Raw genomic sequence first — 57,671 nt, 5'->3', positions numbered from 1 at the left:
AAGAAATTTTTATTTGGTGCATTTGCCGCCGTCTGTGCAGCGTTCTCTTTGGCTGCCGTGAACATCAATACCGCGTCTTCTGCCGAACTGGAGGCCTTGCCGGGTATCGGCCCGGCTAAGGCGAAATCGATTGTGGAATACCGTCAGAAGAACGGTGCGTTCAAATCGGTGGAGGAGCTGAAAAACGTGAAGGGCATCGGTGATGCGGTGCTGAACAAGTTGAAGGCGGAGGCGACGGTTTCTTCTGCCGCGCCTAAGACCGCACAGCCTGCCGTGAAAAAATAAGCCTGACGGTTAACTGCCGTACGCCGCCCTGATGCCGAACCGTTTGCCGGTTCGGGCTGACGGGCGGCTTTGTATGGGGCCGGCAATGAGAGCTTGGACCAATGGGGGCCATTGGGTGAAAAGGGACAAACGGATAGCCATCCTGTCGGATGGGGATAAAAAGATAAAGGGAATTAAAGATATGTACTTAAAGGTATTTGACGGAAAACGGAATGGGACAACTGTGCAGAGGGGCTACTCTTTGATACAGCTGCTGGTGGTGATGCTGGTGGTTTCGATAGTGGCGACGTAGGATATTAGGCCGTCTGAAAGATACTTAACATCAGCTTTCAGACGGCCTTATTGTAAGATGAATTTTTGATATTGGCGTACTTTTTTAAATACAGATAAAATCCCTGCTAATTATTTATAACGATATTTTTAGGATACACAGTGCTTGCTTTGGATTATTGTCATCAAAAGGCTGCAGAAAGCCATTCCAGTTTTTTATCCGGCTTTCGTTTTTTATCGGTAGAAAAACGAAATGCGATCACTGTTTTATATGCTTTTTGTCGCGAACTAGATGATGTGGTTGATGGCTGTACCGATCCAAATGTAGCTCAGATAACGTTGAATTGGTGGCGCATTGATTTGGAGAAAGTCTTTAACAATGAGATGCCTGAGCATCCCGTTCATCAGGCTTTAAAAGATATTCGGGCAAATTTTGACTTGCCGAAGAATGAATTTGAAGCTTTGATTGATGGCATGCAGATGGATTTGGAGCAGGCTCGTTATGGTAGTTTTGATGAATTAAAGCTGTATTGCCACCGTGTTGCAGGGGTAGTAGGGCGTCTTATTGCGCGGATTTTAGGTTTTTCAAATCTCCAAACTTTGGAATATGCGGACAAAATGGGCTTGGCTTTGCAGTTGACAAACATTATTCGCGATGTGGGCGAAGATGCGCGACAGGGAAGAATTTATCTGCCGATAGAGGAAATGCAGAAGTTTGACGTGCCTGCCAACGTAATTATGCAGTGCAAACCGACAGATAATTTTGCAAAATTAATGCAATTTCAAGTGAATAGGGCGCGTGAAACTTATCGTGAAGCGATGTTGCTTTTGCCGGCTGAGGATAAGAAATCGCAAAAAGTCGGCCTGATTATGGCGGCTATTTATTATGCGTTGTTGAATGAAATCGACCGTGATGGTGCGCAAAATGTTTTGACTTATAAAATTGCGATTCCTTCTCCCCGTAAAAAACGTATTGCTTTGAAAACTTGGCTGTTTGGATTTAAACCATGAATACTAAGCGTCCAAAAATTGCTGTGATTGGAGCCGGTTGGGCAGGTTTGTCTGCGGCGGTTTCCCTGATTCATCTAGCTGATATTTCTTTGTTTGAGGCCGGGAGACAGGCTGGCGGTAGGGCGCGTGCCTTGGCTGAGAAAGATGATGGATTCAGCTTTTTGGATAATGGGCAGCATATCTTGTTGGGTGCGTATCATGGTGTTCAAACTTTAATGCAACATATTGGCATTCAACCTGAATCAGTCTTTTTACGCCAGCCTTTGCAATGGTACATCCATGAAGGATTGCAGTTTCAGACGGCCTCTCTGCCTGCACCTTGGCATTTGCTTGTCGGCATCCTACGTGCGAAAAATCTTTCTTTTTCATTGAAAATCAAATTGCTGTCGGATATGTCGGCTTTGCAACGTTGGGCAGCTCATCATAAAACCGATTTGACGGTTGCGAAGTGGTTGAGAACACGAAATGTTCCCCGCAGCCTGCTTGGCCAATTTTGGCAACCTTTGGTTTGGGGTGCTTTAAATACGCCGTTAGAACAGGCATCGTTGCGCATTTTATGTAATGTATTGAATGATGGCGTATGGTCTGAAAAGGCGAACAGCGATTATCTTTTGCCTAAGCAGGATTTGGGGCGGATCGTAGCCGAACCGGCTTTGGATTTTCTGCACAAGCATGGTGCAAAGATACATCTTGAAACTCGTGTTTCCCATTTAAACCATCATATTGATGGCCGAATTGAAATCAATGGTGAAATATTTGATGCGGTGATTTTGGCTGTTGCGCCATATCATGTTGACGCACTTCTGCCTAAAGATACGCCTGACTATATTCAGACGGCCTATCAATCGTTGTACTATCATGCGATTACTACGGTTTATTTGCGTTATGCTCAAGCAGTCAAACTGCCTGCACCTTTAACCGGGTTTTCTGATGGTACGGCGCAATGGGTACTGCATCGGGGGGCGTTGGGTTTGCCGGATAATGAAGTTGCGGTTGTCATCAGCGTTTCCGATTACACCGAAGCTTGGAAGGATAAAGATTTAGCCGAAAAAATTCATGCGGACATTAAGCGGGTTTGTCCGGATTTGGGCAAGCCTGAAGCCGTACGCATTATTACGGAAAAACGCGCGACTACGGCGGCAACGGTTGATTTTGTACAACCTGATTTCTCATGGCTGCACCATCGCCGTATTTATCCGGCCGGCGACTATCTCCATCCGCGCTATCCGGCAACATTGGAAGCTGCAGTTCAGTCAGGCTTTGCCGCGGCTGAAAAGCTGATGCTGGATTTACGGGTTGAATAAACTGAGGCCGTCTGAATGTTCAGACGGCCTTTTTGACTTTACAAAACTTACCAAGCCGATACAATATCTGAAACCATAAAGTTCAAGGAACAGTCATGACGACATTAGCGAACAAAACCATCTTGATTACCGGCGCATCCCAAGGCTTGGGCGAGCAGGTTGCCAAAGCCTATGCGGCTGCCGGAGCGACTGTCATTTTGGTGGCGCGTCATCAAAAGCGTTTGGAAAAAGTATATGATGCCATTGTGGCTGCGGGCAGCCCTGAGCCGTTTGCCATCTGCTTTGATTTGATGAGCGCAGAGGAGAAAGAGTTTAAGCAATTCGCGGAAACTATTGATGAAGCCACAGGAGGAAAATTGGATGGCGTGGTGCATTGCGCCAGCTATTTTTATGCCTTGTCGCCATTGGACTTCCAAACCGTATCGGAATGGGTCAACCAATACCGCATCAATACCGTTGCGCCTATGGGCTTGACCCGTGCGCTGTTCCCATTGTTGAAGCAATCCGAAGACGCTTCTGTGATTTTTGTCGGCGAAAGCCACGGCGAGAAACCGCAAGCCTATTGGGGCGGTTTCGGTGCTTCCAAAGCCGCGCTCAATTATTTGTGTAAAGTGGCCGCGGATGAGTGGGAACGTTTTGACAACCTGCGTGCCAATGTTTTGGTGCCGGGTGCCATCAATTCGCCACAACGTATTAAATCGCATCCGGGCGAATCGAAAAGTGAACGTAAAAACTACGAAGATGTCCTGCCACAATTTATTTGGTGGGCAAGCCAAGAGAGCAGGGGGCGGACAGGCGAAATCGTCTATCTGTAAATATACCTGCTCAGAGTGGTTTGAAAACATGAGGCCGTCTGAAATCTGTATTTTCAGACGGCCTTTAACTTATTGAGTTTTATATCTGAATAATATGGAAGTTTGATGTTTGACGTGTTAGCAGGCAAACATTAGGCTGGCACAAACTTAGATATAGTAATCTAAGTTATAGTTATATTGGATAAATATGACGGAATTTGACTTTATCAGACAATATTTGCAGCGACAAAAATCGGAAGGTCTGATTTTGGGCATAGGGGACGATGCCGCTATTATTCGCCCAAGTAACGGATTTGATTTATGTTTTAGCGCTGATATGTTGGTCAAAGGCAGACATTTTTTTGAAGATGTTTCGCCCGAAGATTTGGCATGGAAAATGCTTGCAGTAAATTTATCCGATATGGCCGCTATGGGCGCCAAGCCGCGTTGGGTGTTGCTCAGTGCTGCCTTGCCTGAATTGAATCAAGACTGGCTCAAACGCTTTTGCGATAGCTTTTTTGCTTTGGCCGCGCGTTTTGATACGGTATTGATTGGTGGCGATACCACCAAAGGCGATTTGGTCTTTAATGTAACGATAGTAGGTGAAGTTCCGACAGGGCGTGCCTTGCGGCGGGATGCAACCGAAGTCGGCGACGATATTTGGGTATCGGGTCGGTTGGGTTTGGCTGCTGCTGCTTTGAACAAACATCTGGGGCGTTATCAATTGCCGTCTGAAATCATGGCGGTTTGCGATGATAAATTGCTCCGTCCGGAACCGCGCGTTTCATTGGGGCAGGCATTGTTGCCGTTTGCCCATGCCGCGCAAGATGTTTCAGACGGCCTGGCTCAAGATGTGGGGCATATTTTGAAAGCCTCTGCTGTCGGGGCGGAAATATTTGCCGATTGTGTGCCGTCGTTGCCTGAATTGAAAAACGTTTTGTCGCACGAACAATGGTTGTCGGCGGTATTGGCCGGCGGCGATGATTACGAACTGATTTTTACTGCCGCTCCAGAAGATAGAGAACGCGTTTGTCAGGCAGCGGAACAAAGTGGCGTACCGGTCGCCCGAATTGGTAAAATTACTGACTCAGGCCGTCTGAATATTTTGGATGCCGAAGGCGGCGTATTGGAACTGACTTCTTTAGGATTTGATCATTTTGGCTGAACGTAAACCTACTTTTTCTTGGCTGTTGCACAAACCATTGTGTTTTTTAGGATTCGGTTTCGGCAGCGGCTTGTCGCCGGTTGCGCCGGGTACGGCAGGGACGCTGGCAGCATTACCTCTGGCTTTTGTATTGTGCCTGTTGGGCATAGACGGCTGGATATTGCTTTTATTGTGTATCGCCTTGTTTTTCTGGGGTATCCGTATTTGTGGTTATACCGAGAGGGAACTGGGCATTCAGGATTACGGCGGTATCGTCTGGGATGAAATTGTCGCGATGCTGTTGGTGCTGTCGCTGATTCCGTTTAAATGGAGCTGGTGGCTGACGGCTTTTATTATTTTCCGCTTGTTTGATGCGTTGAAACCATGGCCGATCAAATGGTTTGACCGGCGGATTCATGGAGGTTTAGGCATTATGCTTGATGATTTGATTGCGGCTGTGATGACCTTGATGGTCTTGGGCCTGTTTTATTGGATAGCGTGATGCATTTTAAGTGTTTCGACCCTTTGCAAAAATAGGGCGGACACGCCGGAATTATCCGGATTGAAATAAAATAAATACCATACGGGGTAAATAATTATGAATGAAATCGAGATTAACGTGGAGCCGCGTTATATGGCCGGTCAGAGCGACGTCTATCGCGACCGCTACGCCTTCAATTATCTGATTACCATCTGCAACCGCAGTGATGAAATCATTACTTTGCGTCAGCGTTTTTGGGAAATCACCGACGGACACGGTGAGACAGAGCAGGTCGGTCATGCCGGCCTGATTGAAGAGCAACCTGTTTTGTACCCGGGCGAAGCCTATGAGTACAACAGTGGTTCGCAAATCAGCACGCCTTGGGGCAGCATCGAAGGCGCGTATGAATTTGAAGACAGCATCGGCAAACGTTTCGTTATCGGGGTGCCGAAGCTTGAATTCAAAGCAGGCTTTACTTTGCAATAGGCCGTCTGAAAAATAAAAAACCGGAACATGCGAAATGTTCCGGTTTTTTATTTTTCAGACGGCCTTATCAGTCTTTGCAAGGCTGTACCAATACCCACGGCGCCACGACAACCGCCCACATTTCCTGCTTATCCGCTAAAAATGTGCGTGCCATATCATCGCTGACAGCACCGAATTTGCCTTGTTCCATCCATTGTTTCAATGGCGCGGCTTCATCTTCGGCAACATGGCGGGCGACGGCAATCAAATCCAAATCAGGCGCAACATAGACGGCGGCACCGCGTGCGAAGTGGGGTTGCAGCTCTTCCCATGAAATGCGGGCGGTTTCGGTATTGAGTTTTTCGTTTAAGAGTGGAATAGACATAGGACAATCATCAAATAAAAAACGGATTGTAACCGATATTCGGCCTTCTGCCCGATGCCGTCTGAAAACGAAAGAAATTTACAGGGTTAACGTTATACAGTATCATTTTAATGTTTTAATTTTCTTTCAGACGGCCTGTTGTCCGTATTCGGGCAAGGGCGGTTTTAGGCTTATGAATTCTGTATTGTTGACCGGATTGCTGCAAAGGCTGCTGATTGCGCTTGTCGCATTGGCGGCGTTGTGGGCTGTATATTTTTGGGCGGTATCGCCATGAGTATCGTGGTGGAAAATCTGACGGTCAGCTATCAGCGCAGGCCGGTGGTGCATCATGTCGATATGGTGTTTGAAGATGGCAAGATGTGGACGATTTTCGGGCCTAACGGCGCGGGCAAATCAACTTTGCTCAAAGCCATTATGGGCTTGCAGAAGACGGACACGGGCAGCGTGCGCTATGAAAATATGGCGCGCAAGGATATTGCCTATCTGCCTCAGCAGTCGGATATTGACCGCAGCCAGCCGATGACGGTGTTTGAACTGGCGGCGATGGGGCTGTGGTATGAAATCGGATTTTTTGGACGCGTGAACGCGGCGCAGAAAAAGCGCGTAATGGCGGCGTTGGAACGCGTAGAAATGCAAGATTTTGCCACGCGCCAAATTGCGCACTTGTCCAATGGCCAGTTTCAACGCGTATTGTTTGCGCGGATGCTGGTGCAGGATGCCAAATTTTTGCTGCTGGACGAACCGTTTAACGCGGTGGATGCGCGGACGACTTATGCGCTGTTGGAAGTTTTGCGCCAATGCCATCAGGACGGTCAGGCAGTGATTGCCGTGTTGCATGATTACGAGCAGGTGAGGGCATATTTTGCCAACACACTGCTTTTAGCGCGTGAAAAAGTGACTGCCGGTGCGACTGAAAATGTGTTAACCGATGAATTTTTGGCGCAGGCAAACCGAATGATGCAGAAACAGGAAGCGGCCGATTGGTGCTCGGTTTAATGGACAAGGCCGTCTGAAAATAAGTGTTTTTCAGACGGCCTAAGGCTTTCAGAGATTAATAAAAAAGCGATAAAACATGGATTTATATGATTTGGTCGTCGCGCCGTTCGTCGAATTTGACTTTATGCGCTATGCCTTGGCATCGATTTTCTGCCTGGCATTGAGCGCGGCGCCTGTCGGTGTGTTTTTGGTGATGCGCCGCATGAGTTTGGTGGGCGACGCCTTGAGCCATGCGGTTTTGCCCGGTGCGGCCATTGGCTATATGTTTGCCGGCTTGAGTTTGCCTGCGATGAGTGTCGGCGGTTTTGCGGCCGGTTTGCTGATGGCTTTGTTAGCCGGTTTGGTCAGCCGGTTTACTTCATTGAAAGAAGACGCGAACTTTGCCGCATTTTATTTGAGCAGCCTTGCCATCGGCGTGGTTTTGGTCAGCAAAAACGGCAGCAGCGTCGATTTGCTGCATTTGCTGTTTGGCTCGGTGTTGGCGGTGGACATTCCGGCTTTGCAGCTGATTGCCGTTTCCGCGAGTGTTACTATTTTGCTGATGGCGGTCATGTTCCGCCCGCTGGTGTTGGAGAGCATAGATCCTTTGTTCCTCAAGGCTGTCGGCGGTAAGGGCGGCTTTTGGCATGTGTTGTTTTTGGTGCTGGTCGTGATGAATCTGGTTGCCGGTTTTCAGGCATTGGGTACGCTGATGTCGGTTGGCTTGATGATGTTGCCGGCGATTACCGCCAGACTGTGGGCGAAAAGCATGGGTTGGCTGATGATTTTGTCTGTCGCATTGGCTTTGCTTTGCGGCTTGGCAGGACTGTTGTTTTCCTACCATATCGAAATTCCGTCCGGCCCTGCGATTATTTTATGCTGCGGCACGCTTTACCTGATTTCCGTCGTGTTCGGTTGGGAAGGCGGCATTTTGGCAAAATGGTTGCGCCGTAAAAAACACCGTACGGCATGATTTTTCAGACGGCCGCTTGAATAATCAGGCGGTCTGTTTTATGATGATGTTAATGTTACGTTATATCACTGGAGAGAATATGAAACATTGGAAACTCGGCATCGTTGCCGCATTATTGACCGGTGCAGCTTATGCCGCTCCGTTGCCTGTTGTGACCAGCTTCAGCATTTTGGGCGACGTGGCCAAACAGATTGGCGGCGACCGTGTGGCCGTTCAAAGCTTGGTAGGTGCCAACCAAGACAGCCATGCCTACCACATGACCAGTGGCGACATCAAAAAAATCCGCAGCGCAAAATTGGTATTGCTCAACGGCTTGGGCTTGGAAGCCGCCGATGTACAACGCGCAGTCAAACAAAGCAAAGTGCCTTTCGCCGAAGCGACCAAAGGTATTCAGGCTTTGAAAGCAGAAGAGGGCGGCCATCATCATGACCACGATCATGAAGGCCATCATCACGATCACGGCGAATTTGACCCGCATGTTTGGACCGACCCCGTCCTGATGGGTACTTACGCGCAAAACGTTGCCAATGCTTTGATTCAAGCCGACCCTGAAGGCAAAACCTATTATCAGCAACGTTTGGGCAACTATCAAATGCAGCTGAAAAAACTGCACAGCGATGCGCAGGCTGCCTTTAATGCCGTACCTGCCGCCAAGCGTAAAGTTTTGACTGGACACGATGCGTTCTCTTACATGGGTAAACGCTACAATATTGAATTTATCGCCCCTCAAGGCGTGAGCAGTGAGGCCGAGCCGTCTGCCAAACAAGTGGCTTCCATCATCCGCCAAATCAAACGCGAGGGTATTAAAGCCGTCTTTACTGAAAACATCAAAGACACGCGCATGATTGACCGTATTGCCAAAGAAACCGGCGTCAATGTCAGCGGACGTTTGTATTCTGATGCATTGGGTGGCGCACCGGCCAACAGCTACATCGGCATGTACCGCTACAATGTCAAAGTTTTGACCGATGCCATGAAAAAATAAAGCGGCTTAAGGATAAAGGCCGTCTGAAACCTTAAAAACAAGGTTTCAGACGGCCTTTTATATGATTATTTTTAAAATAAACCGTCAAATTTAAAATATAAAAATCATTTTTATGCTATTAAAAGTTTAATTATCAAAAATTCGTGCTAATTTGCCTGGTAAGTACGCACCATCCGTGCGAATTGCTTATCGGCTGTCCGTCAGCCACTCACGGCTTGACTTCACCCTGTTACAATTCGGCATCTTCACGTTTCTTAATATTACATCATGAGCAACCATTCATCTTGGTCATCCAAAATCGGCTTTGTGCTTGCTGCGGCAGGCTCGGCCATCGGTTTGGGTGCAATTTGGAAATTCCCTTATACAGCCGGTACAAATGGCGGCGCCGTATTCTTTCTTTTGTTTTTGATTTTCACCATTTTGGTGGCTTTGCCGGTTCAATTGGCCGAGTTTTACATCGGCCGTACGGGCGGTAAAAATGCCATTGATTCTTTCAAAGCATTGCGCCCCGGTTCGCAGTGGCCGTGGGTCGGCCGCATGGGCGTGGCCGCTTGTTTTATCTTGCTGTCGTTTTATAGCGTGGTCGGCGGCTGGGTATTGAACTACGTCGTACACAGTTTTACCGGCGAAATTCACGTTGGCGCAGACTTTAAGGCACTGTTTGAAAATACGATTTCTTCACCGTTTGGCTCGCTGTTTTACCAAGGCTTGTTCATGCTGATTACCATTTGGGTGGTTAAAGGCGGCGTTTCAGACGGCATTGAAAAGGCAAACCGCATCTTGATGCCGGGTTTGTTTATCCTCTTTATCGCGCTGGCTATCCGTTCGCTGACTTTGCCCGGTGCAATGGAGGGCGTGGCATTCTTGTTGAAACCGGATTGGTCGTATTTGAAACCGGGTACGATGCTGACTGCTTTGGGTCAGGCATTTTTTGCATTGAGTATCGGCGTGTCTGCGATGATTACCTATGCCTCGTATTTGGGTAAGGATCAGGATATGTTCCGCTCCGGCCATATGATTATGTGGATGAACCTGTTTGTTTCCCTGCTGGCCGGTTTGGTGATTTTCCCTGCGGTATTTGCCTTTGGTTTTGAACCCGGTCAAGGCCCTGGTTTGATTTTTGTTGTGTTGCCTGCGGTATTCATGAAAATGCCGATGGGTACATATTTGTTTGCCGTGTTCATGCTGTTGGTTGTCTTTGCGACACTGACTTCCGCGTTTTCCATGCTGGAAACCGTCATCGCAGCAACCATCCGCCAAGACGAGAAAAAACGCAGCAGCCACGCTTGGGTAACCGGCATTGCGATTTTCATAGTCGGTATCCCTTCGGCGCTGTCTTTCGGCGTATGGAGCGAGTTTAAAATTTTCGGCAAAACCATTTTTGACTTGTGGGATTTTATTATTTCTGCCGTCATCATGCCGATTGGCGCATTGAGCGTTGCCGTGTTTACATCATGGGTTCAGGACAAACAGTCTGTCCTGCGTGATGCGGGCATGGGCAGCACCATTCCGAAACAGCTGCTTTACCTGTGGTTGGGTACGCTTCGCTATCTTGCGCCGATTGCGATTATTGTGGTGTTCATCAACTCTTTGGGTTTGATTTAATCCGATAGTGAACAAACAGTCCGGCGTTGTATTGCTTCGTTGGACTGTTTGTTTAAAAATATCATTAAAAAATATCAAGGCCGTCTGAAAGCCGATATAAATCGGTTTTCAGACGGCCTTTTTATATACACGCGAGGCTGATTAGAACTTCGCTTGCAGTCTCAGCCATGCAGTACGGCCGGGTTCGTTCACACGCATGGTTTGAGTACCGGCAGACGGGTCGCCACCACGGCTGACGAATTCAGCATAGGTTTTGTTGAACACGTTGTCCACGCCGCCTTGTAATGTGGCGTATTTGCTGAATTTCCAACCGGCGTTGAGCGAGAGTACGCCAAAGCCCGAAGAAGCGCCGATGTCTTGGCCGACGATATTGCCTTGACCTTTGCTGTAACGGTTTTGTTTGGCTACGACGCGCCATAATGCGCCCGCACTGAATTTGCCGTTGTCAAAGGCGAGGGTGTTGTTCCACTCGAGCGGCGGCGTTTGTGCCAAAGGTTTGCCGTCGGTACGGTTTTTGCCGTGGGTGTAGGCGAGGCTGGTGCCGACTTCCCAGTTAGGCGCAAATGTCCATTTGACTTCGGCTTCGCCGCCAAAGCGTGAAGCGTTGATGTTGCGCACGCCGAAATTCATGCCTTGGCGCTCCATCATGATGAAGTCTTTGATGTCGCTGCCGAATACGGATACAGAAGCGTGGAGATTAGGACGTTTCCAAATTACACCTGCATCGATTTGGCGGTTTTGCTCTGCGCGGATGGCTTTGTTTTCAGAGCGCAGGCGTTCCCAATAGTCAGGTGCGCGTTCGGCAATACCGAAGCCGGCATAGTATTTCAGGCCGTTGTCCGTATTTCTTTCCCAACGCAGGAAGCCTGAGTTCAAATTGAATTTTTGATGTTTCAAAACGGGGTCGGTCACGCGCGCGGTATCGTAATGCGCTTTGACTTGGTCATGGCGCAAACCTGCTACCCAGCGTTGATTGTCGGTTTGCTGCCAAGAGGCTTCGGTGAAAATACCCCATTGTTTGAAACTTTGGTTGGGCATGTAAGGCTTGTGGCTGTAGCCGTCGCCGCCGCGCTCCATGCGTGCGACGTGGACGTCGTCCAGATAGTCCAAACCGGTTTGCAGGTTGAGCTTGTCCCAGTCGAAAGTGGCTTTCAGACGGCCTGTATCGGTATTGCGTTTAGGGTTGTTGGCATTTTTAATCTGCTTGCCGGCAGGATTGTAGATGGTACGCAGGCTGTATGTGTCCATCACGTGGTCGATTTCGCTTTTACCGTAGCGCAGTTCCAATTCGCTGAACCATGGTGTGAGGTTGCGTTGGGTGAAACGGATATTCCACGCATCACGGTCGAATTTGCTACCGTCCATCATGCGGTCGGCGTAGGCAACCTTGGCTCTGCTGCGCTCGTATGTGCCGGCAATGGTGGTGTTTTCTGTCGGGGTAACACCCAGTTGCAGCATTTGGCTGTCGCGTTTGAAATTGGAGTGGACGCGGTTGCCGTCGCCGTCTTTGTAGTCGTCGGCTTCGTTATGGGAGATATTGGTACGGACGTAGCCGTATTTGCCGCCGAACTCGGCTTCCAGCGAGCCGTCAAGGCGGTCGTTGCTGCCTGCTGTCAGGGTGGCGTTAATGTTGTAAGGTTTCTCAGCGAAATCAGGATCTTTACGGATAAATTGTACCGAGCCGCTGACTAAGCCCATACCTTGGGTAACGGTTTGCGGGCCTTTGGTGACCACGACTTGATCAAATGAATTTGGGTGGATATAGGCAGTCGGCGGGTCCATGCGCATACCGCAACCGCCATAAATAAACTGGTCGTCGGCGTTAACGGACAAGCGCGAGCCGCCCAAGCCACGGAACAGCGGATCGCCCGAGCTGCCGCCTTTGCGGATGATGCTCATATTAGGCACGGATTGCAAAAGGTCTGCCCCGTCACCGGCAGGGAGGGGTTGCAAAGCAGCTTTGGGGTTGAAAGTAACGCGGTTGGCTTTTTCTTGTTGTGTGCCGGTGACGGTGACAGGGGAAAGGGTAACTGTTTCTTCAGGTACAGGGTCAGTGTCTGCCCATGCTTGGGATACGGCTAAGACGATAGGCAAGATAAGTAATGGTGGGTATTTCATGTGGTTTCTCTCTATTATTAAGTGTCATGTCGAGTAATACTTAAGTAGTATATATAAAGTTTAATAAAATTAAAACATACTGTTTTTAACTTATATCAATATTTATCATTTTATTTGCATGTTTTGCTGGTTCGTGATTTGGTTATACCAGTGATGGTAAAATTTGATTCTTCTTAAGCAGTTAATGAAAATACCAATATGGGTTTAAACTTGATTATTTGGAATTTCATTAATTTAATTATTTAACTGAAAGCAAGAAGATATTTGGTATAGAAAGCGTCATTTGCTTATGATTTTCTATTGATGTTGCGATTTGATAACATTTCTTGACGAAAAAATAGGGGATTGATTAGAATGGGCGGCCAATTGGTCAATCCAATTTATGGCCGTCTGAATAAAACTGTCCTTCAATCATCAGGAATACAACATGACGAAATTGGTTCGTCCGCAGAAAATCAGCGATCAGGTTTTAGCCGTTTTGGAAGAACGTATCGCTACCGGCATTTATGAAGAAGGCAGTAAATTGCCTCCCGAACGTACGCTTGCGGAAGAATTCGGCGTATCGCGTCCGTCGGTCAGGGTGGCATTGAATATCTTGATTGCCAAGCAGGTTTTGGAAGCACGGCAGGGCGATGGCTATTATGTTTCCGTCAAGCCGCAACAGGATTTTTTACAAAGCTGGCAGGAGTTACTCGGCAAACATACCAATTGGGAAACAGACGTATTCGATTTCAGCTGTCATGTTGAAGGCTGTATGGCGGCGCTGGCTGCCGAAAGACGGACTGACGCCGATTTGAAACGCATTGACTTTTGGCGGCAGAAGTTTGAGACGGCCTGTGAAAGCGGAAATTTGGAGCATCAGGCCGAAGCAGACGTCAGCTTTCATCAAGCCATTGCCGATGCCGCACACAATATCCTATTCAGTCACCTTTCCAGCAGCCTGCTCAAAATGCTTTATCAGCAAACACGCAGCGGCATTATCTATATACATCAAACCGAAGACCCGCGCCCGACATTGATTGCCCAGCACCGCGCTATTTTTGAAGCCGTTGCCCAGGCCAAACCGGCGGAGGCTGCTGAAGCGGCCAAGCTACATTTGAATTATGTCGCGCGCCGCATTTTGCAGGACAGGGAATATCAAAGCCGCAGCGAGCATGCGGATGTATTGGCGCAAAATGATTTGAAACGGGTAGATTGGTAGCGTTTAAAAATAATCAGGCCGTCTGAATTTTTCAGACGGCCTGATTTTGCAAACAAGGCCTTTTAGTGCCACAATCTTCATCATTCTGTCTGAAAACAAAGGAAGCACCATGTACCGTCATGTCGAGTATTATCCGGGCGATCCGATTTTGAGTTTGGTTGAAACCTTCAAACGCGACGAGCGTCCTGAAAAAGTCAATTTGAGCATAGGCATTTATTTTGATGACGAAGGCAAAATGCCGGTTTTGGAATCTGTCCGCCGTGCAGAAGCAGAGCGTGCGGCCGTACCGCGACCATCGCCTTATCTGCCGATGGAAGGTTTGGACACTTATCGAAGCGCGGTTCAGCGTTTGTTGTTTGGCAAGGATAATCCGGCATTGGCAGAAGGGCGCGTTGCGACCGTACAGACTTTAGGCGGCTCGGGGGCGTTGAAAGTCGGTGCCGACTTTTTGCACCGGTGGTTCCCTGATGCAAAAGCCTATGTCAGCGATCCGACTTGGGACAACCATAAAGGCATTTTTGAAGGCGCCGGTTTTGAAGTGGGGACGTACCCTTATTACAACCCTGAAACCGTCGGCGTGAAATTTGAAGAAATGACAGCGTTTTTCAAAACATTGCCGGAAAACAGCGTCTTGATTTTGCATCCATGTTGCCAAAACCCGACCGGCGTAGATATGTCGCAAGCGCAATGGGATGAGGTGTTGGACATCATCAAAACGCACAAGCTGATTCCGTTTATGGATATTGCCTATCAAGGTTTCGGCGAGGATTTGGACAGCGATGCGTATGCAATCCGTAAAGCCGTCGAAATGGGTCTGCCTTTGTTTGTCAGCAACTCTTTCTCGAAAAATCTGTCGCTGTACGGCGAGCGCGTCGGCGGTTTGAGCGTAGTGTGTCCCAATAAGGAAGAAGCAGAGCTGGTGTTCGGACAGTTGAAATTTACCGTCCGCCGTATTTATTCCAGCCCTGCCGCGCATGGTGCATACATCGCTTCTGATGTGATGAACAGCGATGAGCTACGCGCTTTGTGGGAAAATGAGGTTTACGCCATGCGCGACCGCATCCGTGCCATGCGTCAGAAACTTTATGATGTTTTGACGGCAAAAATCCCCAATCGCGATTTCAGCTATTTCATCAAACAGCGCGGTATGTTCAGCTATACAGGCCTGACCGTAGAGCAGGTACACCGCCTGCGTGACGAGTTTGCCGTTTATCTGCTGGATTCGGGCAGGATGTGTGTGGCCGGTTTGAATGCATCGAATATCGATTATGTGGCCGAGGCATTCGCCAAAGTGTTGCAATAGCCGTTCAATCTGAAATTGAATGTAGTTTTATTTGAAGTAAATCAAAAGGCCGTCTGAAAAATTTTCATCTTTCAGACGGCCTCTTTATAATTGGCGCACCCAACAGGGATCGAACCTGTGACCTCCAGCTTCGGAAACTGACACTCTTCCAACTGAGCTATGGGTGCGGAAGCCGTAAGGTTAACGCATATTGGCTTTATTGGCAAAGTTTATCTTGAAAGTGTCTGAAAGTGGCATTGGCGGTCACTTTTTTGTATGGCTGGAATAATCAATTAACTACAAAGGCTTATAGATTTCAGACGGCCTTTTTGAGGATTTTTGCGTATCTTTTTCTCAAGATGGATTGGAAAGCCTTTGCGAATTCAGTATAATCCAGCAAAATATTGTTAACTGCGTTTAACACATAAACTATAACTTACAGCACAACCTAACCTAACGGCGAGGCCTACCAAATGAAACAACTCCGCGACCACAAAGCCCAAGGCTCTGCATTGTTCACCCTTGTGAGCGGTATCGTTATTGTTATTGCAGTGATTTTCTTCCTGATCAAATTGGCAGGAAGCGGTTCATTCGGCGATGTTAACGAAACAACCGAAGCTGCGACTCAAACCCGTATCCAGCCAGTCGGCCAACTCAAACTGGGCGACGGCATCCCTGTCGGCGAACGTCAAGGCGACCAGATTTTCAACAAAATCTGTATCCAATGTCACGCGGCGGACAGCATTGTTCCTAACGCGCCTAAATTTGAAAACAAAGGCGATTGGGCTCCTCGTATCGCCCAAGGTTTTGATACCTTGTTCCAACACGCTTTGAACGGTTTCAACGCAATGCCTGCCAAAGGTGGTGCGGCTGATTTGACCGACCAAGAATTGAAACGCGTGATTACTTATATGGCCAACAAAGCCGGCGGTACTTTCCCTGATCCTGATGCTGCGGCCCCTGCCGATGCCGCTGCTTCCGGTGAAGCTGCTTCAGCTCCAGCGGCTGATGTTGCGGCTCCTGCCGATGCTCCTAAAGCAGATGCTGCCAAAGCTGAAGACAAAGGCGCAGCTGCCAGTGGTGTAGACGGTAAAAAAGTTTACGAAGCCAGCTGCCAAGCATGTCACGGCGGTGCGGTTCCCGGTGTTCCTCATGTAGGTAAAAAAGAAGACTGGGCTCCTCGTATCAAACAAGGTAAAGACACCCTGCACAAACACGCACTCGAAGGCTTTAACGCAATGCCTGCCAAAGGCGGTAACGGCAGCCTGAGCGATGATGAAGTGAAAGCTGCAGTTGATTACATGGCTAATCAATCTGGTGCTAAATTCTAAGATTTGACTTTGACTCTCGAATAGAAAGCGCATTCTATATAGGATGCGCTTTTTTCGTGCAGGAAGGCCTGATCTTGCTATAATACGGAAGTAGTAGATTGTGGTTTGTCTGAAAGATTCAGACGGCCTTCAAACACAATATTTTTTAAAGAAGTTCAACCATATTCACATACGACAAAACAATCACGGAGTTATCTCATGGCAAAAAAATATTTCGGTACTGACGGTGTTCGCGGCGAAGTCGGTCAATTCCCTATCAATCCTGATTTTGTCTTGAAATTGGGTTATGCGGCGGGTCAGGTTTTGGTACAGCACGAAGGCGAAATTAAACCGACCGTCTTAATTGGCAAAGACACGCGTATTTCAGGCTATATGCTGGAAGCCGCTCTGATTGCCGGCTTTACTGCCGCCGGTGTCAATGTTATTCAAACCGGCCCTTTGCCAACCCCGGGCGTAGCGTATCTGACCCGTGCTTTACGTTTGTCTGCCGGTGTGATGATTTCTGCTTCCCATAACGTTTATTCCGACAACGGCATTAAATTCTTTGCCGAAGGCGGTGTGAAGTTGAGCGATGAAATCGAGTTGGAAATTGAAGCCAAAATCGATGAAGAAATGAAAACCCAGCCGTCCGGCCGTTTGGGCCGTGCACGCCGGATTAATGGTGCGGATGACCGCTATATCGAGTTTTGTAAATCCACTTTCCCAAGTCATTTGGACTTGCGCGGTCTGAAATTGGTGGTCGATACCGCCAATGGTGCAGGCTATGCAGTTGCGCCTAAAGTATTCCACGAATTAGGCGCGCAAGTGGTCAGCATCGGTGATGAGCCAAACGGCTATAACATTAATGAGAAATGTGGTGCGACCCATCCGAAAGCTTTGCAAGCGGCTGTGTTGCAAAATGAAGCCGATTACGGCATTGCCTTGGATGGCGATGGCGACCGTTTGATGATGGTTGACCGAAATGGCAAAGTGTACGACGGCGACAGTCTGATTTATGTGATTGCCAAAGCACGCGCGCACGAAGGTGTGGAAATCGGCGGCGTGGTGGGTACAGTGATGACCAATATGGCGATGGAAATTGCTTTGAAAGAGCAGGGCGTTGATTTCTGCCGCGCCAAAGTGGGCGACCGCTATGTATTGGAACAGCTCCACCAACGCGGTTGGCTGATTGGCGGTGAAGCCAGCGGCCATATTTTGTGCATGGACAAACACAATACCGGCGACGGCATCATTTCCGCTCTGCAAGTCTTGGCTGCATTGCAAACCTTGAATCAAGACCTTGCCACCGTCTGCGCCGATTGGCAGCCGTATCCGCAAACCATGATTAACGTCCGCATCAAAAAAGGCCAAAACTGGCAGGACGCTTCCAAAGAAGCTTTAGCTGAAGTGGAAAAAGAACTCGAAGGCAAAGGCCGCGTGGTCTTGCGCGCATCCGGTACAGAGCCTGTCGTGCGTGTGATGGTGGAAGCCAAACAGGCAGACTGGGCGAAAAAAGGCGCAGAAAAAATTGCCGCTGCCATTCAAGGTCAAAAGTAACAGTGTGTTTGATTTTGAATTGAACTAAATAAAAGGCCGTCTGTTGTTCAGACGGCCTTTGTGTTTCATTAGAGGCTTAGTTGCTTAAGACATCAACGCCTTTAGGAGGAGTAAATTTGAACATACCGCTAGAAAGGTTAGGCTTGGTGTTCAAGCCGCTGAAGCTGATGCTGGTTTGGTTGCCGAAGCTGTCTTTCAACTGCATGGCGGCGAGGTTGTCGCCTTTAAAGCCGATGCGGATGTATTGGTAGCCGGCGTTGTTTTTCTTAGGCGTAGCCAAAACGTAGTCGATACCGTTGGCAGAACCGTCTTCTTTCAGTGTGTAGCTGCTGTCCAATGCTGTTTTGTTGGAGAGGATGGCGGCAGGGCTGTCGCCGATGGTTTGGTCTTGTGAGGATTTGGTTACTTGCGCCAAATCTACGTCATAGAGCCAAATGGTTTTGCCGTCGCCAACAATGGTTTGTTTGTAGGGCTTGGTGTATTCCCATTTGAACAAGCCAGGGCGCAGGATTTTGAATGTACCGTGTGTGGTTTGGGTTTTCTTTTTACTGTGAACGGTTTGGCTGAAGTTGCCGCTGATACCGTCGGCATCATTATTGAATTTTTTCAGGGCGTCCACTGCGCCGGCTTGTGCAAAGCCGATGGCTGAAGAAAGCAGCGCGGCAGCGGTCAGGGTGAACAGTCGGGTAGTTTTCATGTTTTGGTTCCTTGTTCGGAGAGATGGGTTCAGTATAGACGTTATGGTGTAACAGGCAAGGGGCTGAATGGAGGGTTTAATTTGTGTAAATATGAAAAATCCAATCAAGTGACTGAAATAATTTCATTTCTTCAGACGGCCTGTATTTGGTTTTGACGTTTTTTTAATGAAGCACACAAGGGTTTGGTGTGGTATTTAATGTCATTTTACGGAAAGCTTGAAATTATAGTCTTTCTGTTTGCTTTTTAAAACGGTTATAATATTTGTCTTTTTAAAACAATGGTTTTGTATGTATCTGAATCCTTATCCTTTATTGGAACAGGCTTTGCTGTCGGACAATCCTGATGAAAAAGGAAAATTGACGCAGGCCTTATTTGCGCAGTTGGGCGAGGCGGAAGGTTTGACGGTTGAAGAGTCGAAACCTGTGGATTGCCGTTTTGCAGGCCATCCGTTACGTCCGTGTTTGGTTGCCCCTTCGGAAGTTACGCCGCGCAAGATGAATACGGTCGAAGGCTATGCGGCCATGTTGCACGCGATTGCGCACATCGAATTTAATGCGATTAATCTGGCTTTGGATGCGGCGTATCGTTTTCGCAATATGCCGTTTCAGTTTGTATGCGATTGGGTAAGGGTGGCGAAAGAAGAAGTGTTTCACTTCGGCTTGATGCGTGGCCGTCTGAACAGTTTGGGCTACGATTATGGCGATTTTGAAGCGCACGGGCATTTGTGGGATATGGCGTATAAAACCGCTTACGATCCCTTGTTGCGCATGGCTTTGGTGCCGCGGGTATTGGAAGCGCGCGGTTTGGATGTTACGCCGGGTATTCGCGCAAAAGTGGCGCAGCGTGGCGATGTGGAAACCTGCGATGTGTTGGATATTATTTATCGCGATGAAGTGGGGCATGTCGCCATCGGCAATCATTGGTATCAGCATCTTTGCCGTGAGCGCGGTTTGGAACCGGTTGCCCTGTTCCGCAGCCTGATTGCGCGTTACGATATGTTTATCTTCCGCGGCTACGTCAATATCGAAGCTCGGGAACGTGCTGGATTCAGCCGTTTCGAGCTGGATATATTGGAAGATTTTGAGAAAAGTTTGAAACAGGATAAAAAGGCCGTCTGAAACGGTAAAATCATCATGGCACATCATCACGATCATTCGCACGCGCATACGCATACCGCCAATAAGCAGGTATTGCGTATTTCCTTTTTCGTTATTGCTGGATTTATGCTGGTTGAGGCGGTCGGCGGCTGGCTGACCAACTCTTTGGCCCTGCTTTCCGATGCGGGGCATATGTTCAGCGATGCGTTTTCGCTGGGTGTGGCATTGTGGGCATTCAAACTTGGCGAGAAACAGACCACGCTGCAAAAAACATTTGGCTATAAGCGTTTTGAAATTTTGACGGCGATGTTTAATGGGTTGTCGCTGGTGTTGATTGCGGCAATGATTTTTTATGAAGCAGTCAAACGATTGTTTTATCCGCCGGAAATTTTGACGGGCGGCATGTTGGTGGTCAGTATCATCGGTTTGCTGGTCAACATCGGTGTCGCCGTTTATATGTTGAAAAATGGCGATACTGAAGAAAACGTCAATATGCGCGGCGCGTACCTGCATGTAATCAGCGATTTATTCGGCTCGATAGGGGCGATTGTCGCAGCGGTACTGATGATGGCGTATGGCTGGCAATGGGCGGATACGGTTGCCAGCGTATTGGTAGCGGCTTTGGTGGGGCGTAGTGGCTGGAAGCTGTTTAAACAGACTTTGCATATTTTGATGGAAGGCGCGCCGGAAAACATCCATACCGATGAGTTGCTCAGCGTTATCCGCAATACGGAAGGTGTAAAGTCTGTTCACGACTTGCATGTTTGGACGATTACCAGCAATATCCACGTTTTGTCCTGCCATATTGTTGTCGATGGCAACATGACGGTTGCAGAGTCCGAACAAATCGCCTACCGCATCGGACATGAATTGGCGCATCACAACATCGGGCATTGTACGATTCAGATTGAAAGCGAACAGCATCCGCATAAAGATGAAGTTTTGTGTTCTCAGGAAATGAACGAACACCATCACCATTAACCATATTCAGGCCGTCTGAAACTTGTTGGATTGTTCAGACGGCCTTCTAAAATCATCAAAGGAACACTTATGACCCAAGCCGTATTATTCGACCTTGACGGCACGCTTGCCGATACTGCACTTGATTTGGGTGGTGCGCTCAACACGGTATTGCGCCGACACGGTTTGCCAGAAAAAAGCATGGATGAAATCCGTCCGCAGGCCAGTCACGGTGCAAGCGGTTTGCTCAAACTGGGTGCAGGTATTACGCCCGACCATCCGGACTATATGCAATGGCGTAGAGAGTTTTTGGACGAATACAGCCGCTGCTATGCCGACCAAACCATCTTGTTCGACGGCGTAAACGAAATGTTGGAAGCCTTAGTTCAACGCGGTATCAAATGGGGCATTATTACCAACAAGCCCATGCGTTTTACCGATGTCCTCGTGCCTAAGCTCGGGTTTACCGTGCCTCCTGCCGTCATTGTCAGCGGCGATACATGTGATGCACCCAAGCCCAGCGTGAAACCTATGTTTTACGCGTGCGAACAGATTGGTGTCGAGGCGCAGCGATGCTTTTATGTCGGTGATGCCGAGCGCGATATGCAGGCAGGAAAAAATGCAGGCATGACGACCGTGCTTGCCGATTGGGGCTATATTTCTGCCGAAGACCAAACCGAAAACTGGCTTGCCGATTTCCGTATTGCCACGCCTTTGGATTTGTTGGCAATCTTGCGTTAAAACCCTGTAATAATCCGTTTTCAGACGGCCTGAAACGGCGTAAAATCGTACTAAGTTTGTATTTTTTCAACCGTTTTACTACTTGTAAAGAGAAAAATCATGTTTTTCAAGCATATCGAAGCTGCTCCTGCTGATCCGATTTTAGGTTTGGGCGAGGCGTTTAAAGCCGAAACCCGTCCGGAGAAAGTCAATCTCGGTATCGGCGTGTACAAAGACGCATCCGGCGCGACGCCTATTGTCAAAGCCGTCAAAGAGGCTGAAAAACGCCTGTTGGAAAGCGAAACAACTAAAAACTACCTGACCATCGACGGTGTTGCCGACTACAACGAGCAAACCCAAATCCTGCTGTTTGGCAAAGACCACGAAATCATCGCCAGCCGTCGTGCCAAAACAGCGCAAAGCCTTGGCGGTACAGGCGCATTGCGTATTGCGGCCGAGTTTGCCAAACGTCAGTTGAACGCGCAAACCATCTGGATTTCCAATCCGACTTGGCCTAACCACAACGCCATCGCCAAAGCGGTCGGTATCCAAGATAAACCTTATCGTTACTATGATGCCGCCAAACACGGTTTGGATTGGGACGGTATGATTGAAGACTTGAGCCAAGCGCAAAAAGGCGACATCGTCCTGCTGCACGGCTGCTGCCACAACCCTACCGGCATCGACCCTACGCACGAACAATGGGAAACTTTGGCAAAACTTTCTGCCGAAAAAGGCTGGTTGCCATTGTTTGACTTTGCCTACCAAGGCTTCGGCAATGGTTTGGAAGAAGACGCCTACGGCTTGCGCGTGTTCTTGAAACACAATACAGAATTGCTGATTGCCAGCTCTTATTCCAAAAACTTCGGTATGTACAACGAGCGCGTCGGAGCGTTCACTTTGGTGGCTGAAGATGAAGAAACTGCAGCCCGCGCCCACAGCCAAGTCAAAACCATCATCCGTACCTTGTATTCCAACCCGGCTTCACATGGTGCGAACACCATTGCGCTGGTGTTGAAAAATGATGATTTGAAAGCACAATGGATTGCCGAACTCGATGAAATGCGTGGCCGCATCAAAGCCATGCGCCAAAAATTTGTCGAGTTGCTCAAGGCTAAAGGCGCAACTCAAGACTTTGATTTTATTATCGAACAAAACGGTATGTTCTCTTTCAGCGGCTTGACTCCCGAGCAAGTTGACCGTTTGAAAAACGAGTTTGCCATTTATGCCGTCCGCTCCGGCCGCATTAATGTTGCAGGCATTACCGATGATAATATCGACTACCTGTGCGAAAGCATTGTGAAAGTCTTGTAATTGTTGAATTAAAGGCAAAGGCCGTCTGAACCATTCAGACGGCCTTTATTTTTAGTTGTGGTGGCTTATCCGGCAACTGCGTTCATTCCCCAATAAATCATGGCATAGCGCAGCAGTTTACCTGCAATCAGAATGATGGCGCAATGCAAGGCATTGAGCCTGAGCCAGCCTGCGGCAAGAGGGAGGGCATCGCCGATAATCGGCAGCCATGCAAACAACAGCGGCCAAATCCCCCATCTTTGTATACGCGCCAATACTTTTTCAGACGGCCTTTTCTTGGCCGGAAACATTCTGCCCATGTAATACGAAACCATACTGCCCAAGCCATTCGCCAAACCGGCACACAAACATGCGCCGAGGGCATGTTGCGGATATTGGTATACAAATGCGGCGTATGCCGCCTCGGATGTACCCGGAAGTAGTGTGGCCGAAGTGAAGGCAGAAGCAATCAGGGCAAAGTAAGCGTAAAGAAGGGGCATGTTTTGAGTTACATCAAGTGATATTGTAAAAAAGAAATAACAGGTTCAATAAGAGGATTATGCCTTTATTTTTCAATATATCAAAAGATAAATCCAATATTATTGAATTTTTTAAAATTAAACGTCTAAAGAGTAATGTAGTCGGCTGTTAGAAAATAGTTTTCAAAGTGACGGATTATCAGTATGATACGGACGGCTGTTAATGAGTGTTAAGTTTAATGAACTGCTTTCAGCTCATTTTTGGCGAGTCTTAACAAAACGAAAGGCAAATTATGTCTGCGCATTCACAACAAAATCATACTCCTGCGCTGGTCGTCTTGACCACACTCTTCTTCATGATGGGTTTCATTACCTGCATGAACGATATTTTGATTCCGCATCTGAAAGATATTTTCGAGCTGACTTATGTTCAGGCGATGCTAATTCAGTTCTGCTTCTTTACCGCTTACGCAATTATGTCGATTCCTATGGGTTATTTTGTCGGCAAAATCGGCTATAAAAACGGCGTAATTGGCGGTTTCGTATTAACTGCCATCGGCTGTCTGTTGTTCTATCCTGCCGCCGGCAGCCATTCTTATCCTACTTTCTTGGGTGCGCTGTTTATTTTGGCTTCAGGTGTAACGCTGTTGCAAGTGGCGGGTAATCCTTATGTGACTTTGCTGTCCAAACCAGGTAAAGAATCTGCAACACTGACTTTGGTTCAGGCATTCAACTCTTTGGGTACGACCATTGCTCCGCAAATTGGCGCCTTCCTGATTTTGGCTGATGCGACACAAACTGTCAGCAAAGCCGAGCAAATTTCTTCTGTTCAAATTCCATATTTAGGTTTGGCCGGTTTGCTGATTATTTTGGCTGTGTTCGTCAAAATGATTCGTCTGCCTGACGCAAACAAAATTGCTGAAGAAGAGAGCGAACACAATCATGATGGCAAACACAGCGTATGGCAATACCGTCATTTGGTTTTTGGTGCGGCCGGTATTTTCTGTTACGTTGGTGCAGAAGTATCTATCGGTTCTTTGTTGGTCAGCGTGTTGGGTTATCTGAAAGGGATGGACCACTCGTCTGCCGCAAAATATCTGTCGTTCTACTGGGGCGGCGCGATGGTTGGCCGCTTCTTAGGCTCTGCCATCATGGCAAAAATTGCGCCTAACCGCTATTTGGCATTCAATGCTACCGCTGCCGTTGCCCTGTTGGGTATTGCTATGTTGGCAGGTAAAGCCAGTGCTGATATTGCGATGTGGGCATTGTTGGCCATCGGCTTCTTCAATTCCATCATGTTCCCAACGATTTTCTCTTTAGCAACCAAAGGCCTGGGCCGATTCACCAGCAGCGCTTCCGGCGTATTGTGTACTGCAATTGTCGGCGGTGCGATTGTGCCTGTGATACAAGGTTGGGCAGCAGATACTCAAGGTCTGATGATTTCTTTCGTTGTATCAGCGATTTGTTATGTCTATATCGTCTTCTTTGCTATAAAAGGCTACAAAGCTGACGAATAATTCATCATGATAAAAGGCCGTCTGAAACCTTATGGGATTTCAGACGGCCTTTTTACTTTGTGGCATAATGATTTAAATGATAGGAGGAAAAAATGGCCAAAATCATTTTGCTGCATGGCTTGCACATGCATTCATGGGTAATGAAACCGCTGGCGTATTTGCTGGAACAAGAAGGTTTTGAAGTTGCGCTGTTCGATTATTACAGCGTTTTACATTCGATGAACCGACATGTTGAAGATTTGGCGCGATGGATTGATGAGAACCATGCTGATGAAACGCTGCACTTTGTCGGCCATAGTTTGGGCGGGTTGGTCTTACGCAATTTTGCAGCAGCATATCCGGATAAAGTCAGCGGCCGTATCGTTACCATGGGTACGCCGCACCAAGGCAGCCGTGCCGCGCAACGTGTGTTCAATATGGGTTTGCAAAAGCCGGTATTGGGCGGCTCGTATAAAGGTGCATTGGACGGCAGTATGCCTGAATTGCCCGAGGGTGTTGAGTTGGGCAGTATTGCCGGCAATAAACCGTATGGACTGGGCCGTGTTTTAGGTTTGCATGGCGAACATGATGGCACGGTTTTGGTCAGAGAAACGCATTGTCCGAATATGCGCGATCATGTCGTTTTGCCTCTCAGCCATAGCGGGATGCTGTTTAACCGTAAAACGGTCGAGCAAGTGGTGGCATTTTTGCATGATGGATGTTTTAAAAAGCAATAAAATTTCATTTATTTAAATTTAACAGTATTTAATGTTAATAATTTAATATATTTTAAAGAAAGTGTCGCAGTTTTACTGGGGCTGTTTTTATAAAATAACAGGCAGGCCGTCTGAAAATCGGGTTTCAGACGGCCTGTTATGCTAAAATCTGTTAAATACTTATTAAAAAGGCAAAGAACAATGTTTGCTTTCAAATCCTTACTTAATATGCCGCGCTTTGAGGCCATCGCTGTGGCTTTCGCTTTGGTTGCGGCAATGGGTTATACGATTATTTCGCTTGAATGGCTGCCGCATATGTCGATTGTGACGGCGATTGTGGTCTTGCTGTTGTACGGTTTGATGCGCGGCTTGAAATATCAAGATATGCAAAACGGTATGATAGGCGCGGTCGGGCAGGGCATGGGCGCGATTTATCTGTTTTTCTTTATCGGCCTGATGGTCAGCGCGCTGATGATGAGCGGTGCGATTCCTACGCTGATGTATTACGGTTTCGGATTGATTTCGCCGACTTATTTTTATTTCTCGGCGTTTGCGCTTTGCTCGATCATCGGTATTTCCATCGGCAGTAGTTTGACGACTTGTGCGACTGTCGGCGTGGCATTTATGGGTATGGCGGCTGCGTTTCATGCCGATATGGCGATGACGGCAGGTGCGATTGTGTCGGGGGCGTTCTTTGGCGATAAAATGTCGCCACTTTCCGATACGACCGGTATTTCCGCTTCGATTGTCGGCATTGATTTGTTCGAACACATCAAAAACATGATGTACACCACTGTGCCTGCATGGTTGATCAGTGCGGCGTTGATGTTGTGGCTCTTGCCCAATGTTGCCGCGCATGACATGAACAGCGTCGAAGCTTTCCGCGCACAATTGGAAGCAACCGGTTTGGTGCATGCCTATTCGTTGATTCCGTTTGCCTTGCTGGTTGTCCTTGCCCTGATGCGCGTGAATGCCATTGTGGCTATGTTGTTTACCGTTATGGTGGCGCTGATTGTGACTTACTTCCACAGTACGCCTGATTTGAAACAGCTGGGCGCGTGGTTTTACAGCGGATACAAACTCGAAGGCGAAGCATTTAAAGACATTGCCCGTTTGATTTCTCGCGGCGGCTTGGAAAGCATGTTCTTTACGCAAACCATCGTGATACTCGGCATGAGCTTGGGCGGCCTGTTGTTCAGCATTGGTGTGATTCCGTCTTTACTGGAAGCTATTCGTGCGTTCCTGACCAATGCCGGACGCGCTACTTTCAGCGTGGCCATGACATCGGTCGGTGTCAACTTCCTGATTGGCGAGCAATATTTGAGTATCCTGCTTTCCGGCGAAACCTTTAAGCCGGTTTATGACAAGCTTGGTCTGCATTCTCGCAACCTTGCCCGTACGCTGGAAGATGCGGGTACGGTCATCAACCCGTTGGTGCCTTGGAGCGTCTGCGGCGTATTTATCAGCCATGCCTTGGGCGTGCCTGTTTGGGAATACCTGCCTTATGCCTTCTTCTGCTACTTGAGCTTGGCTCTGACGCTGGTGTTTGGTTGGACAGGGCTGACTTTGAGTAAGAAGTAAACCGCATTTAAAACAGCAATGCTTTTATAAAACAAGGCCGTCTGAAAACAATTTCAGACGGCCTTGTTTTACTTGAAGTAGCCGTATCAGCATGATTTCACTATAATTGCTGCGCCAATAAAAAAATAATCTAAACAATGAACAAAAAAATCCGCCAAGAAATTTTCGAGCGTTTCCGCGCTGCTAATCCTCATCCGACTACCGAGTTAAATTTTAGCTCGCCGTTTGAGCTGCTTATCGCCGTTTTATTGTCCGCGCAGGCAACTGATGTCGGCGTAAACAAAGCGACTGCCAAACTCTTTCCCGTTGCCAATACGCCGCAAGCCATGTTGGATTTGGGGCTGGACGGCGTGATGGAGTACACCAAAACCATAGGCCTCTACAAAACCAAATCCAAGCACATCATGCAGACTTGCCGTATTTTGCTGGAGAAATACAACGGCGAAGTACCTGCCGACCGAGAGGCTTTGGAATCTTTGCCCGGTGTTGGCCGTAAAACAGCCAATGTGGTGTTGAATACTGCATTCGGGCAACCTGTTATGGCGGTCGATACCCATATTTTCCGCGTCTCCAACCGTACCAAAATTGCTCCGGGCAAGGATGTGCGCGAGGTTGAAGCCAAGTTGATGCGCTTTATTCCCAAAGAATTTTTGATGGATGCCCATCACTGGTTGATTTTGCATGGCCGCTATACGTGCAAGGCTTTAAAACCGCAATGCAGCAAATGTTTGATTAACGATTTGTGCGAATATCCGGCAAAAATGTAAATAAAAAAACATAAAAAAGGCCGTCTGAAATTCAGACGGCCTTTGATTTGGCTACGATTAGTCGGCAACTGCCATCAGGCTGGCATTACCACCGGCAGCGGTAGTATTGATACTGCAAGAGATTTCTTCAAATACTTGCAGGATGTCCAGACCTTGTTCGGAAGGCAGAATGCGGATAAGCGCACCGTCGCGGCCGGCCAACTCTTGTTTGCGCTCGCTGCTCAAAGGCTCGATAGCGACAACATGGCTGATGCCTGCGTTTTCAGGTTTGCTGTTGACTTGCAACAAACCGTCCAAATCGGCTGAGTAGGAAGCCAACGGGCTGTTAGGCTCAACAACGGTTTGAATGCCTGCAGCAGCCAGCTCGGTCAGGGCAGAGAAGGCTTGCAACAGAGTACCGCCATGTACCCAAACACGTTTCGGAGAGCGCCAGCTCAATGAGTTGCGTTCGCCGGTCGGGCCGACCAATACGGTTTCGGCTTTGCGCAGAGTGCGAACTCGTGCGTGACCCAAAGCTGCGGCTGCAGTTTTCTTCTCTTCTGCATCAAACGGCAGTTTGTGAACCAAAGTTTCCAAACGTTTGAGCGCGTCTTCATCTGCTTGGCCGATACGGCTGAGGGTTGGCGCAACCCATTCAGGAGTGCGAACCAAGCGTTGCAGATAGAATGGACCACCCGCTTTAGGACCGGTACCAGACAAGCCGTGACCGCCGAAAGGTTGTACGCCGACAACGGCACCGACGATGTTGCGGTTCACGTAGATGTTACCAGCTTCGATGCGGTCGCGGACGTGTTCGACAGTGCCTTCGATACGGCTGTGTACACCGCTGGTCAACGCATAGCCTTTGGCGTTGATTTGGTCGATGAGTTGATCCAACTCGCTGGCGCGGTAGCGGACAACGTGCAATACAGGACCGAACACTTCGCGTTGCAACTCGTTCAAGTTGTTCAATTCAAACAGGATTGGACGAACAAAAGTAGAGTTGTTGCTATCAACGTCGGCAGCACTTTTGATTTCGTGGTAAGCCTTCGCTACGCCTTTCATTCGGTTGATGTGGGCCAACAGGTTTTGTTGGGCTTCAGCATCGATGACAGGGCCGACGTCTGTGGTCAGTTGGGTCGGTTTGCCGACAACCAATTCGTCCATTGCGCCTTTGATGATGTTGACCATTTTGTCGGCAACATCTTCTTGAACACACAAGATACGCAGAGCGGAGCAACGTTGGCCTGCGCTGTCGAAGGCAGAGTTCAATACGTCGAGGCAGACTTGTTCCGGCAGTGCGGTAGAGTCCACAATCATCGCGTTTTGACCACCGGTCTCGGCAATCAGGACAGGGTTGTCGTCGCGTTTGGACAGTGCTTTGTTAATCAGACGCGCTACTTCGGTAGAACCGGTGAAGATCACGCCGCCGATGCGGGCATCGCCGGTCAGGGCAGAACCGACATCGCCTGCGCCGAGTACGAGTTGCAGCGCAGAAGTCGGAATACCGGCTTGATGCATCAGGGAAACGGCGTAAGTAGCAATCAGGCTGGTTTGTTCGGCAGGTTTGGCGATAACGGTGTTACCGGCTGCCAATGCAGAAACCACTTCGCCGGTAAAGATGGCCAATGGGAAGTTCCATGGGCTGATGGCAACGATTGCGCCGACAGCTTTGGCATCTTTAGGCAGGGTGTTTTCAGCTTCGTTGGCGTAGTAGCGGCAGAAGTCAACGGCTTCGCGTACTTCGGCAACAGCGTTGTTTAAGGTTTTACCGGCTTCGCGGACGGCCAGCATCATCAATGCAGGCGTGTGTTGTTCCAACAGGTCGGCAAAACGGCGCAGGCAGTCGGCGCGTTCTGAAGCAGGTTTGGCGCTCCACTCAGGCAGGGCGGCAACGGCTGCACCAATAGCTTCTTGAGCCAATGCGGCATCGGCAAAGCTGACAGTACCGACAACATCGTTGTGGTCTGCAGGGTTGCGGACAGGTTGTGCTTCACCCACATTGCGCGCTTCGCCATTGACGATGGAAGCGGCGTGGAAGTCTTCGGAAGAAGCTTGGTTGAGTTTTTCTTGCAGGTTTTGCAATACGGTTTCGTTGCTGAAATCTACGCCTTGAGAGTTCAGACGGTCTTTGCCATACAAATTGCGCGGCAGAGGCAATGCCGGATGCAGGTGGATGCCTTGTTCGGCGATGGTGTCGAACGGGCTCTTAATCAGGCGGTCGATGCTGATGTTTTCGTCAACGATTTGGTTCACGAAAGAAGAGTTCGCACCGTTTTCCAACAGGCGGCGTACCAAGTAGGCAAGCAGGGTTTCGTGTGTGCCGACCGGGGCATACACGCGTACGCGGCGGCCTAAGTTTTGCGGGCCGACCACTTGGTCGTACAGGGTTTCGCCCATGCCGTGCAGACATTGGTGTTCAAAGTCTTTGCCTTTACCCATTTGGTAGATTGCGCCCAAAGTATAAGCATTGTGGGTGGCAAATTGTGGGAATATGGCATCTTGCGCATCCAAGAGTTTGCGTGCGCAGGCGAGGTAGGAGATGTCGGTGTGGACTTTACGGGTGTAAGTCGGGTAGCCGTCCATGCCGTCTACTTGAGCCCATTTCACTTCGCTGTCCCAGTATGCGCCTTTAACCAAACGGATCATCAGTTTTTGGTTGTTGCGGCGTGCCAGGTCGATCAGATAGTCGATAACGAACGGACAACGTTTTTGGTAGGCTTGAACAACGAAACCGATGCCTTTGTAGCCGGCCAAGTCAGGGTCTGAAACCAAAGCTTCCATCAAGTCCAAAGACAATTCGAGACGGTTGGCTTCTTCGGCGTCGATGTTGATACCGATATCGTATTTTTTACCCAAAAGGAACAATTCTTTCAGGCGTGGCAACAGTTCGCTCATAACGCGTTCGTGTTGGGCGCGTGAGTAGCGTGGGTGGATGGCGGAAAGTTTAACGGAAATACCGTTGCCTTCGTAAACGCCTTGGCCTGCGGCATCTTTACCGATGGCGTGAATGGCTTGAACGTAGTCGTTGTAGTAGCGGTTGGCATCTTCTTCGGTGTATGCGGCTTCACCCAACATATCGAAAGAGAAGCGGTAACCCATTTTCTCGCGCTCTTTACCGTTTTGCAGCGCTTCTTCAATGGTCTGGCCGGTTACGAATTGTTTGCCCAACAGGCGCATTGCGTAGTTTACACCTTGACGGATCAGAGGCGCGCCACCTTTGCTGATCATGCGGCTCAGGGCAGAGCCCATGTTTTTTTCGGAAGTGTTGGTGGTCAGTTTGCCGGTAATCAACAGACCCCATGCAGCCGCGTTAACGAAGAGGGAAGGGCTGTTGTTCAAGTGGCTTTTCCAGTTGCCTTCGGAGATTTTGTCGGCAATCAGGCGGTCGCGGGTTGCATTGTCCGGAATACGCAGCAGGGCTTCGGCCAGACACATCAGTGCAACACCTTCTTCACTGGAGAGAGAGAACTCGTGCATCAATGCATCTACGCCGCTTGCTTTGGTGCGGCTGGAGCGGACTTGAGTAACCAAACGGCGGGCAAGCTCGGAGGCGGCATTGCGTTCTTCGTCGGTCATCTGTGCACGTTGCAACATATCCTGAACGGCCTCGATTTCATCGCGGCGGTAGGCATCAGTTACAGCTTGACGCAGAGGAGTTTGTGTTGGAAAAGCGAAGTTAAACATTATTTATGTTCTCCAAAGGTTTTTTTCATGGTTTCAGACGGCCTGAATTAAGACTGCTAAAACAGGTATTCTGAAGGATAGTAATATCGTAATAAAATTATGATGCGGATACAAGATGCATCCGCATAAATTGCTGTTTTTTCTGACAAGGCTCAGATTATTTTGAAACAGTTTATTTCATAACACAGATAGACGGCCTGCACGGAATCATGCAGGCCGTCTGAAAACGTCTTATTTAGAGGCGCGGTATTCTGCGTCTGCTTTTTCGAAACGTTCTTGCAATTCGCGTGACGGTTGTTTGTCGATCAGGGATACCAAAACAATCACGAGGGTACAAATGATGAAGCCGGGAACGATTTCATATACGGTAGAGAAGCCTGTTTCTTGTGCGGCCAAAGCAGGTTTTTTGATCCATTCAGCCCAAATAACCACAGTCAGCGCGCCAGCAATCATGCCGGAGAGTGCGCCATAGGCAGTAATGCGTTTCCACAGAACAGACAGGATAACAACCGGACCGAATGCGGCACCAAAGCCGGCCCATGCATAAGCTACCAAGCCCAATACTTTGCTATTAGGGTCAGAAGCGATCAGGATAGAAATCACGGCAATTGCCAATACCATCAGACGGCCAATCCATACCAATTCAGCTTGTTGGGCATTTTTGCGCAGGAAGCCTTTGTAGAAGTCTTCGGTAATCGCGCTGGAGCAAACCAACAATTGGCAAGACAGGGTGGACATTACGGCGGCGAGAATCGCGCTCAAGATAATACCGGCAATCCAAGGGTTGAAAAGCAGGGTAGCCAAAGCGATGAAGATACGTTCGTGGTTGCCGTTCATTTCATCAACGTGGGCAGGGTTGGCGCCGAAGTAAGCGATACCGAAGTAGCCGACAGCCACGGCACCGGCCATACACAGAATCATCCAAGTCATACCGATACGGCGTGCAGAAACCAAAGATTTAGCGCTTTCAGCAGCCATGAAACGGGCCAAAATGTGTGGTTGGCCGAAATAGCCCAAGCCCCAAGCAGCGGTAGAGATAATGCCGATGAAAGTAGTACCGGCAAACAGGCTGCTGTATTCTTTACCGGTAGAAGCGGCAACTTGTTGGATAGCAGCGTTCATTTGATCTGCACCGCCCAAACCCAAGTACACCATTACAGGAGTCAGTACCAATGCAAAAATCATCAAAGAAGCTTGCAGGGTATCGGTCCAGCTTACGGCCAAGAAACCGCCCAAGAAGGTGTAGGCGATGGTCGCGCCGGCACCCAGCCACATGGCTTGAGTGTAAGACATACCGTGGAACAGGCTTTGGAACAGGGTAGCACCGGCTACGATGCCTGAAGCACAGTAAATAGTGAAGAAGAACAAGATAATCAGTGCAGAAACCACTTTCATCAAGTGACCGCCGGCACCGAAGCGGTGGAAGAAGTAATCAGGAAGCGTCAGTGCGTTGTTGGCGTATTCGGTATGTACGCGCAGACGGCCTGCAACCAAGAGCCAGTTGAGGTATGCACCCACAATCAGACCAATGGCGATCCAAGCTTCATTCAAACCGCTCAGGTAAATGGCACCTGGCAAGCCCATCAAAAGCCAACCTGACATATCGGAAGCACCGGCAGACATTGCGGTCACGAACGGACCCAAGCTGCGGCCGCCGAGAATGTAGTCGTCGAAGTTTCGTGTTGAAAAATAGGCGGCGAGGCCGATCAGTAATACGGCGACCAAATAGATCGCGAAAGTGATATACATGGGATTCATGTACTTATTCCTCATCTAACTTATAAATACGGGTTTTGAAATTGCAAGCAATTCGTACCCAAACTTTTTTCTAATAAAAATACAGCTTAAAAATCCTGTTTTTCACGAGAGAGTCAGGATAAATTATTTTCAAATACAATAGGATATGTAACCAATCCATATTAAATTGTAAATAATTAAATTCAGAATACAGTAAATTTTTTGTTTTGCAAAGCACGGAACACGGGCTTTATGAAAAATCGTAGCGCTTTTGAGGGGAAGTCATTTGAAAACAAAAGATTGCAAAAATTATTTTAAATTTGAGAAAAGGAAAGACAATGAAACTATCTTTCCTATAAATGAAACGTTACGCAGAGAAAAAGCGTAATTATGCGACACTAAAGGCGCTTTCAGACGGCCTGATAAATGAAACTACCCCGTATTTCTGATGAATACGGGGTAGTGAGTCAGTTTGAACTAAATGGAAAAATCATCTTTTAACAAATGTTTATAAGCGAATAGATAGAAAGCGGCAACAAAAGACGATCCGCCGAGGACGTTACCTAAGAAGACGGGAATCATATTATAGAAAAATTGACCCCAGCTGACATTTGCACCCGCCCAAATACCGGCCGGAATGATGAACATATTGGCAACAAAGTGTTGGAAACCGATTAACACGAAGATCATGACCGGAAACCAAGTTGCCAAAATGCGGCCTGAAGTATGGCGTGAGCCGAAATAGAACCAAATACCCATGCACACCATCCAGTTACATGCGACAGCGGAGACGAATGCACGGCCGAAGTCCATATTAACTTTGGCTTCTGCGATGGCAATGGTTTTCGCCGTAGCTGCTCCCTCTGCCAGGCCGACATAGTGACCGAGGAAATAGGCCATGGCAACGGCTCCTGCCAGATTGCCCAAGCTGACGATGAGCCAGTTGCGTACCAGTTTGTAGGTGCTGACACGGCCAGTCAATCTGCCCAAGGCCATAATCATCATATTGCCTGTTGCCAGCTCGCCGCCGCCGATTAAGATACAAATCAGTGCAATCGGGAACACGGACGCGCCCAAAAGAGCGGCCAGGCCGTTCCATTCGGCCGGAATGCCGCTGATGACGCGCAGGCAGGCAAGATAGCCGAAGCCGACGTAGCCGCCGCCTAAAAAACTCAAAATCACCAACATTTTGATGCTGAACTCGGACTTGGCGCAGCTCTTGCCGATAGCTTCCTGCAAAATCTCGTGAGGGTACAAATCTCGTGTATCCATGAGGCTCCCTTAAATTGGAAATATCTTGTTTATCATGAAGATAATAAGTTTGCCTGAGAATGATGCCGGTAGGAAATAACGACTGGTTGTAAGAATAGAAGAGGGGGTTATATATTGAAGCGGCTAAGGCCAACGGCTGGCTTTTTAAGAAAGATAAGTTGAGGCGTTGAGATATTGGTGTGTTAAAAACTTAAAAGGCCGTCTGAAAAGTTGCTTTCAGACGGCCTTTGGATTTGCTTGGGAAATGGGAATTATAAGCGCGTTACGCTTAAAACGCCTTTGATGTCGCCCAGACTGGCTAATACGCGCGGCAGGTCGTTGACTTGGCGGACTTCAAGGGTAAAGCGCATGCTGGCTTCCAAATCACGTGATTGGGTTTGCACCGCGGTAACATTGAGCTTGTGCCGCGCCAGCGCATCCGAAACGTCGCGCAGCAAACCGGAGCGGTCTTGGGCGCGGATTTCAACATCGACGGCAAAGACTTGTCCTTCTTGCAAGGCTGCCCAGCTGGCATTCAACACTTTTTCAGGAGACTGTTCGGCAAGGTGGCGGAAAGAAGGGCAGGTATTGCGGTGGACGGAAATACCGCGGTCGCGCGTAACGAAACCGATAATGTCGTCCGGAGGTGCCGGTTTGCAGCATTTGGCAAGTGTAGTCATCAGGCCGTCTTCGCCGTCAATCAAAATACCGTTTTTGCCACCTTTTTTGATTTTGGACTGCTTGACGATATTGGTTTCATCAATCGGCACAGGAGGCGGTTCATTCAGCGCGCCGCAGGCTTTGTGGATGGCGCGGTTGGAAACTTCGCCCTGACCGATGGCCGTATAAAGTTCGTCGGTTTTTTTGAAGCCGAGTTTTTCCGCCAATGCTTGTAGATTGGGTTTGGGGAAAATTTTTGACAACTGTTTGTCCAACTGGGCGCGGCCTTCTTCGCGCACGGTATCCGCATTTTGCTGGCGGATGTAGGCACGGATTTTGCTGATGGCGCGGTTGGATTTGACCCAGCCTTCGTATAGCCAGTTGACGGAAGGATTTCCCTCTTTGGCGGTAATGATTTCAACGCGTTGACCGTTTTCCAAAGGCGTGGACAGCGGCACGATTTGTCCTTCGACTTTTGCGCCGCGACAACGGTCGCCCACGCTGCTGTGCAAGGCATAAGCAAAGTCGATGGGGGTAGCGCCTGTAGGCAGGGAGAGGACTTTACCGTGCGGAGTCAAAACGTAAATCGTATCGTTGAACAGCTCGGTTTTAAAGGCGGCGGCGAGGTCTTCCTTGCCGCTTTCGGCCATGTTTTCGCGCCAGTCTAAGAGTTGGCGCAACCAAGCGATTTTTTGTTCGTAAGCGGAATCGCCCTTGCCGCCTTCTTTATAACGCCAGTGGGCGGCAACACCGAATTCGTTGAATTGGTGCATGTCGAAGGTGCGGATTTGGACTTCCACACCTTTGTCTTCCGGGCCGACGATGACGGTGTGCAAACTTTTATAACCGTTGCCTTTCGGGTTGGCGATATAGTCGTCAAACTCGCCCGGAATCGGCTGCCAGAGGCTGTGGACAATGCCCAACGTGGTGTAACATTCGGGAATGGTGTCCACCAAAATCCGTACGGCGCGGATGTCGAACAAGCCGTCGAAAGTGAGCTTTTTCTTTACCATTTTTTTGTAAATGGAGTAGATGTGCTTCGGTCTTCCGGCGACTTCAAAATGAATATTGTATTTTTTCAGTTCCGTACGCAGGATATTGAGGAAGTTTTCGATGTATTCGAGGCGCTCGGTGCGCTTTTCGTCCAAAAGCAGGGCGATTTCGCGGTATTTTTCCGGCTCTTGATGGCGGAAGCCCAAATCTTCGAGCTGCCATTTGAGTTGCCACACGCCCAAGCGGTTGGCGAGCGGGGCAAAAATGTCGAGGGTTTCTTTGGCAACGGCGCGTTTTTCAGGATTGTCGGGAACGTTGCTTAAGAATTGCAGGGTGCGCGTACGCATGGCCAGTTTGATCAGGACGACGCGGATGTCGGTAACCATCGCCAACAGCATTTTGCGCATGGTTTCGGCCTGTTGGCCGCGTTCTTCCGGCGTGGCAAGACTGTCCACGCGGGCGAATTGGGTCAGTTTCTGTACTTCGTCCACGCCTTTGACCAGTTCGCAAACGGTGCTGTTGCAGCGTTCGGTAACCAATTCGTGCCAAGTGGGAACGTATTTGCCGATGTCGGACAAAATCGTGGCGGCCACGGCATCGGGCAAAAGGTCGAGTTCGCTGACGATTTGCATCGAACCGAGGAAATGTTCCATCAATGGCTCGCCGTAAGTCGTTAGGGCATCGGCGGGGTAATGTTCTTTAGCTAAGTCAAAGGCCGTCTGAATCAGGTTTTTATCGGAATCGGGCAGCGCGGCAATATAGCCGTCGAACCAAGCGAGGAGGCCTTCCAGCGTTGCACTCGATGTTTGGGGCGTTTGGCGAATAGTGGTCATGGCGTGCGTTTTTTTCTTTTTGATAAAAACGTTGCCATTGTAACAGTTTATTGCCGACAGCCCTAGATTTGTATGCGAATGCCGCACTATGTTTCAGGAAGCCTTGTTTCAGACGGCCTTGGGTGTTATGGTTAACCGTTTTGAAATTTTAAGGAGAATTTCGATGAAACTGTATATTTATGACCATTGCCCGTTTTGCGTCCGTGCGCGGATGATTTTCGGCTTGCGCGATGTGGCGGTGGAAGAAGTTGTCTTGGCAAACGATGACGAAGCTACGCCGATCGGCATGATTGGCTCAAAACAAGTGCCGATTCTGCAAAAAGAAGACGGTTCGTTTATGGGAGAGAGTTTGGATATTGTCCGTTACATCGATCAAGGCCGTCTGAAAGAAGAAGTTCGTCCAGAAGTGCAGGCTTGGTTGGACAAAGTGGGCGAATACAATAACAAATTGGTACAGCCGCGCATGGTTAAAATCGGCCTGCCCGAATTTGAGACCGATGAAGCGAAAAAATACTTTATCGACAAAAAAGAGAAAAGTATCGGCAATTTCGAGACTAACCTGAACAAAACGGCACAATATCTGGAGCGTCTGCATCAAGACTTGGCCGAACTGGAAGCGCTGGTTTGCGAAGGCGAGGGCTTGGGCGGTGAGATTAGTTTGGAAGATATCCTGACTTTCCCTATTTTGCGCAACCTGACCGTTGTGCGCGGTATTCAATGGCCGCAAAAATTGATGGATTATTTGTTGGCGATGAGTGAGCGTTCCGGCGTGGCTTTGTATTTTGACCGCGCGTTGTAATGAATGTTTGAAACATGAAAAAGGCCGTCTGAACATCTTTCAGACGGCCTTTGGGTTTAATAGGCAATCGTATCGGCAACCTGTGACAAACCGTTTTCCAACGATTCAAGCATGGCGGTATAGCCGTCGCCTTGTTGGGGCGTGACGGCGTTAAACGGTTTACTGCGTCCGTCCGGCCATTGTGCATAACCACTGATGGTAGTCTGCCCTTGATAGCTGCCTTGGAAGGCTTCGATATAGACTTTCAGGGTTTGGCTGCTTTGGCTGCGTGAAGCAGGCACGAAGGTGCGATGCGGATTGAGGCGGTTGAGCTTGTTGCTGAGGTTGGCTGCCAACGCGCCATCGAGCGGTGCCGCCCAAAGGTGGTTTTTCGCCAGATTCACATGATAGGCATCGGTTTGGTAAACGAGGCCGCCGTTGGCAAGCGGTTCGGCAAGGTTGACTTTGACCGCGATTTCGTTGCCTTGTGCAGCAGGTCGGATGTACTGGCTGTCGGGTAGAACGAAATATTGTGTGCTTTGTGCAGTACCGCAGGCGGCAAGCGTCAGGGCGGCGGCAATCGGGAAGAGGCGCATTATCGGCTTCCTTTCGGGATAGGGTCTTTGCTGCTGCTGTTAAAAATCAGCGCGTTGGGTTTTTCTTTCAAAGTATTAATCACGGGTTGAACATCTTTTAAGGTTTTGTCCAAACTTTGCAGCGTATTTTGTACGTCGCCGTAGATAGGCGATTGAGGCGATACGCCTTGCAGGGTTTGACGCAATTCTTTCAGGGTTTGGTTCAACTCGTTCGGAATGTTTTGTGTCTGCGGTTTGCCAACCAGTTTATCGATGGAGCTTAGGGCGGCATTGGCAGATTTGAGTGTGGACTTGAGTTCGGCAAGCGAGCCGTTCAAGCCGGCAACGGTTTTATCCAATGGCAGGTTGTTGAACTTGTCTAACAAATCGGCTACTTTTGCCTGCAAATCGTCCAAACCGCCGCCTTGGGTCGCGATAACGGTATCGCCTGCATAAACGGTATGCGGTCGCAGCTTAGGCGAGGCAGAAGGCTGATCGTTCAACTCAATCATTTTGCTGCCGGTCAGCAGGTTGTTGCTGGAGATGGTGGCGGTCAGGCCTTTGTTTAAGGCCGTCTGAAATTGTTGTTTCCAATGCTCTTTGCTTTGCTCGTCGGCATTGATTTCCAAACGAGAAGGCTCGATGCGGATGCGTACGGGAATCCAACCGTTTTCAAACAAGTGCAGGCTGTCGTTGCGGTCGAAATAGGGGACATCGGAAACCACGCCGACATTCAGGCCTTTGTATTCGACAGGCGAACCGGCAGACAGGCCGCGTACGGATTGTTTGAAAAACGCGGTGTAGTACAGCGAGCGGTCGTCAGGCAGGTTGGCAACTTCGCTGCGGCTGTCGTAAAGCGTGAAGCTATCCTCGCTTTTAACGTTTTTGCTGTCGCTTGTTTTAGGCGAGTCAAAGGAAATCGCGCCGGACAGCAGGGCAGGCAGAGGGGCGGAGTTGAGTTTGACACCGCTGCCTGTGGTTTCGATATTGATGCCACTCTCCAGCCAGAAACGGCTGGCGGAATTAATCAGTTTGTCGTTAGGGCTTTGGATGAAGATAGTGTAATGCACGCTTTGGTCGGACGGGTCAAAATGCGCGCTTTCTACTTGGCCGACCATAAAGTTTTCATATAAAACCGGGCTGCTGACGTTGAGGATGCGGTCGTTTTTGCCGATCAAATTCAGGCGCAGGCCGCTTTGACCGATGGCGGCAATCGGCGGAATGTCTTGGACGACAAATACATCTTTGGTTTCTTGGCTTTTACCCGGTGTAAATGCAATATATGAGCCGGAAAGCAAGGTCCCCAAGCCGGTAACGCCGCTTTGGTCGATACGCGGTTTGACCACCCAAAATTGGGTATCGCTGCGGATAAGGTCTTTGGCATCCGCGCTGAGCTGCGCAGTGACTTCCACGCCTTTTTGGTCGTCGCGCAATTTGATACGGGTAACGTGTCCAACATCGACGTTCAACACTTTAATAACGGTGTTGTTGACCTCGATGCCTTCGGCGCTGTCCATCAACAGTGTAACGACAGGGCCGCGGTTGCGGATGTCTTTAACCAAAAGCCAGCCGCCGGCAATCAGCGCAATCAGCGGAATCAGCCACACGATGGACGTGAAGACATTGGTTTTCTTGACACGCGCCGGGGCGTGATAATTGGGTGAAGAATCGTGTTTTTTCATTGTGTTAAGGTCTGGTCAGAATCAAGGCCGTCTGAAAGCTGCTGTTGCTTGTCCCAAATCAGACGGGGATCGAAGTAATAGGCCGAAAGCATGGTCAAAATAACGACCAGGCAGAAGTAAATCGCCGCACCACCCGGCACGACGCGCGCCATATTGGTGTGGAACGAACTCATCAAAATAATAATCACAAAAATATCAATCATCGACCAGCGGCCGATGGATTCGGTAATCCGATACAAAACCGACATCTTGTCCGCGCTCATTACGGGTTTGAAGTATGCGGAATAAATCAAAACCGCCATCGCAATAATCTTCAAAACCGGCAGCATAATACTGGCACTAAAGATAATCACGGCAATCAATCGGTCGCCGTCGTCCCACATATAAACAATGCCGTTGAAAATTGTGTTGATCTCCAAAGCCGTCGGGTTGGACGAAATCATGATCGGCAGGATGTTGGCAGGGAAATACAGGATAAACGCCGCGACTAAAAACGCCAGCGAAATGCTCAGGCTTTTCGGGCGGCGACGGTATAAGTCCGCACCGCATACGCCGCAAGGTTGCTCGTCTTTATCGCGGAAATACAGGCAACGGCTGCAACAGATTTTGTCTTCAGTGGCCGCCTGAACCGCATGGCCGCCGGTTAAACGGTGAATCTTATAATAAACCCAATGCTGCGGAATTGATACCGAAGTCCGAATCAGCATGACCGACAACGGAAACATCAGATAAAACGCCGAACCGAACTCTACTGTGGCAACGGACGAGAGCTTAATATACGCCACCAAAGTGGAAATAAAAAACACATCCACCATAATCCAATGACGCAGCCGCACCAATACACGCGTTGCAAAGCGCAGCGCAGGGTAGGCTTTTTCACGTATCAAAGCCGTATAAACATAAAGGCAGAGCAGCAAAAACAGTAAAGGCGCGCCGAAGGTAAGGATAAACATCACTTCCGCCAGAAAACCATAATCCAGCGAAATCAAAAGCCGCATCATTTGCGGCAACGACAAAATCGATGTCACGCCGAACAAATCGACGCGGATATACACCATATTGTACGCGAACGCCATCAGAATCAAGGTTGTCAGTGCATAGGCAATCGGCGCGATATACGGATTGTTTTCCACCTCCACAATTTCATGGTTGCACACCGGACAATGCGCTTCCTGCCCCTGACGCAGGCGCGGAATATCCATACGGCAGCCGCAATCCGGGCATTCCACCGTATGTGCAGGCAGCGTCGCATCAGGAAGATAAGACTTGTAGCGCCACCAGCGATGGTAGGCAGGAATCCGTTTCATGGTTCGGCAGGGGATAAAGAAGGTGCAAAGAGTATCGCATTATAAAGGAAAACAGCAGGATAGCCCAAATTTAGGTTGATATTTGATTGAATGGCGGCTGTTTAATAAGGTTTGGGCCGTCTGAAAAGTTTGAAAAGACTTCAAAAGATTATTGCTATGGGCTGTTAAATTTTATTAATAGGTCTTGGTTTTGTTTATTGTCATTATTATGAAAATAATATATATTCTTATTCCTGAAAAACACGATGAGACTTGTAGATTTGTGGAAGGTGTGCGATCAATGAACCTGAAGCAAATTAAAAGTTATCTTCTTTGTTTTTAAAACGATTCTTTTCAAATCGGACGGTATTTTTAACCATAAAGGCCGTCTGAAACTATTAGTCTCTTAATTCAAAGGAAACATCATGAGTGAAACCCAAGAGCTTACTTTCGCCAAACGCTTGAAAGAGCAAACCACGACAACGCACGACAGCGTTGATAACTTGGTTATGTCCGTTCAACCTTTTTCCAGCAAAGAAAACTACATCAAATTCTTGAAACTTCAATCTGTTTTCCACAAGGCTGTTGACCATATCTATAAAGATGCCGAATTGAACAAAGCCATTCCAGAGCTTGAATACATGGCGCGTTACGATGCCGTGACTCAAGACTTGAAAGACTTGGGTGAAGAGCCTTACAAATTTGACAAAGAATTGCCACACGAAACCGGCAATAAAGCCATCGGCTGGCTGTATTGCGCCGAAGGTTCTAATTTGGGCGCGGCATTCTTGTTCAAACACGCTCAAAAACTTGAATACAACGGCGAATTCGGCGCACGCCACCTAGCTCCGCATCCAAACGGCCGCGGCAAACACTGGCGCGCTTTTGTCGAGCATCTGAACGCTTTGAACTTGACTCCGGAAGCTGAAGCGGAAGCCATTCAAGGCGCACAAGAAGCTTTTGAATTCTATAAAGTTGTCTTGCGTGAAACCTTCGGTTTGCCGGAAGGTGCGGAAGCGCCTGAAGGTATGAAGCCGCACAGACTCTAAAAAATAATTCAATCAAACAGACAAGGTCTCGGCGTAGATGTTTGCAGGGGCCTTTAATTACACTACAAAGTTTTGTTTGAACGGGTTGCTGTCTTATTAATCATTAATGATTATCAGAAAATTTATTATGTATTAACTGATGGATGAACAATCCATTACATCTTGAGTTGATAATATGAAACCATTACAAATGCTCCCTATTGCCGCGCTGGTCGGCAGTATTTTCGGCACTCCAGTCTTGGCAGCAGATGAAGCTGCGACTGAAACCACACCCGTTAAAGCAGAGATAAAAGAAGTCCGCGTTAAAGGCCAGCGCAATGCGCCTGCAACCGTGGAACGTGTCAACCTCGGCCGTATCCAACAAGAAATGGTGCGCGACAACAAAGACTTGGTACGTTATTCCACCGACGTCGGCTTGAGCGACAGCGGCCGCCATCAGAAAGGCTTTGCCGTGCGAGGCGTGGAAGGCAACCGTGTCGGCGTCAGCATTGACGGCGTAAACCTGCCTGATTCTGAAGAAAACTCGCTGTACGCCCGTTATGGCAACTTCAACAGCTCGCGCCTGTCCATTGACCCCGAACTCGTGCGCAACATCGAAATCGTGAAGGGCGCAGACTCTTTCAATACCGGCAGCGGTGCATTGGGTGGCGGCGTGAATTACCAAACATTGCAAGGTCATGATTTGCTGTTGCCTGAGCGTCAGTTCGGCGTGATGATGAAAAACGGTTACAGCAGCCGCAACCGCGAGTGGACAAATACACTCGGCTTCGGCTTGAGCAACGATCGCGTGGATGCCGCTTTGCTGTATTCACAACGTCGCGGTCATGAGACTGAAAGCGCGGGCGAGCGTGGTTATCCGGTAGAGGGTGCCGGCAGCGGAGCGAATATCCGTGGTTCTGCTCGCGGTATTCCTGATCCGTCCCAACACAAATACCACAGCTTCTTGGGTAAGGTTGCTTATCAAATCAACGATAACCACCGTATCGGCGCGTCGCTCAACGGTCAGCAGGGCCACAATTACACGATCGAAGAGTCTTATAACTTGACCGCTTCTTCTTGGCGCGAAGCCGATGACGTAAACAGACGGCGCAATGCCAACCTGTTTTACGAGTGGACGCCCGATTCGAATTGGTTGTCGTTGTTGAAAGCGGACTTCGATTATCAGAAAACTAAAGTAGCGGCGGTTAACAACAAAGGCTCGTTCCCGATGGATTATTCCACCTGGACGCGCAACTACAATCAGAAGGACTTGGACGAAATCTATAACCGCAGCATGGATACAACCTTCAAACGCATTACCCTGCGTATGGACAGCCAGCCGTTCCAATTCGGCGGCCAACATCGTTTGTCCTTCAAAACGTTTGCCAGCCAGCGTGAGTTTGAAAACTTAAACCGCGACGATTACTACTTCAGCGGCCGCATCGTCCGAACAGCCAGCACCATCCAGCATCCGGTGAAAACCACCAACTACGGTTTCTCGCTGTCCGACCAAATCCAATGGAACAATGTGTTTTCAAGCCGTGCGGGCATCCGTTACGACTACACCAAAATGACGCCGCAGCAACTGAATGCCGAGTGTCATGCTTGTGACAAAACACCACCTGCAGCCAACACTTATAAAGGCTGGAGCGGTTTTGTCGGCTTGGCTGCACAGCTGAGTCAGACATGGCGTTTGGGTTACGATGTAACTTCCGGTTTCCGCGTGCCGAATGCGTCTGAAGTGTATTTCACTTACAACCACGGCTCAGGTACCTGGTTGCCTAATCCGAACCTGAAAGCCGAGCGCAGCACTACCCATACCCTTTCTCTGCAAGGCCGCAGCGAAAAAGGTACTTTGGATGCCAACCTGTATCAAAGCAATTACCGCAACTTCTTGTCTGAAGAGCAGAAGCTGACCACCAGTGGCGATGTCGGCTGTACTCAGATGAATTACTATTATGGTATTTGTAGCAATCCTTATTCCGAAAAACTGGAATGGCAGATGCAAAACATCGACAAGGCCCGAATCCGTGGTCTTGAGCTGACAGGCCGTCTGAATTTAGGTCAAGTGGTTTCTTTTGTACCTGAAGGCTGGAAATTGTTTGGTTCTGTCGGTTACGCGAAGAGCAAACTGTCAGGCAACAACAGCCTGCTGTCCACTCAGCCTCTGAAAGTGATTGCCGGTGTCGATTACGAAAGCCCGAGCGAAAAATGGGGTGTGTTCTCCCGCCTGACTTATTTGGGTGCGAAAAAAGCCAAAGAAGCTCAATATACCGTGTTTGAAAACACTGGTTGGGGTACGCCTTTGCAAGAAAAAGTAGTGGATTATCCATGGCTGAACAAATCGGCTTACGTGTTCGATATGTACGGTTTCTACAAACCGGTGAAAAACCTGACCCTGCGTGCAGGCGTGTATAATGTGTTCAACCGCAAATACACCACTTGGGATTCCCTGCGCGGCCTGTATAGTTACAGCACTACCAACGGCGTTGACCGCGATGGCAAAGGCTTAGACCGCTACCGCGCCCCAGGCCGCAATTACGCTGTATCGCTGGAATGGAAATTCTAAGCAGTTAACGGATAGCTAAAGGCCGTCTGAAAGTTTTGATGACTTTCAGACGGCCTTTTTTATTTAAAACGAAATCTTTAAACGGATAACAACGGCTGCTGCCGAACAATCGCGCGGATGATGGCGCGGTTGGGGTGTAGTGCGGTTCTCAGCCTTTGCGATAGCGGATGGGGCAAGCCGAGTATTTCGGCCACAATGGCGGCTGCGCAGATGGGGGCTGTCGCCAGGCCGCGCGTGCCATGTGCCGTATTGATGTAGGCATTGGGCAGGTAAGGGCAGGGGATTTCGTCGAGGCGGTAGTTTTTGTCCAATGCCAGCTTGGCGTAGGCGGACTGCATGGTGGCGATGTCGCCGAGTGCGCCGACAACGGGCAAGTGGTCGAGGCTGTCGCAACGCAGGGCGGCATGGCCTTGTGTGTCTTGAAGGCCGTCTGAAAACGAATCTTGCTCAAACAAGGATTGTGCCAATGGCGGATTGAGCTGTTGCAGGGAGGCTCGGTTTTCGGCTTCTTCGTTTGGATACCAAGTTTCATCGTTGCTGTTGAGGATAAATGTCGCGCCATAGCAGTGGCGGCCTTGCCAGCTCGGACTGATGTAGCTTTCGCCGGAAATGGCGCAACGCAGTTTTTGTGAAAACGAGCTGGCGGACACAACGCCGGTTTGTCCGCGGATTTGGCGGAAAGGCAGGGCGGAGACGTTGATGTCGGCGGCGGTTGGGCTGTGTGCGCCCATACAGTAAACAATATGGCTGGCGTTGAAATGCGCGTCCGGCGTGTGTGCCGTCCATTGTGTACCGTCATGCGATACGGCGGTCAGCGGCGAGTGTTCGTGCAACTCAATCAGCGGATGATTCAATAAGGTATGCACGACGGCGGGCGGATTCAGCCATACGCCTTGCGGCCAGTAAAGGCCGTCTGAAAATACGTCTATGCCTGCGATGTGTACAGCCTCTTCGGCAGATACGCTGCGGTAGAGGTGCTTATGCTGGTGTTGCAAACCCAAGGCTTGATTGCGTTTTCGTTCGCCGTCGTCAAAATTCAAATGCAATACGCCGTCGCCGCCCCATACGTCGGAATCAGGCAGCAAGTCTTCCAACAATCGGCGCGTGTAGCCGTAGCCTGTCAGCAGTAGTTCGGTTTGTTCGGTATTGTGTGGCGAGATTTTGGCGTAGAGCAAGCCTTGGCGGTTGCCGCTGCCTGCCTGCGCCGCTTTGCCTGCCTCCAAAACCGTAACGCGTACGCCGTGTTCAGCCAGTTTGCGCGCAGTCGCTGCGCCGGCAATGCCTGCGCCGATAATCAGGACGTGTTCGGGCGCGGCTTGATGTTCAGGCCGTCTGAACCAAGGTTTTAGAGGAATAGGGCGGATTGGGGTATGGCTTCGGTTTGCCATTCGATATGATGGAAATGTTCGTGTAAGCGGTCGGCGCGGTGTGGCGGCACCAGCCAGAGATGCACATCAGGCAATAGGTTTTCCAAAATATTGACGCTGTTGAACTGAAGACATTTCATGGCTTGAGCGAGACGGTTGTTCAGACGGCCTTCAAGCTCGGAGGGATGATTCGACAGTGGAAAATCGGGAATACGGTTTTCAGGCAGGCAGACAATCAAATAAAGCGGCGCGGTATGTTGTTCGATTGCGCGGCAAAGGGTAGCAAGGGAAGGCGTGGTGTTCCAAGCAAGGCAGGTCATGATGAAAGGCCGTCTGAAAAAAGAGGCTTTATTGTAACGCGGTTTGCGCGGATAGAATATCCGAACGGGTTTTGATAGAATTGCATGATATTTTGATTTCCAATTGATTTTCATACAGGAATTTTATGCGTCGTCTTTTATTGTGCCTTCTCGCTTCCGGCTTGCCCATTGCTTGTTCGGCCGCTCCGCCGGATAGCGGCAGCAAAGCCGTTCAGTCCGAGCGTTGGGCAACGCCCGTCAAACACGATGCAAACCTTTATCGCATTGACGACAAGCTTTACCGCAGCGAGCAGCCTGTTGCCGAAGATGGCGAAGCCATCGTCAAACTGGGCATTCAAAGCGTGATCAACCTGCGCTTTTTCGACCGCAATGATGACGACCATTTGAAAGCGTATGGTTTGACCTTGCTAAACCGACCGTTGCTGTCATGGAGCATTAAGCCGAAAGAGATTGCAGAAATCCTATATTTAATTGAAAAACAACAGCAAAACGGCGCAGTGCTTATCCATTGCTATCACGGCGCAGACCGTACCGGTTTGATTGCCGGAATGTACCGCATCATTTATCAAGGCTGGTCGGTGGCAGAGGCGAAAGCCGAAATGCAGCACGGGCCTTACGGTTATCACAGCATTTGGAAAAACATTGCCAACCTGTTTACCGAAGAGAAAGTCAAGCAGGTTAAAATGCATTTGGAAGCCTTGCGCAAACGCGGTTAACACCAAGATTTAAATCATAAAAGGCCGTCTGAAAGATTTGTTTTCAGACGGCCTTTTAAATGGCAGATTGCTTAAATCACAAAATCCGTAGTCGATAATTGAATGCTTTGATCCATATCGGCAGACGGGGTTTTGGATGATCGGCCAACCGGTTTGGCCGGTACGCCGACAACGGTAATCGAAGACGGTACATCGGCAACCACCACGCTGCCTGCGCCGATTTTGGCATTTACGCCGATGCGGATGTTGCCCAAAATCGAAGCGTTCGCACCAATCATCACGCCGTCGCCGATTTTCGGGTGGCGGTCGCCGCTTTCTTTGCCCGAACCACCCAGCGTTACGCCGTGGAGGATAGAAATATTGTTGCCCAAGACGGCGGTTTCGCCGGCTACAAAACCGGTGGCATGGTCGAGCATCAGGCCGTGACCGAAACGGGCGGCCGGGTGGATATCGACACCGAAGACTTCCGACATGCGGTTTTGCAGGAAATACGCCAGCGTTTTACGGCCGTTTTGATAGAGCCAGTGGTTGATACGGTGTGCCTGTACGGCGTGGAAACCTTTGAAATACAATAGCGGCAGCGAATATTCATCACAAGCCGGGTCGCGCTCGTAAATGGCTTTCAAGTCGGCCTCGACACATTTGCTGATACGGGTGTCCACGCTCAAAGCCTGCTGATAGATTTCAAACAGCGCGCGCACATCCATAATCGGGCTGCCGAGCTTGCTGGAAAGATGGTAGGCAAGTACCGAATCGAGCGAATCGTGGCGCAACACGGTTTGATGCAGGAAGCTCGCCAGCATCGGTTCGGTCGCGGCGGCCGCTTCGGTTTCTTCACGGATGGTGTGCCACAGATTAAAATCGGTTGAATTCAAATGGTCTTTTTTCATATTCGAGGCCGTCTGAAGAATAAAATCAGATGGCTATCTTACCGTTTTCCAACGTCTTTTAACAAGGCATTTGATAATCGACGTTCAAATGCTTGAAGTTTTTTCAGACGGCCTTATATATGGGTTATTGAATGCTAACACTCTAAAAGGATGTCAGAAATGACGGATCGTAACGAACAACACCAAAACGAAGCCGAAGAAGCGGCAGCCGTAGAAACTGCTGAAGCAGTTGAAACCGAACAAGCCGAAGTACAAGCCGAGCCGACTTACGAAGATCTGCAGGCGCGTATTGCCGAGTTGGAAGGCCAGCTCAAAGACAGCGAGCTGCGCGGTTTGGCAAACGAGCAAAACCTGCGCCGCCGCCATCAGCAAGAAATTGCCGATACCCATAAATTCGCCGGACAAAAATTTGCGGCAGAAATGCTGCCTGTCAAAGACTATCTTGAAATGGCGCTGCTCGACCAAAGCGGTAATTTCGATGCCTTGAAAATGGGTGTGCAAATGACTTTGAACGAATTGCAAAAAGCGTTTGATGTCACCCATATTAAAGAAATCAATCCTCAGGCAGGCGAGAAACTTGACCCGCATTACCACCAAGCCATGCAGGCAGTGGTCAGCGAGCAAGAGCCGAACACCATCGTCAGCGTGATGAAAAAAGGCTACACATTATCCGACCGCGTATTGCGTCCTGCGATGGTTGTCGTGGCGAAAAAAGAAGATTGAAGGCACCGCTTGATAAAGTTTATCAAGCATAAAATCTTCAGACGGCCTTATCCGGTTTCAAAGTCCGATGTTCTGCTATTGGAAAATCATTCCGATAAACCGGAATCGGAAAATTAAAACCGACCGTCTGAAAAAAGAATAAACGGCTTGTGGATAAATAAATCAAGTACTTGAATTTAATTTAAAAAAAATTTAAATTAAGCCTTGAAAAAAAATGAAGCAACCTTATTTATAAGCCATCGGAACGAAATGTTCCACAGGATTATTAATTTAGAAAAGTTTATTTATTTAGGAGCAACATAATATGGCAAAAGTAATCGGTATTGACTTAGGTACAACCAACTCTTGTTTGGCCATTTCTGAAAACGGTCAAACCAAAGTGATCGAAAATGCAGAAGGTGCACGCACCACTCCTTCCGTTATCGCTTATCTGGACGGCGGCGAAGTCCTCGTCGGTGCGCCTGCAAAACGCCAAGCGGTAACCAACGCTAAAAACACCATCTACGCTGTAAAACGTTTGATCGGTCATAAATTTGAAGACAAAGAAGTTCAACGCGACATCGAATCAATGCCTTTCGAAATCATCAAAGCCAACAACGGCGACGCATGGGTGAAAGCGCAAGGCAAAGAGCTGTCCCCGCCGCAAGTTTCCGCAGAAGTCCTGCGTAAAATGAAAGAAGCCGCCGAATCTTACTTGGGCGAAAAAGTAACCGAAGCCGTGATTACCGTTCCGGCCTACTTCAACGACAGCCAACGTCAAGCCACTAAAGACGCAGGCCGCATCGCCGGTTTGGACGTAAAACGCATCATCAACGAGCCGACCGCAGCCGCTTTGGCATTCGGTATGGACAAAGGCGACAACAAAGACCGCAAAGTAGCCGTATATGACTTGGGCGGCGGTACCTTCGATATTTCCATCATCGAAATCGCCAACCTCGACGGCGACAAACAATTCGAAGTATTGGCTACCAACGGCGATACTTTCTTGGGCGGTGAAGACTTCGACCAACGCTTGATCGACTACATCATTGATGAGTTCAAAAAAGAACAAGGCATTGATTTGAAAAAAGACGTAATGGCTCTGCAACGTCTGAAAGAAGCTGCTGAGAAAGCCAAAATCGAATTGTCCAGCGGTCAGCAAACTGAAATCAACCTGCCATACATCACTATGGATGCAACCGGTCCTAAACACTTGGCCATGAAAATTACCCGTGCCAAATTTGAAAGCCTGGTTGAAGATTTGATCCAACGTTCTATCGAGCCTTGTAAAGTCGCATTGAAAGATGCCGGCTTGAGCACCAGCGACATCGACGACGTAATTTTGGTCGGTGGTCAAAGCCGTATGCCGAAAGTACAAGAAGCCGTTAAAGCCTTCTTCGGTAAAGAGCCTCGTAAAGATGTGAACCCTGACGAAGCTGTTGCAGTAGGTGCAGCGATTCAAGGCGAAGTATTGAGCGGCGGCCGTAGCGACGTATTGCTGCTGGACGTAACTCCTCTGTCTTTGGGTATCGAAACCATGGGCGGCGTGATGACCAAGCTGATTCAAAAGAACACTACTATTCCGACTAAAGCGTCTCAAGTGTTCTCTACAGCCGAAGACAACCAAAGCGCAGTAACCATCCATGTACTGCAAGGTGAACGCGAACGCGCTTCTGCCAACAAATCTTTGGGTCAGTTCAACTTGACCGACATCGCACCTGCACCACGCGGTATGCCACAAATTGAAGTTACTTTCGACATTGACGCCAACGGTATCTTGCACGTTTCTGCTAAAGACAAAGGTACAGGCAAAGCGGCCAACATCACCATCCAAGGTTCTTCAGGTTTGAGCGAAGAAGAAATCGAACGCATGGTGAAAGATGCCGAAGCCAACGCTGAAGAAGATAAAAAACTGACTGAATTGGTCGCTTCCCGCAACCAAGCTGAAGCCCTGATTCACTCTGTGAAAAAATCTCTGGCTGATTACGGCGACAAACTCGACGCTGCCGAGAAAGAAAAAATCGAAGCTGCGTTGAAAGAAGCTGAAGAAGCAGTTAAAGGCGACGACAAAGCCGCTATCGATGCCAAAGCCGAAGCTTTGGGTGCAGCCAGCCAAAAATTGGGCGAAATGGTTTACGCTCAAGCGCAAGCCGAAGCACAAGCAGGCGAGAGCGCACAAACCGAGTCTTCTGCTAAGAAAGACGACGACATCGTAGATGCCGACTTTGAAGAAGTAAAAGACGACAAAAAATAATTGATGCCGTCTGAAAAAAAGCGCGAATCGAAAGGTTCGCGCTTTTTGTCGTTTGGGAAATGTGTAAAGACGCTTTGTCAAAATTGACGGGAAACTTTCAAAACCTTGCTACATTATCGTGTTGCCATACTTCTATTGCCGAATTTTGAACAGATTTCGCCGAATGCTGACAGCAGCTGACAGTCATAGCCATTAATATTTTGTCCATCGCTTGAGTGCGAATAAATTCTTATTTTTACCTCAAATCAACCTCTTGAAAGAAGATAAATATGAAAAAACTGATTCAAATGACCTCTTTGATGGTTGCGGCTGCCGGCTTGGTATTGGCTCCAGTCGCTTCTGCACACGGCAAACACGAAATGCATCCGAAACAAGAGCGTATCTACAAAAAAGCCAAACCGCAAAAAATGAAAAAACCTGCACCTGAAGCCAAACACCACGCAGCCAAGCCTAAACATCATCAAGAGTATAGCCACGAACATCATTAAGATGAATCCTCAACAATAAATAAGGCCGTCTGAAACCCAAACATCAGGTTTCAGACGGCCTTCGGTTTATCTGTCAAATAGAGCTTTGCCGTTTTTCTTGTGCCAAACGGGTCGGCTCCAGCCAGGCAATGTTTCTTTCTGCCAGCGCATCGCGCCAATAATCCAGTTTGGTATCCAAATCTTCAGAGAAACTGTCTTGATTCAAAAGCTGAATGATAACGCCGCCGTCCGTAGCTTCGGCCAAGCGGCTGATTTGGCGCAAAATGCCGCGGTCGGGAACAGTTTGCGTGCGTACGCCGATGAGAAGTTGCGCCGGAGTTTGTTTCAATTCGGCTTCTAATTGTTCCAAATCTTTTCTGCCGGCCGCCACGCCTTTGTCTATCCATTCTTGCGCCAAAACGCCGGAAAACCAAAGCGGCTCAGGCCATTCTGTTTCCAGTGTAACTGCCCATTTGGGCGCATTATTCAGCGTAATTTTAGATGAAACGGGAACGATGTTTTCCTGAAAATCATCGGCATCAACAATCTTCGTTTGCCATGTGCGGAGGATTTTTTGATAGTAGGGCTGATTCAAATCCAAACGTTCGCGAAGGGTTTTTAAAGTAATCTTGCAAGCCAGCCAGGCAATCAAGCGCGGCAGAATACCATAGCAGATGATGCTGCCGATGAGTAAGCCCGCCCAAGCGCGTGCATCTTCGATATGATTGTTCAGACGGCCTGCAATTACTGCCTGACTGTCGGGAACAGGAAAGCCCAAACGTTCCGGCAGCCATGACAAAGCCTCAACCGTTTTTACCAATGCCGTATTGCTTAAAAGCGTACTTTCCCAGTTGAACGTATATTGACGCACCAAAAGCAGCAGCAAAACAGAAACCAACATTCCCGACAGCGTGCATAGCCACAGGCCGTGTGAAGTTGCACCAATCAACCAACGCGTTTGCGGTTTGCGCCATTCGTCCACATAAAGTCGCAAAATTGCTTGATTGACCGGGTCTTTACCTCGGAACCAAGTTGTCGGACTGCTGATAAAGTGCACATTTTTCAAACGCAAGAATAAAGTCGCCAGCCACACCAGCAGCATGACCGTATTCATGCCCAAAATCCCGGCCAATACCAGAAAAAAGTTCAGCCCCTGATTGTCCATCAGCAGATAAGTACTGGAAAAACCGACCGTAAACAACAACGTTGCCGCAACAATCCAAAGCCAAAACGAGCCAGTCTCCACCTGTTGCAACACATATTTCAAATGCTGGTCGCGGTCAATAATTTGAGCACGGCGTATCAGTTTTTCCTCGTTACCGCCATCAATATGTCGCAACGCTTCCGTCGCCTGCACAGGATCTCCCGGAAAAATATAGGCACGTTCTTCAAGGATACGGACCAACTCGACAAGTTTTTGCGATGGATTCAACATAAATGATAGGCCGTCTGAAAGATACAATGGAAACAGCTGTAAAAGCAGTTTCGATTTCGAATGGGGTGTATAGTGGAATAGACGAAAAAAAAGCCCCTAAAAGGGGGTGTGTGGTGCGGACGGAGAGACTCGAACTCTCACACCTCGCGGCGCCAGAACCTAAATCTGGTGCGTCTACCAATTTCGCCACGTCCGCACTAATTTGAACCGTGGATTATACACAAGATTAATGGGGGCGCAAAGTCTTGTTTGCTTGAATTTTTCGGTTTATCCCTTATATAATGGTTTATTCCGGCCGTCTGAAAGCAGGGTTTGTTTTCAGACGGCCTCAACTTTACTATTGGTGAGGAAGGGCAGATGCCTGCTTTATTGATTAAAGATTTTTTGCAGACGCAAGGTTTGAAGTTGCCTGCGGATGAGATACATGTGGCTTATTTGACTGCCCAGGCTGTGATTAAAATGGGCAATGCTTCGGTTGAGCGTTCGATTTTGTGGCCGTCTGAAGACGGTTGGCAGTTGGCGGATTATGTTGATGCCGAACATGAATTGTTGCTGAAACAGATTTTTATGGCTTTGGATTCGGTTGCCGGGCGCACCAAGCATTTGAAAAGCGCAGCGGTTTATACAGCGTTTCCGAAAGATGGTGCGTTGTCGCTGGTTCGACTGAGCCGTTGGGGCGTGCCGTTGGAAAATGTGATTCCAATCGACGAGCAGGCCGGACAGGCTTTTTTGGCTGTGCGTACGGCGCAAAGCGGTTGGATGAATGTTTGTCAGAATGTGGCGTATTGGCAGGAAATTGGTGAATTGTCGGTCGAGCGCAATCATCCCGGCTTGAGTCAGATTTCTGTTCCTGTCTGTATGCCCAGCGGTGCGGTTTTAGGTGTGGTGCATGCCGAGTTTGATGTCAAGGACGGCGCGCCTGACGAAGTATTGGTGGCTTGGATTGCCCTTGCCTTGGCCCTGTCGGATTCTTTGAAAAATCTGTTGGGCGTGGCTGAAAACGAGGAAGCGGAAAATGAGTAACGCCTTGAAGTTTGTTGCGTCATGCCGTTTGCCTACGGAATGGGGCGAATTTACCATGCACGGCTTTGAAGAAGAGGGCGGTCAGGAACATGTCGCATTGACGATGGGCGATGTTTCAGACGGCCTGCCTGTGTTGTCGCGTATCCATTCAGAGTGTTTGACCGGCGATGCTTTATTTTCGGTGAAATGTGATTGCGGCCCTCAACTTCAAGCAGCGATGCAGGCCGTTCAGAAAGAAGGGCGTGGCGTTATCGTATATTTGCGCCAAGAAGGCAGGGGCATTGGTTTGATAAACAAAATCCGTGCTTATCGTTTGCAAGATCAGGGCTTGGATACGGTTGAGGCCAATGTTGCACTCGGCCTTCCTGTTGATGCGCGCGACTTCACTTTGGCTAAGCAGATTTATGATTATCTGCATATTCGTGAAGTCAGATTGTTGACCAATAATCCTGAAAAAATCCAAACGTTGAAAGATTCCGGCATTAATGTGGTCGAACGGATTGCATTACATGTCGGCGAAAATGTGGAAAATGAACGTTATCTGCATACTAAAGCGGATAAATTGGGACATTTGATTTTCGATTGATAGATAGGCATAACGGTAATTTTTGTGACTAAATAAAATATTCTATATTCTTTCAATGGGATATATTTTTATTTGAATAAAAACCTTGCGCATGGTCTGATTTTTTGATTTAATGTCAGCTTATCGGGTGATTAGCTCAGTTGGTAGAGCGTCTGCCTTACAAGCAGAATGTCGGCGGTTCGACTCCGTCATCACCCACCAAGTTTCCTTTCATTGTCTTTGACAGTGGATGCGCGGTGGTAGCTCAGTTGGTTAGAGTACCGGCCTGTCACGCCGGGGGTCGCGGGTTCGAGCCCCGTCCGCCGCGCCATTATTTAAAAAGCACTGATTATATCAGTGCTTTTTTATTTGTCTTAAAGATACAATTAAGTGGCAAAAATAGAAACAGGTAAGTAACAGGATATTGAAAGTTAAATACTGTTTAACCTTAATTTCTGATGATTTTAAAAAAAGGCCGTCTGAAACTTTTAAAGTTTCAGACGGCCTTTAGTCTATTGAAACAATAGATTAAATATCCAATTCTGCCGTATCACCTTCTTTTTCCATCCATGCGCGGCGGGCGGCGGCTTCGCCTTTGCCCATCAGTTTGACGAAGATGTCGCGTGTTTCGTCATCCGCACCTTCGGGGATTTGTACCTGCAACAGGCGGCGGGTGTCGGGGTGCATGGTGGTGTCTTTGAGCTGGTCGGGGTTCATCTCGCCCAAGCCTTTGAAACGGCTGATGGAATAAGCAGTTTCTTTAACGCCTTCTTTTTGCAGTCGCTCCAAAATGCTGTCGAGTTCGTTTTGGTCGAGGGCGTAGAATTTGCGGGCGGGTTTGCTCTTGCCTTGTGCGTTGACATCGACGCGGAACAGCGGCGGTTGGGCGACGTAGATGTGTCCGTCGGCAATCAGTTTCGGGAAGTGACGGTAGAACAGGGTCAACAACAAAACTTGAATATGCGAGCCGTCCACGTCGGCATCGGACAGAATGGCGATTTTGCCGTAACGCAGGCCGCTTAAGTCGGGATGGTCGTTGATGCCGTGCGGATCAACGCCGATGGCAACGGAAATGTCGTGGATTTCGGCGTTGCCGAAGAGTTGGTCGGGGTGGACTTCAAAGCTGTTGAGCACTTTGCCGCGCAGGGGCAGGATGGCCTGGGTGGCTTTGTCGCGGGCAAGTTTGGCTGAGCCGCCGGCGGAATCGCCTTCAACGAGGAAGAGTTCGTTTTCGCGGATGTCTTCGCTTTCGCAGTCGGTCAGTTTGCCGGGCAGGACGGCGACGCCGCTGCCTTTTTTCTTTTCAATCTTTTTAACCGAACGCATCCGCGCTTGTGCCTGACGAATGGCGAGTTCGGCGATTTTTTTGCCGAAGTCCACGTTTTGGTTCAGCCACAATTCCAAAGGGTCGCCCGATACGGCGGCAACGAGTTTCAACGCGTCGCGGTTGGTCAGTTTGTCTTTGGTCTGACCTTGGAACTGCGGGTCGAGGACGCGGGCGGAGAGGACGAAGGCGGTTTTACTGAACACGTCGTCGCTTTGCACTTTCACGCCTCGCGGCAAGAGATTGTGCAGATTGATAAAGTTGTTGACAGCATTGAACACAGCTTGTTTCAAGCCTGCTTCGTGCGTGCCGCCCAAAGGGGTGGGGATGAGGTTGACGTAGCTTTCGTTGGCGCACGAACCTTCTTCCAGCCAAGTCAGGGCAAATGCTGCGCCTTCGCCAATGCTGAAATCGCCGTTGTGGCCGTCTGAAATGTAGTTTTCACAGGAGAAGATAGGCACGGCTTCCTGAGCGTCGGCAATGAGGTCGGTCAGATAGCTTTTCAGGCCGTCCGGGTAGTGCCAGGTTTGGGTGTGCGCTTCGTTTTCGCCTTTGACCGGACGGGTCAGGGAAACGCGCACGCCGGGCAGCAGCACGGCCTTGGCGCGCAGCAGGCGTTCGAGTTCGGGGATGCTGTAATTCGGGCTTTCAAAATATTTGCCGTCCGGCCACACACGCACTTCAGTACCACTGTCTTTGACCGCGCATTTGCCCACTTCAGTCAAAGGCTCGATGACGTCGCCACCGGAAAAGACGATACGGTGGACTTTGCCTTCGCGTTTGACCGTTACTTCAAGGCGGGTGGAAAGGGCGTTGGTAACAGATACGCCGACACCATGCAGACCGCCTGAAAAGGCATAGGCGCTGCCGCCGTCTTTTTTGTTGAACTTGCCGCCTGCGTGCAGACGGGTGAACACGAGTTCGACTACGGGTACGCCTTCTTCAGGGTGCAGGCCGACGGGAATACCGCGACCGTTATCACGGACGGAAAGCGAACCGTCTTCATGAATTTGCACGTCGATTGCAGTCGCGAAACCACCCAACGCCTCGTCCGCCGCGTTATCAATCACTTCTTGACAGATATGGGTTGGGCTGTCGGTACGGGTGTACATGCCGGGACGTTCTTTGACCGGCTCCAAGCCTTTGAGGACGGTAATGCTGGATTCGCTGTATTGATTGTTTTTAGCCATAGGAATAATGTAAAGGCCGTCTGAAAGGATGAAAAACAACGCTTTCAGACGGCCTGAAAGCGTTTGGGTTATAGGTTTTCTATTGGATTGCGACGGATAAAGTCTTCATAGCTTTCTATGCCGCGCAGGAAACGGGAGAGTTCGGTCAATGCGCCCAAATACACGCCGCGCTTGAAGTCGATGACTTCGTCAACCGGCGCCCAGTATTGGTGCCAGCGCCAGCCGTCGAATTCAGGATGATGGCAGGCGCGGAGGTTGACGTCGCTGTCGCGGCCGACCAAGCGCAAAAGATACCAAATCTGTTTTTGTCCGCGATACGAACCGCGCCATTCGCGGCGCACCCAGTGGCTGGGCACGTCATAACGCAACCAGTCGCGCGTGCGGCCGATAATTTTGACATGTTGCGG

General features: G+C 49.1%; 47 protein-coding genes, 4 tRNA genes and 1 pseudogene (2 of these 52 running past the window's edge). 34 read left to right on the top strand and 18 right to left on the bottom strand.

All coding sequences use genetic code 11. The annotated features are described in order from the left end of the window. From KCG55_RS01375 to apaG, 7 genes are all read left to right on the top strand, one after another. Nucleotides 1-285, top strand: the 3' portion of a protein-coding gene (locus KCG55_RS01375) for a ComEA family DNA-binding protein (RefSeq protein ID WP_254322411.1). It extends 3 nt beyond the left edge of the window; only the last 285 of its 288 coding nucleotides appear in the window; the start codon falls outside the window, past its left edge; it ends in the stop codon at nt 283-285. 432 nt (nt 286-717) lie between these two features. After that, nucleotides 718-1,566 carry a presqualene diphosphate synthase HpnD gene (gene hpnD / locus KCG55_RS01370; RefSeq protein ID WP_254323170.1) on the top strand — a complete coding sequence of 283 codons (849 nt, stop codon included), beginning with the start codon at nt 718-720 and terminating at the stop codon, nt 1,564-1,566. Beyond that, entirely contained in the window at nt 1,563-2,870 is a 1,308-nt protein-coding gene (gene hpnE, locus KCG55_RS01365; RefSeq protein WP_254323169.1) for a hydroxysqualene dehydroxylase HpnE, read from the top strand. Before hpnD ends, hpnE begins: the two co-directional genes overlap by 4 nt. A gap of 95 nt (nt 2,871-2,965) precedes the next feature. Continuing rightward, nucleotides 2,966-3,685, top strand: a complete 720-nt coding sequence (locus KCG55_RS01360) for an SDR family oxidoreductase (RefSeq protein ID WP_003682583.1) — start codon at nt 2,966-2,968, stop codon at nt 3,683-3,685. A 187-nt stretch (nt 3,686-3,872) separates the two neighbouring features. Then, nucleotides 3,873-4,829, top strand: coding sequence for a thiamine-phosphate kinase (gene thiL / locus KCG55_RS01355; RefSeq protein ID WP_254323168.1), 957 nt, complete (start codon nt 3,873-3,875; stop codon nt 4,827-4,829). Beyond that, nucleotides 4,822-5,310 (top strand): phosphatidylglycerophosphatase A family protein, encoded by a 489-nt coding sequence (locus KCG55_RS01350; RefSeq protein ID WP_254323167.1) that lies wholly within the window; start codon nt 4,822-4,824, stop codon nt 5,308-5,310. The genes thiL and KCG55_RS01350 overlap by 8 nt, the downstream gene beginning before the upstream one ends. A gap of 96 nt (nt 5,311-5,406) precedes the next feature. Beyond that, complete coding sequence (gene apaG, locus KCG55_RS01345; RefSeq protein ID WP_003682575.1) at nt 5,407-5,775, top strand: Co2+/Mg2+ efflux protein ApaG; 369 nt, start codon at nt 5,407-5,409, stop codon at nt 5,773-5,775. 67 nt (nt 5,776-5,842) lie between these two features. Here the strand turns inward: apaG and KCG55_RS01340 are convergent, their stop codons facing one another. Then, entirely contained in the window at nt 5,843-6,139 is a 297-nt protein-coding gene (locus KCG55_RS01340) for a DUF2288 domain-containing protein (protein ID WP_049323125.1), read from the bottom strand. Between the two features lie 270 nt (nt 6,140-6,409). On the opposite strand from KCG55_RS01340, the gene KCG55_RS01335 reads away from it, so the two are divergent. From KCG55_RS01335 to KCG55_RS01320, 4 genes are all read left to right on the top strand, one after another. Continuing rightward, nucleotides 6,410-7,135, top strand: a complete 726-nt coding sequence (locus KCG55_RS01335) for a metal ABC transporter ATP-binding protein (RefSeq protein ID WP_254323611.1) — start codon at nt 6,410-6,412, stop codon at nt 7,133-7,135. 76 nt (nt 7,136-7,211) lie between these two features. Next, nucleotides 7,212-8,087 carry a metal ABC transporter permease gene (locus KCG55_RS01330; protein ID WP_003747573.1) on the top strand — a complete coding sequence of 292 codons (876 nt, stop codon included), beginning with the start codon at nt 7,212-7,214 and terminating at the stop codon, nt 8,085-8,087. A 79-nt stretch (nt 8,088-8,166) separates the two neighbouring features. Then, entirely contained in the window at nt 8,167-9,072 is a 906-nt protein-coding gene (locus KCG55_RS01325; RefSeq protein WP_049336292.1) for a metal ABC transporter solute-binding protein, Zn/Mn family, read from the top strand. 267 nt (nt 9,073-9,339) lie between these two features. Further along, the gene (locus KCG55_RS01320; RefSeq protein WP_254323166.1) at nt 9,340-10,677 is read left to right on the top strand and encodes a sodium-dependent transporter; all 1,338 of its coding nucleotides are present in this window, start codon (nt 9,340-9,342) and stop codon (nt 10,675-10,677) included. Between the two features lie 141 nt (nt 10,678-10,818). Here KCG55_RS01320 and KCG55_RS01315 read toward each other — a convergent pair whose 3' ends face one another. Further along, nucleotides 10,819-12,795: a TonB-dependent copper receptor gene (locus tag KCG55_RS01315; RefSeq protein ID WP_254323165.1), complete on the bottom strand. Its 1,977-nt coding sequence runs from the start codon at nt 12,793-12,795 to the stop codon at nt 10,819-10,821. 427 nt (nt 12,796-13,222) lie between these two features. Here KCG55_RS01315 and KCG55_RS01310 point away from each other — a divergent pair, with 427 nt between their 5' ends. Together KCG55_RS01310 and KCG55_RS01305 are read left to right on the top strand one after the other, a co-directional pair. Next, on the top strand, nt 13,223-13,996 hold the full coding sequence (locus KCG55_RS01310) for a FadR/GntR family transcriptional regulator (RefSeq protein WP_254323164.1): 774 nt from the start codon (nt 13,223-13,225) through the stop codon (nt 13,994-13,996). Between the two features lie 109 nt (nt 13,997-14,105). After that, nucleotides 14,106-15,299: an aromatic amino acid transaminase gene (locus KCG55_RS01305; protein ID WP_254323163.1), complete on the top strand. Its 1,194-nt coding sequence runs from the start codon at nt 14,106-14,108 to the stop codon at nt 15,297-15,299. Nucleotides 15,300-15,390: 91 nt separating this feature from the next. On the opposite strand, the gene KCG55_RS01300 is transcribed toward KCG55_RS01305, so the two are convergent. Beyond that, nucleotides 15,391-15,466, bottom strand: a tRNA-Arg gene (locus KCG55_RS01300). 285 nt (nt 15,467-15,751) lie between these two features. Between KCG55_RS01300 and KCG55_RS01295 the strand changes: the two genes are divergently transcribed. Then, the gene (locus KCG55_RS01295; RefSeq protein ID WP_254323162.1) at nt 15,752-16,609 is read left to right on the top strand and encodes a c-type cytochrome; all 858 of its coding nucleotides are present in this window, start codon (nt 15,752-15,754) and stop codon (nt 16,607-16,609) included. Nucleotides 16,610-16,807: 198 nt separating this feature from the next. Then, a complete protein-coding gene (glmM, locus tag KCG55_RS01290) occupies nt 16,808-18,145 on the top strand; it encodes a phosphoglucosamine mutase (RefSeq protein WP_137041094.1) in 1,338 nt (445 codons plus the stop codon). Between the two features lie 76 nt (nt 18,146-18,221). Here the strand turns inward: glmM and lolA are convergent, their stop codons facing one another. Continuing rightward, complete coding sequence (gene lolA, locus KCG55_RS01285; RefSeq protein ID WP_003682545.1) at nt 18,222-18,842, bottom strand: outer membrane lipoprotein chaperone LolA; 621 nt, start codon at nt 18,840-18,842, stop codon at nt 18,222-18,224. 289 nt (nt 18,843-19,131) lie between these two features. Between lolA and KCG55_RS01280 the strand changes: the two genes are divergently transcribed. From KCG55_RS01280 to KCG55_RS01265, 4 genes are all read left to right on the top strand, one after another. Continuing rightward, complete coding sequence (locus KCG55_RS01280) at nt 19,132-19,962, top strand: ferritin-like domain-containing protein (RefSeq protein WP_254323161.1); 831 nt, start codon at nt 19,132-19,134, stop codon at nt 19,960-19,962. A gap of 15 nt (nt 19,963-19,977) precedes the next feature. Continuing rightward, nucleotides 19,978-20,922: a cation diffusion facilitator family transporter gene (locus KCG55_RS01275; RefSeq protein WP_254323160.1), complete on the top strand. Its 945-nt coding sequence runs from the start codon at nt 19,978-19,980 to the stop codon at nt 20,920-20,922. Between the two features lie 69 nt (nt 20,923-20,991). Next, nucleotides 20,992-21,642, top strand: coding sequence for an HAD family hydrolase (locus tag KCG55_RS01270; RefSeq protein WP_254323159.1), 651 nt, complete (start codon nt 20,992-20,994; stop codon nt 21,640-21,642). A 99-nt stretch (nt 21,643-21,741) separates the two neighbouring features. Next, nucleotides 21,742-22,935, top strand: a complete 1,194-nt coding sequence (locus tag KCG55_RS01265) for an amino acid aminotransferase (RefSeq protein WP_036493785.1) — start codon at nt 21,742-21,744, stop codon at nt 22,933-22,935. Nucleotides 22,936-23,000: 65 nt separating this feature from the next. Here KCG55_RS01265 and KCG55_RS01260 read toward each other — a convergent pair whose 3' ends face one another. After that, nucleotides 23,001-23,414: a YqaA family protein gene (locus KCG55_RS01260; protein ID WP_254323158.1), complete on the bottom strand. Its 414-nt coding sequence runs from the start codon at nt 23,412-23,414 to the stop codon at nt 23,001-23,003. Between the two features lie 272 nt (nt 23,415-23,686). On the opposite strand from KCG55_RS01260, the gene KCG55_RS01255 reads away from it, so the two are divergent. The 4 genes from KCG55_RS01255 (at nt 23,687) to nth (ending at nt 27,953) form a co-directional block, all read left to right on the top strand. Continuing rightward, entirely contained in the window at nt 23,687-24,910 is a 1,224-nt protein-coding gene (locus KCG55_RS01255; protein WP_254323157.1) for a sugar MFS transporter, read from the top strand. A gap of 92 nt (nt 24,911-25,002) precedes the next feature. Further along, entirely contained in the window at nt 25,003-25,626 is a 624-nt protein-coding gene (locus tag KCG55_RS01250; RefSeq protein WP_254323156.1) for an alpha/beta fold hydrolase, read from the top strand. Nucleotides 25,627-25,806: 180 nt separating this feature from the next. After that, on the top strand, nt 25,807-27,186 hold the full coding sequence (gene nhaC / locus KCG55_RS01245; protein ID WP_254323155.1) for a Na+/H+ antiporter NhaC: 1,380 nt from the start codon (nt 25,807-25,809) through the stop codon (nt 27,184-27,186). A 137-nt stretch (nt 27,187-27,323) separates the two neighbouring features. Beyond that, nucleotides 27,324-27,953: an endonuclease III gene (nth, locus tag KCG55_RS01240; protein ID WP_254323154.1), complete on the top strand. Its 630-nt coding sequence runs from the start codon at nt 27,324-27,326 to the stop codon at nt 27,951-27,953. Nucleotides 27,954-28,010: 57 nt separating this feature from the next. Here the strand turns inward: nth and putA are convergent, their stop codons facing one another. The 4 genes from putA to KCG55_RS01220 all read right to left on the bottom strand — a co-directional run bounded on the left by putA (nt 28,011) and on the right by KCG55_RS01220 (nt 37,093). Continuing rightward, nucleotides 28,011-31,619 (bottom strand): bifunctional proline dehydrogenase/L-glutamate gamma-semialdehyde dehydrogenase PutA, encoded by a 3,609-nt coding sequence (putA, locus tag KCG55_RS01235; RefSeq protein ID WP_254323153.1) that lies wholly within the window; start codon nt 31,617-31,619, stop codon nt 28,011-28,013. 231 nt (nt 31,620-31,850) lie between these two features. Beyond that, the gene (gene putP / locus KCG55_RS01230) at nt 31,851-33,377 is read right to left on the bottom strand and encodes a sodium/proline symporter PutP (RefSeq protein WP_254323152.1); all 1,527 of its coding nucleotides are present in this window, start codon (nt 33,375-33,377) and stop codon (nt 31,851-31,853) included. 456 nt (nt 33,378-33,833) lie between these two features. Next, the gene (locus KCG55_RS01225) at nt 33,834-34,628 is read right to left on the bottom strand and encodes a formate/nitrite transporter family protein (protein WP_063076251.1); all 795 of its coding nucleotides are present in this window, start codon (nt 34,626-34,628) and stop codon (nt 33,834-33,836) included. 251 nt (nt 34,629-34,879) lie between these two features. After that, nucleotides 34,880-37,093: a RelA/SpoT family protein gene (locus KCG55_RS01220; RefSeq protein ID WP_254323151.1), complete on the bottom strand. Its 2,214-nt coding sequence runs from the start codon at nt 37,091-37,093 to the stop codon at nt 34,880-34,882. Between the two features lie 88 nt (nt 37,094-37,181). Here KCG55_RS01220 and KCG55_RS01215 point away from each other — a divergent pair, with 88 nt between their 5' ends. Further along, a complete protein-coding gene (locus KCG55_RS01215) occupies nt 37,182-37,892 on the top strand; it encodes a GrxB family glutaredoxin (protein WP_254323150.1) in 711 nt (236 codons plus the stop codon). Nucleotides 37,893-37,948: 56 nt separating this feature from the next. Here KCG55_RS01215 and KCG55_RS01210 read toward each other — a convergent pair whose 3' ends face one another. From KCG55_RS01210 to KCG55_RS01200, 3 genes are read right to left on the bottom strand one after another with little or no spacing between them, the layout of a single operon-like run. Next, a complete protein-coding gene (locus KCG55_RS01210; protein WP_070592120.1) occupies nt 37,949-38,467 on the bottom strand; it encodes a PqiC family protein in 519 nt (172 codons plus the stop codon). Continuing rightward, entirely contained in the window at nt 38,467-40,128 is a 1,662-nt protein-coding gene (gene pqiB / locus KCG55_RS01205; protein WP_070630745.1) for an intermembrane transport protein PqiB, read from the bottom strand. The genes KCG55_RS01210 and pqiB overlap by 1 nt, the downstream gene beginning before the upstream one ends. After that, on the bottom strand, nt 40,125-41,435 hold the full coding sequence (locus tag KCG55_RS01200; protein ID WP_188208612.1) for a paraquat-inducible protein A: 1,311 nt from the start codon (nt 41,433-41,435) through the stop codon (nt 40,125-40,127). Before KCG55_RS01200 ends, pqiB begins: the two co-directional genes overlap by 4 nt. A gap of 404 nt (nt 41,436-41,839) precedes the next feature. Between KCG55_RS01200 and KCG55_RS01195 the strand changes: the two genes are divergently transcribed. Both KCG55_RS01195 and KCG55_RS01190 read left to right on the top strand, forming a co-directional pair. After that, nucleotides 41,840-42,463, top strand: coding sequence for a biliverdin-producing heme oxygenase (locus tag KCG55_RS01195; protein ID WP_254323149.1), 624 nt, complete (start codon nt 41,840-41,842; stop codon nt 42,461-42,463). A gap of 175 nt (nt 42,464-42,638) precedes the next feature. Continuing rightward, nucleotides 42,639-45,011 carry a TonB-dependent hemoglobin/transferrin/lactoferrin family receptor gene (locus KCG55_RS01190; protein WP_254323148.1) on the top strand — a complete coding sequence of 791 codons (2,373 nt, stop codon included), beginning with the start codon at nt 42,639-42,641 and terminating at the stop codon, nt 45,009-45,011. A 77-nt stretch (nt 45,012-45,088) separates the two neighbouring features. Here the strand turns inward: KCG55_RS01190 and mnmC are convergent. Further along, nucleotides 45,089-46,698, bottom strand: a pseudogene (gene mnmC, locus KCG55_RS01185) (FAD-dependent 5-carboxymethylaminomethyl-2-thiouridine(34) oxidoreductase MnmC). 125 nt (nt 46,699-46,823) lie between these two features. Here mnmC and KCG55_RS01180 point away from each other — a divergent pair. Next, nucleotides 46,824-47,414 carry a tyrosine-protein phosphatase gene (locus tag KCG55_RS01180; RefSeq protein WP_254323147.1) on the top strand — a complete coding sequence of 197 codons (591 nt, stop codon included), beginning with the start codon at nt 46,824-46,826 and terminating at the stop codon, nt 47,412-47,414. Between the two features lie 71 nt (nt 47,415-47,485). Here KCG55_RS01180 and cysE read toward each other — a convergent pair whose 3' ends face one another. Continuing rightward, nucleotides 47,486-48,304 (bottom strand): serine O-acetyltransferase, encoded by an 819-nt coding sequence (cysE, locus tag KCG55_RS01175; RefSeq protein ID WP_254323146.1) that lies wholly within the window; start codon nt 48,302-48,304, stop codon nt 47,486-47,488. A 150-nt stretch (nt 48,305-48,454) separates the two neighbouring features. Here cysE and grpE point away from each other — a divergent pair, with 150 nt between their 5' ends. The 3 genes from grpE to KCG55_RS01160 all read left to right on the top strand — a co-directional run bounded on the left by grpE (nt 48,455) and on the right by KCG55_RS01160 (nt 51,748). After that, nucleotides 48,455-49,027, top strand: coding sequence for a nucleotide exchange factor GrpE (grpE, locus tag KCG55_RS01170; protein ID WP_254323145.1), 573 nt, complete (start codon nt 48,455-48,457; stop codon nt 49,025-49,027). Between the two features lie 304 nt (nt 49,028-49,331). Continuing rightward, nucleotides 49,332-51,260 carry a molecular chaperone DnaK gene (gene dnaK / locus KCG55_RS01165; RefSeq protein ID WP_254323144.1) on the top strand — a complete coding sequence of 643 codons (1,929 nt, stop codon included), beginning with the start codon at nt 49,332-49,334 and terminating at the stop codon, nt 51,258-51,260. Between the two features lie 269 nt (nt 51,261-51,529). Further along, a complete protein-coding gene (locus KCG55_RS01160) occupies nt 51,530-51,748 on the top strand; it encodes a hypothetical protein (RefSeq protein ID WP_254323143.1) in 219 nt (72 codons plus the stop codon). A gap of 73 nt (nt 51,749-51,821) precedes the next feature. Here the strand turns inward: KCG55_RS01160 and KCG55_RS01155 are convergent, their stop codons facing one another. Both KCG55_RS01155 and KCG55_RS01150 read right to left on the bottom strand, forming a co-directional pair. Beyond that, nucleotides 51,822-53,162, bottom strand: coding sequence for a DUF2868 domain-containing protein (locus KCG55_RS01155; protein WP_254323142.1), 1,341 nt, complete (start codon nt 53,160-53,162; stop codon nt 51,822-51,824). Nucleotides 53,163-53,273: 111 nt separating this feature from the next. After that, nucleotides 53,274-53,358: transfer RNA gene (locus tag KCG55_RS01150), tRNA-Leu, on the bottom strand. A 161-nt stretch (nt 53,359-53,519) separates the two neighbouring features. Here KCG55_RS01150 and KCG55_RS01145 point away from each other — a divergent pair. The 4 genes from KCG55_RS01145 to KCG55_RS01130 all read left to right on the top strand — a co-directional run bounded on the left by KCG55_RS01145 (nt 53,520) and on the right by KCG55_RS01130 (nt 55,081). Next, nucleotides 53,520-54,185, top strand: coding sequence for a hypothetical protein (locus tag KCG55_RS01145; RefSeq protein WP_254323141.1), 666 nt, complete (start codon nt 53,520-53,522; stop codon nt 54,183-54,185). Beyond that, nucleotides 54,178-54,771 carry a GTP cyclohydrolase II gene (gene ribA, locus KCG55_RS01140; RefSeq protein WP_003685106.1) on the top strand — a complete coding sequence of 198 codons (594 nt, stop codon included), beginning with the start codon at nt 54,178-54,180 and terminating at the stop codon, nt 54,769-54,771. Before KCG55_RS01145 ends, ribA begins: the two co-directional genes overlap by 8 nt. Before the next feature lie 125 nt (nt 54,772-54,896). Continuing rightward, nucleotides 54,897-54,972, top strand: a tRNA-Val gene (locus tag KCG55_RS01135). A 32-nt stretch (nt 54,973-55,004) separates the two neighbouring features. After that, nucleotides 55,005-55,081: transfer RNA gene (locus tag KCG55_RS01130), tRNA-Asp, on the top strand. Nucleotides 55,082-55,278: 197 nt separating this feature from the next. Here the strand turns inward: KCG55_RS01130 and parE are convergent. Together parE and KCG55_RS01120 are read right to left on the bottom strand one after the other, a co-directional pair. Beyond that, the gene (parE, locus tag KCG55_RS01125; RefSeq protein WP_254323140.1) at nt 55,279-57,264 is read right to left on the bottom strand and encodes a DNA topoisomerase IV subunit B; all 1,986 of its coding nucleotides are present in this window, start codon (nt 57,262-57,264) and stop codon (nt 55,279-55,281) included. 68 nt (nt 57,265-57,332) lie between these two features. Next, nucleotides 57,333-57,671 carry the 3' portion of an RNA pyrophosphohydrolase gene (locus KCG55_RS01120; protein WP_254323139.1) on the bottom strand. It continues 198 nt past the right edge of the window, so only the last 339 of its 537 coding nucleotides appear in the window; the start codon falls outside the window, past its right edge; it ends in the stop codon at nt 57,333-57,335.

This window comes from Neisseria subflava, from assembly GCF_024205745.1.
Classification (GTDB): domain Bacteria; phylum Pseudomonadota; class Gammaproteobacteria; order Burkholderiales; family Neisseriaceae; genus Neisseria; species Neisseria flavescens_B.
This window is presented reverse-complemented; position numbering and strand designations above follow the sequence as displayed.

Excerpts from the sequence above, each read along its gene's own strand:
- ribA (WP_003685106.1), top strand. The coding sequence starts at position 54,178 with ATGAGTAACGCCTTGAAGTTTGTTGCGTCATGCCGTTTGCCTACGGAA.
- KCG55_RS01335 (WP_254323611.1), top strand. The coding sequence starts at position 6,410 with ATGAGTATCGTGGTGGAAAATCTGACGGTCAGCTATCAGCGCAGGCCG.
- parE (WP_254323140.1), bottom strand. The coding sequence starts at position 57,264 with ATGGCTAAAAACAATCAATACAGCGAATCCAGCATTACCGTCCTCAAA.
- KCG55_RS01220 (WP_254323151.1), bottom strand. The coding sequence starts at position 37,093 with ATGACCACTATTCGCCAAACGCCCCAAACATCGAGTGCAACGCTGGAA.
- KCG55_RS01340 (WP_049323125.1), bottom strand. The coding sequence starts at position 6,139 with ATGTCTATTCCACTCTTAAACGAAAAACTCAATACCGAAACCGCCCGC.
- KCG55_RS01325 (WP_049336292.1), top strand. The coding sequence starts at position 8,167 with ATGAAACATTGGAAACTCGGCATCGTTGCCGCATTATTGACCGGTGCA.
- lolA (WP_003682545.1), bottom strand. The coding sequence starts at position 18,842 with ATGAAAACTACCCGACTGTTCACCCTGACCGCTGCCGCGCTGCTTTCT.
- KCG55_RS01330 (WP_003747573.1), top strand. The coding sequence starts at position 7,212 with ATGGATTTATATGATTTGGTCGTCGCGCCGTTCGTCGAATTTGACTTT.
- putP (WP_254323152.1), bottom strand. The coding sequence starts at position 33,377 with ATGAATCCCATGTATATCACTTTCGCGATCTATTTGGTCGCCGTATTA.
- KCG55_RS01250 (WP_254323156.1), top strand. The coding sequence starts at position 25,003 with ATGGCCAAAATCATTTTGCTGCATGGCTTGCACATGCATTCATGGGTA.
- KCG55_RS01280 (WP_254323161.1), top strand. The coding sequence starts at position 19,132 with ATGTATCTGAATCCTTATCCTTTATTGGAACAGGCTTTGCTGTCGGAC.
- KCG55_RS01145 (WP_254323141.1), top strand. The coding sequence starts at position 53,520 with ATGCCTGCTTTATTGATTAAAGATTTTTTGCAGACGCAAGGTTTGAAG.
- KCG55_RS01195 (WP_254323149.1), top strand. The coding sequence starts at position 41,840 with ATGAGTGAAACCCAAGAGCTTACTTTCGCCAAACGCTTGAAAGAGCAA.
- KCG55_RS01315 (WP_254323165.1), bottom strand. The coding sequence starts at position 12,795 with ATGAAATACCCACCATTACTTATCTTGCCTATCGTCTTAGCCGTATCC.
- KCG55_RS01210 (WP_070592120.1), bottom strand. The coding sequence starts at position 38,467 with ATGCGCCTCTTCCCGATTGCCGCCGCCCTGACGCTTGCCGCCTGCGGT.
- dnaK (WP_254323144.1), top strand. The coding sequence starts at position 49,332 with ATGGCAAAAGTAATCGGTATTGACTTAGGTACAACCAACTCTTGTTTG.
- KCG55_RS01275 (WP_254323160.1), top strand. The coding sequence starts at position 19,978 with ATGGCACATCATCACGATCATTCGCACGCGCATACGCATACCGCCAAT.
- KCG55_RS01360 (WP_003682583.1), top strand. The coding sequence starts at position 2,966 with ATGACGACATTAGCGAACAAAACCATCTTGATTACCGGCGCATCCCAA.
- nhaC (WP_254323155.1), top strand. The coding sequence starts at position 25,807 with ATGTTTGCTTTCAAATCCTTACTTAATATGCCGCGCTTTGAGGCCATC.
- KCG55_RS01200 (WP_188208612.1), bottom strand. The coding sequence starts at position 41,435 with ATGAAACGGATTCCTGCCTACCATCGCTGGTGGCGCTACAAGTCTTAT.
- thiL (WP_254323168.1), top strand. The coding sequence starts at position 3,873 with ATGACGGAATTTGACTTTATCAGACAATATTTGCAGCGACAAAAATCG.
- KCG55_RS01265 (WP_036493785.1), top strand. The coding sequence starts at position 21,742 with ATGTTTTTCAAGCATATCGAAGCTGCTCCTGCTGATCCGATTTTAGGT.
- KCG55_RS01160 (WP_254323143.1), top strand. The coding sequence starts at position 51,530 with ATGAAAAAACTGATTCAAATGACCTCTTTGATGGTTGCGGCTGCCGGC.
- nth (WP_254323154.1), top strand. The coding sequence starts at position 27,324 with ATGAACAAAAAAATCCGCCAAGAAATTTTCGAGCGTTTCCGCGCTGCT.
- pqiB (WP_070630745.1), bottom strand. The coding sequence starts at position 40,128 with ATGAAAAAACACGATTCTTCACCCAATTATCACGCCCCGGCGCGTGTC.
- KCG55_RS01270 (WP_254323159.1), top strand. The coding sequence starts at position 20,992 with ATGACCCAAGCCGTATTATTCGACCTTGACGGCACGCTTGCCGATACT.
- KCG55_RS01295 (WP_254323162.1), top strand. The coding sequence starts at position 15,752 with ATGAAACAACTCCGCGACCACAAAGCCCAAGGCTCTGCATTGTTCACC.
- grpE (WP_254323145.1), top strand. The coding sequence starts at position 48,455 with ATGTCAGAAATGACGGATCGTAACGAACAACACCAAAACGAAGCCGAA.
- glmM (WP_137041094.1), top strand. The coding sequence starts at position 16,808 with ATGGCAAAAAAATATTTCGGTACTGACGGTGTTCGCGGCGAAGTCGGT.
- KCG55_RS01260 (WP_254323158.1), bottom strand. The coding sequence starts at position 23,414 with ATGCCCCTTCTTTACGCTTACTTTGCCCTGATTGCTTCTGCCTTCACT.
- KCG55_RS01215 (WP_254323150.1), top strand. The coding sequence starts at position 37,182 with ATGTTTCAGGAAGCCTTGTTTCAGACGGCCTTGGGTGTTATGGTTAAC.
- KCG55_RS01190 (WP_254323148.1), top strand. The coding sequence starts at position 42,639 with ATGAAACCATTACAAATGCTCCCTATTGCCGCGCTGGTCGGCAGTATT.
- putA (WP_254323153.1), bottom strand. The coding sequence starts at position 31,619 with ATGTTTAACTTCGCTTTTCCAACACAAACTCCTCTGCGTCAAGCTGTA.
- apaG (WP_003682575.1), top strand. The coding sequence starts at position 5,407 with ATGAATGAAATCGAGATTAACGTGGAGCCGCGTTATATGGCCGGTCAG.
- cysE (WP_254323146.1), bottom strand. The coding sequence starts at position 48,304 with ATGAAAAAAGACCATTTGAATTCAACCGATTTTAATCTGTGGCACACC.
- hpnE (WP_254323169.1), top strand. The coding sequence starts at position 1,563 with ATGAATACTAAGCGTCCAAAAATTGCTGTGATTGGAGCCGGTTGGGCA.
- KCG55_RS01180 (WP_254323147.1), top strand. The coding sequence starts at position 46,824 with ATGCGTCGTCTTTTATTGTGCCTTCTCGCTTCCGGCTTGCCCATTGCT.
- KCG55_RS01225 (WP_063076251.1), bottom strand. The coding sequence starts at position 34,628 with ATGGATACACGAGATTTGTACCCTCACGAGATTTTGCAGGAAGCTATC.
- KCG55_RS01155 (WP_254323142.1), bottom strand. The coding sequence starts at position 53,162 with ATGTTGAATCCATCGCAAAAACTTGTCGAGTTGGTCCGTATCCTTGAA.
- KCG55_RS01305 (WP_254323163.1), top strand. The coding sequence starts at position 14,106 with ATGTACCGTCATGTCGAGTATTATCCGGGCGATCCGATTTTGAGTTTG.
- KCG55_RS01310 (WP_254323164.1), top strand. The coding sequence starts at position 13,223 with ATGACGAAATTGGTTCGTCCGCAGAAAATCAGCGATCAGGTTTTAGCC.
- KCG55_RS01255 (WP_254323157.1), top strand. The coding sequence starts at position 23,687 with ATGTCTGCGCATTCACAACAAAATCATACTCCTGCGCTGGTCGTCTTG.
- KCG55_RS01320 (WP_254323166.1), top strand. The coding sequence starts at position 9,340 with ATGAGCAACCATTCATCTTGGTCATCCAAAATCGGCTTTGTGCTTGCT.